This is a genomic window from Hydrogenophilus islandicus (genome assembly GCF_054657095.1).
In genome coordinates this window covers 1-44120 of the sequence record NZ_BAAHXE010000016.1, presented here as the reverse complement: position 1 = coordinate 44120, position 44120 = coordinate 1, and the positions used below count along the sequence as shown (strand labels likewise).

The 44120-nt window shown below is 63.4% G+C and carries 46 protein-coding genes and 1 tRNA gene; 9 read left to right on the top strand and 38 right to left on the bottom strand.

The features are described 5' to 3' along the window. Window positions 1–782 (top strand): type ISP restriction/modification enzyme (locus tag ACYQ6T_RS06435; protein WP_459828952.1); only part of this gene is annotated, 782 nt, incomplete at its 5' end. Window positions 783–854: 72 nt separating this feature from the next. Here the strand turns inward: ACYQ6T_RS06435 and ACYQ6T_RS06430 are convergent. The 14 genes from ACYQ6T_RS06430 to hisB all read right to left on the bottom strand — a co-directional run bounded on the left by ACYQ6T_RS06430 (window position 855) and on the right by hisB (window position 8936). Then, window positions 855–1136 carry a type II toxin-antitoxin system YafQ family toxin gene (locus tag ACYQ6T_RS06430; RefSeq protein ID WP_459828950.1) on the bottom strand — a complete coding sequence of 94 codons (282 nt, stop codon included), beginning with the start codon at window positions 1134–1136 and terminating at the stop codon, window positions 855–857. Continuing rightward, on the bottom strand, window positions 1123–1392 hold the full coding sequence (locus ACYQ6T_RS06425; protein WP_459828961.1) for a type II toxin-antitoxin system RelB/DinJ family antitoxin: 270 nt from the start codon (window positions 1390–1392) through the stop codon (window positions 1123–1125). The genes ACYQ6T_RS06430 and ACYQ6T_RS06425 overlap by 14 nt, the downstream gene beginning before the upstream one ends. A gap of 66 nt (window positions 1393–1458) precedes the next feature. Next, on the bottom strand, window positions 1459–2760 hold the full coding sequence (locus tag ACYQ6T_RS06420) for a Y-family DNA polymerase (protein ID WP_459828947.1): 1302 nt from the start codon (window positions 2758–2760) through the stop codon (window positions 1459–1461). Window positions 2761–2772: 12 nt separating this feature from the next. Further along, window positions 2773–3072, bottom strand: coding sequence for a LexA family protein (locus tag ACYQ6T_RS06415; protein ID WP_459828944.1), 300 nt, complete (start codon window positions 3070–3072; stop codon window positions 2773–2775). 54 nt (window positions 3073–3126) lie between these two features. Next, window positions 3127–3975: a twin-arginine translocase subunit TatC gene (gene tatC, locus ACYQ6T_RS06410; protein ID WP_459828942.1), complete on the bottom strand. Its 849-nt coding sequence runs from the start codon at window positions 3973–3975 to the stop codon at window positions 3127–3129. Next, window positions 3972–4559 (bottom strand): Sec-independent protein translocase protein TatB, encoded by a 588-nt coding sequence (tatB, locus tag ACYQ6T_RS06405; RefSeq protein ID WP_459828940.1) that lies wholly within the window; start codon window positions 4557–4559, stop codon window positions 3972–3974. Before tatB ends, tatC begins: the two co-directional genes overlap by 4 nt. A 22-nt stretch (window positions 4560–4581) precedes the next feature. Further along, complete coding sequence (gene tatA / locus ACYQ6T_RS06400; RefSeq protein WP_459828937.1) at window positions 4582–4890, bottom strand: Sec-independent protein translocase subunit TatA; 309 nt, start codon at window positions 4888–4890, stop codon at window positions 4582–4584. A gap of 63 nt (window positions 4891–4953) precedes the next feature. After that, a complete protein-coding gene (locus ACYQ6T_RS06395; protein WP_459828934.1) occupies window positions 4954–5319 on the bottom strand; it encodes a histidine triad nucleotide-binding protein in 366 nt (121 codons plus the stop codon). A 20-nt stretch (window positions 5320–5339) separates the two neighbouring features. Beyond that, window positions 5340–5702, bottom strand: a complete 363-nt coding sequence (locus ACYQ6T_RS06390) for a phosphoribosyl-ATP diphosphatase (RefSeq protein WP_459828932.1) — start codon at window positions 5700–5702, stop codon at window positions 5340–5342. After that, window positions 5699–6130 carry a phosphoribosyl-AMP cyclohydrolase gene (hisI, locus tag ACYQ6T_RS06385; RefSeq protein WP_459828929.1) on the bottom strand — a complete coding sequence of 144 codons (432 nt, stop codon included), beginning with the start codon at window positions 6128–6130 and terminating at the stop codon, window positions 5699–5701. Before hisI ends, ACYQ6T_RS06390 begins: the two co-directional genes overlap by 4 nt. Next, entirely contained in the window at window positions 6124–6885 is a 762-nt protein-coding gene (hisF, locus tag ACYQ6T_RS06380; protein WP_459828927.1) for an imidazole glycerol phosphate synthase subunit HisF, read from the bottom strand. Before hisF ends, hisI begins: the two co-directional genes overlap by 7 nt. Beyond that, window positions 6882–7661 (bottom strand): 1-(5-phosphoribosyl)-5-[(5-phosphoribosylamino)methylideneamino]imidazole-4-carboxamide isomerase, encoded by a 780-nt coding sequence (gene hisA / locus ACYQ6T_RS06375; protein WP_459828926.1) that lies wholly within the window; start codon window positions 7659–7661, stop codon window positions 6882–6884. Before hisA ends, hisF begins: the two co-directional genes overlap by 4 nt. An 11-nt stretch (window positions 7662–7672) precedes the next feature. Next, on the bottom strand, window positions 7673–8326 hold the full coding sequence (gene hisH / locus ACYQ6T_RS06370; RefSeq protein WP_459828924.1) for an imidazole glycerol phosphate synthase subunit HisH: 654 nt from the start codon (window positions 8324–8326) through the stop codon (window positions 7673–7675). A 10-nt stretch (window positions 8327–8336) separates the two neighbouring features. After that, complete coding sequence (hisB, locus tag ACYQ6T_RS06365) at window positions 8337–8936, bottom strand: imidazoleglycerol-phosphate dehydratase HisB (RefSeq protein ID WP_459828922.1); 600 nt, start codon at window positions 8934–8936, stop codon at window positions 8337–8339. Window positions 8937–9013: 77 nt separating this feature from the next. Between hisB and hisC the strand changes: the two genes are divergently transcribed. Next, a complete protein-coding gene (gene hisC, locus ACYQ6T_RS06360) occupies window positions 9014–10141 on the top strand; it encodes a histidinol-phosphate transaminase (protein ID WP_459828921.1) in 1128 nt (375 codons plus the stop codon). Here the strand turns inward: hisC and ubiD are convergent. Genes ubiD through mltG form a run of 10 tightly spaced genes read right to left on the bottom strand, consistent with a single transcriptional unit; the run spans window position 10062 to window position 20802 of the window. Beyond that, entirely contained in the window at window positions 10062–11594 is a 1533-nt protein-coding gene (gene ubiD, locus ACYQ6T_RS06355; RefSeq protein ID WP_459828960.1) for a 4-hydroxy-3-polyprenylbenzoate decarboxylase, read from the bottom strand. The genes hisC and ubiD overlap by 80 nt on opposite strands. Window position 11595: 1 nt before the next feature. After that, the gene (locus tag ACYQ6T_RS06350) at window positions 11596–13482 is read right to left on the bottom strand and encodes a peptide-binding protein (protein ID WP_459828919.1); all 1887 of its coding nucleotides are present in this window, start codon (window positions 13480–13482) and stop codon (window positions 11596–11598) included. Then, complete coding sequence (locus ACYQ6T_RS06345; protein WP_459828917.1) at window positions 13479–14330, bottom strand: TatD family hydrolase; 852 nt, start codon at window positions 14328–14330, stop codon at window positions 13479–13481. The genes ACYQ6T_RS06350 and ACYQ6T_RS06345 overlap by 4 nt, the downstream gene beginning before the upstream one ends. A gap of 6 nt (window positions 14331–14336) precedes the next feature. Then, window positions 14337–15140 (bottom strand): enoyl-CoA hydratase, encoded by an 804-nt coding sequence (locus tag ACYQ6T_RS06340; RefSeq protein ID WP_459828915.1) that lies wholly within the window; start codon window positions 15138–15140, stop codon window positions 14337–14339. A 20-nt stretch (window positions 15141–15160) separates the two neighbouring features. Beyond that, window positions 15161–16804, bottom strand: coding sequence for an acyl-CoA synthetase (locus tag ACYQ6T_RS06335; protein ID WP_459828913.1), 1644 nt, complete (start codon window positions 16802–16804; stop codon window positions 15161–15163). Further along, entirely contained in the window at window positions 16788–17594 is an 807-nt protein-coding gene (locus ACYQ6T_RS06330) for a TatD family hydrolase (protein ID WP_459828911.1), read from the bottom strand. The genes ACYQ6T_RS06335 and ACYQ6T_RS06330 overlap by 17 nt, the downstream gene beginning before the upstream one ends. Before the next feature lie 20 nt (window positions 17595–17614). After that, window positions 17615–17983: a PilZ domain-containing protein gene (locus ACYQ6T_RS06325; protein WP_459828909.1), complete on the bottom strand. Its 369-nt coding sequence runs from the start codon at window positions 17981–17983 to the stop codon at window positions 17615–17617. Further along, on the bottom strand, window positions 17976–19034 hold the full coding sequence (locus ACYQ6T_RS06320; RefSeq protein ID WP_459828907.1) for a hypothetical protein: 1059 nt from the start codon (window positions 19032–19034) through the stop codon (window positions 17976–17978). Before ACYQ6T_RS06320 ends, ACYQ6T_RS06325 begins: the two co-directional genes overlap by 8 nt. Continuing rightward, window positions 19031–19678, bottom strand: coding sequence for a dTMP kinase (tmk, locus tag ACYQ6T_RS06315; protein ID WP_459828905.1), 648 nt, complete (start codon window positions 19676–19678; stop codon window positions 19031–19033). The genes ACYQ6T_RS06320 and tmk overlap by 4 nt, the downstream gene beginning before the upstream one ends. After that, entirely contained in the window at window positions 19675–20802 is a 1128-nt protein-coding gene (gene mltG / locus ACYQ6T_RS06310) for an endolytic transglycosylase MltG (RefSeq protein WP_459828903.1), read from the bottom strand. Before mltG ends, tmk begins: the two co-directional genes overlap by 4 nt. Window positions 20803–20864: 62 nt before the next feature. Here mltG and ygfZ point away from each other — a divergent pair, with 62 nt between their 5' ends. Further along, window positions 20865–21602, top strand: a complete 738-nt coding sequence (ygfZ, locus tag ACYQ6T_RS06305; RefSeq protein WP_459828901.1) for a CAF17-like 4Fe-4S cluster assembly/insertion protein YgfZ — start codon at window positions 20865–20867, stop codon at window positions 21600–21602. Continuing rightward, window positions 21599–21784, top strand: coding sequence for a hypothetical protein (locus tag ACYQ6T_RS06300; RefSeq protein WP_459828899.1), 186 nt, complete (start codon window positions 21599–21601; stop codon window positions 21782–21784). The genes ygfZ and ACYQ6T_RS06300 overlap by 4 nt, the downstream gene beginning before the upstream one ends. Before the next feature lie 25 nt (window positions 21785–21809). Here the strand turns inward: ACYQ6T_RS06300 and ACYQ6T_RS06295 are convergent, their stop codons facing one another. From ACYQ6T_RS06295 to ACYQ6T_RS06280, 4 genes are read right to left on the bottom strand one after another with little or no spacing between them, the layout of a single operon-like run. After that, on the bottom strand, window positions 21810–24353 hold the full coding sequence (locus ACYQ6T_RS06295; RefSeq protein ID WP_459828897.1) for an ABC transporter permease: 2544 nt from the start codon (window positions 24351–24353) through the stop codon (window positions 21810–21812). A 1-nt stretch (window position 24354) separates the two neighbouring features. Further along, on the bottom strand, window positions 24355–25557 hold the full coding sequence (locus ACYQ6T_RS06290) for a M20 aminoacylase family protein (RefSeq protein ID WP_459828895.1): 1203 nt from the start codon (window positions 25555–25557) through the stop codon (window positions 24355–24357). 14 nt (window positions 25558–25571) lie between these two features. Continuing rightward, complete coding sequence (locus ACYQ6T_RS06285) at window positions 25572–26264, bottom strand: ankyrin repeat domain-containing protein (RefSeq protein ID WP_459828893.1); 693 nt, start codon at window positions 26262–26264, stop codon at window positions 25572–25574. Next, window positions 26261–27742, bottom strand: coding sequence for a Ppx/GppA phosphatase family protein (locus ACYQ6T_RS06280; protein WP_459828891.1), 1482 nt, complete (start codon window positions 27740–27742; stop codon window positions 26261–26263). The genes ACYQ6T_RS06285 and ACYQ6T_RS06280 overlap by 4 nt, the downstream gene beginning before the upstream one ends. Before the next feature lie 57 nt (window positions 27743–27799). Between ACYQ6T_RS06280 and ppk1 the strand changes: the two genes are divergently transcribed. After that, on the top strand, window positions 27800–29884 hold the full coding sequence (ppk1, locus tag ACYQ6T_RS06275; RefSeq protein WP_459828957.1) for a polyphosphate kinase 1: 2085 nt from the start codon (window positions 27800–27802) through the stop codon (window positions 29882–29884). 13 nt (window positions 29885–29897) lie between these two features. Here ppk1 and ACYQ6T_RS06270 read toward each other — a convergent pair whose 3' ends face one another. Next, complete coding sequence (locus tag ACYQ6T_RS06270) at window positions 29898–31826, bottom strand: RelA/SpoT family protein (RefSeq protein WP_459828889.1); 1929 nt, start codon at window positions 31824–31826, stop codon at window positions 29898–29900. A 24-nt stretch (window positions 31827–31850) separates the two neighbouring features. On the opposite strand from ACYQ6T_RS06270, the gene ACYQ6T_RS06265 reads away from it, so the two are divergent. The 3 genes from ACYQ6T_RS06265 to ACYQ6T_RS06255 are packed head-to-tail and all read left to right on the top strand — an operon-like array spanning window position 31851 to window position 33984. Further along, a complete protein-coding gene (locus ACYQ6T_RS06265; RefSeq protein ID WP_459828887.1) occupies window positions 31851–32762 on the top strand; it encodes a DMT family transporter in 912 nt (303 codons plus the stop codon). After that, window positions 32759–33541: a zinc-dependent peptidase gene (locus ACYQ6T_RS06260; RefSeq protein WP_459828885.1), complete on the top strand. Its 783-nt coding sequence runs from the start codon at window positions 32759–32761 to the stop codon at window positions 33539–33541. Before ACYQ6T_RS06265 ends, ACYQ6T_RS06260 begins: the two co-directional genes overlap by 4 nt. Continuing rightward, window positions 33538–33984, top strand: coding sequence for a host attachment protein (locus ACYQ6T_RS06255; protein ID WP_459828883.1), 447 nt, complete (start codon window positions 33538–33540; stop codon window positions 33982–33984). The genes ACYQ6T_RS06260 and ACYQ6T_RS06255 overlap by 4 nt, the downstream gene beginning before the upstream one ends. Here the strand turns inward: ACYQ6T_RS06255 and ACYQ6T_RS06250 are convergent. The 8 genes from ACYQ6T_RS06250 to tig all read right to left on the bottom strand — a co-directional run bounded on the left by ACYQ6T_RS06250 (window position 33972) and on the right by tig (window position 41888). Then, window positions 33972–34529 carry a 2'-5' RNA ligase family protein gene (locus ACYQ6T_RS06250; protein WP_459828881.1) on the bottom strand — a complete coding sequence of 186 codons (558 nt, stop codon included), beginning with the start codon at window positions 34527–34529 and terminating at the stop codon, window positions 33972–33974. The genes ACYQ6T_RS06255 and ACYQ6T_RS06250 overlap by 13 nt on opposite strands. Window positions 34530–34561: 32 nt before the next feature. Beyond that, window positions 34562–35077, bottom strand: coding sequence for a 2-C-methyl-D-erythritol 2,4-cyclodiphosphate synthase (ispF, locus tag ACYQ6T_RS06245; RefSeq protein WP_459828879.1), 516 nt, complete (start codon window positions 35075–35077; stop codon window positions 34562–34564). Beyond that, window positions 35070–35831: a 2-C-methyl-D-erythritol 4-phosphate cytidylyltransferase gene (gene ispD, locus ACYQ6T_RS06240; protein WP_459828878.1), complete on the bottom strand. Its 762-nt coding sequence runs from the start codon at window positions 35829–35831 to the stop codon at window positions 35070–35072. Before ispD ends, ispF begins: the two co-directional genes overlap by 8 nt. A gap of 31 nt (window positions 35832–35862) precedes the next feature. Continuing rightward, window positions 35863–35938 (bottom strand) — tRNA-Val (locus ACYQ6T_RS06235). Window positions 35939–35960: 22 nt separating this feature from the next. Continuing rightward, the gene (lon, locus tag ACYQ6T_RS06230; protein ID WP_459828876.1) at window positions 35961–38405 is read right to left on the bottom strand and encodes an endopeptidase La; all 2445 of its coding nucleotides are present in this window, start codon (window positions 38403–38405) and stop codon (window positions 35961–35963) included. Between the two features lie 165 nt (window positions 38406–38570). Beyond that, window positions 38571–39884, bottom strand: a complete 1314-nt coding sequence (gene clpX, locus ACYQ6T_RS06225) for an ATP-dependent Clp protease ATP-binding subunit ClpX (RefSeq protein WP_459828875.1) — start codon at window positions 39882–39884, stop codon at window positions 38571–38573. 3 nt (window positions 39885–39887) lie between these two features. Next, complete coding sequence (clpP, locus tag ACYQ6T_RS06220; RefSeq protein WP_459828873.1) at window positions 39888–40511, bottom strand: ATP-dependent Clp endopeptidase proteolytic subunit ClpP; 624 nt, start codon at window positions 40509–40511, stop codon at window positions 39888–39890. Between the two features lie 18 nt (window positions 40512–40529). Beyond that, a complete protein-coding gene (gene tig / locus ACYQ6T_RS06215) occupies window positions 40530–41888 on the bottom strand; it encodes a trigger factor (RefSeq protein ID WP_459828871.1) in 1359 nt (452 codons plus the stop codon). 65 nt (window positions 41889–41953) lie between these two features. Between tig and ACYQ6T_RS06210 the strand changes: the two genes are divergently transcribed. Then, on the top strand, window positions 41954–43564 hold the full coding sequence (locus ACYQ6T_RS06210) for an NAD(P)H-hydrate dehydratase (protein WP_459828869.1): 1611 nt from the start codon (window positions 41954–41956) through the stop codon (window positions 43562–43564). Here the strand turns inward: ACYQ6T_RS06210 and ACYQ6T_RS06205 are convergent. Next, on the bottom strand, window positions 43488–44117 hold the full coding sequence (locus tag ACYQ6T_RS06205) for a response regulator transcription factor (RefSeq protein WP_459828954.1): 630 nt from the start codon (window positions 44115–44117) through the stop codon (window positions 43488–43490). The two genes, ACYQ6T_RS06210 and ACYQ6T_RS06205, sit on opposite strands and share 77 nt — an antisense overlap. Window positions 44118–44120: the final 3 nt, after the last annotated feature.

Genomic DNA, 44120 nt, shown 5'->3' with positions numbered 1-44120 from the left:
ACAAAGGTGATTTCGGAGCCTTTGCAACGACAGTCATTGGTACCCACAAGACGGTTGCCGCTTTCGACATAAATTCGTACTTCCCCCTCTTCCTCTACCCCGCTGATAGCAAGCAAGACGACCTTTTCACTGGCGTAACGTCCGCGGCGCGGAGACCCAACCTGAACCCAGAGCTCGTCGCCGCTTTGGCCGAGGCCTACGGGAAGTCCCCGACGCCCGAGGAGATCCTCCACTACGTCTATGCCGTCCTCTATGCCCCGTCGTATCGCGAGCGCTACGCAGACTTCCTGCGGTTGGATTTCCCCCGTATCCCCTTCCCCGCTGCGCGGGAGCTCTTTAGCGCGGTCGCGGGACTCGGCGCGCGGCTCGTCTCGCTCCATCTCCTTCGCTCCCCCGAACTCGACCCGCCGCTTGCCCGCTTCGAGGGGCAGGGGGAGAACGGCGTCGAGGGAATTGGCCGTGAGGGTTTGCGTTACGAAGAGAAAACCGAGCGCGTGTTCATCAATGCCACCCAGTACTTCGCCCCTGTGCCGCGCGAGGTGTGGCAATACGCGATCGGCGGCTATCAGGTTGCCGAGAAGTGGTTGAAGGATCGCCGCGACCGGCGGCTTACGCTCGACGAGATTCGCACCTATTGTCGCATCCTTACCGCGTTGTACCGGACGATCGCGCTCCAAGCAGAGATTGACGCCTATTATGCGCAGATCGAGGAGCAGACTTTGCCTCTTGGCAACACCCTTCTCCCGCGCCCCACGGGAAGCGCCTGCCAATCGGTGGTGTAGTTGGGTCCATTTTTCTGCGAGGTGGTAGAACAGTTGGAAGCTGTACGACTTTTCTCCAACGACTCTGGAGGATCACCCGAAAAGCTCACTGTGCGAGCCAAGCCTCGCCAGTCTCAAGGTGTCAGCACCCACCTTGCGGTAGATCAGCAGCAAATCAGGCTTGATGTGACATTCCCGGTAGCCTGCCCAATCGCCGCTCAGGTCATGGTCGCGGTATTTGGCATCCAGTGGCTGATCAGACGCCAGCGCCACAAGAACGAGCCTGAGATCGTTATCCAGCGTGGCTCGGTACCTCCCCTTCGCCTCACGCTTGTAATCGCGTTTGAAGGCTGATGAGCGCTCAATCGTCCGCATGCAGGTCTGCCATCAAGTCATCGACACTGGCGAACCTCTTTCCCTTCCCTGCCTCTAGCTCGGCAATGGCCTCGCGCGTAGCAGCGTTGGGCACCTTTACATCGAACGGCAAACGGCGTTCATCGGCTATGCGCCGCATCAGAAGACGGATAGCGTCAGAGATAGACAGGCCCATTGCTTCGAGCGCTTCGGCGGCGCGCTTCTTTGTGTTGGTATCAATGCGGGCTCGTACATAGGTGTCGGCAGTGCTCATGATGGTTTCCCTTGTCTCGGCTTTCGGCCTAAATTGTAGTCACAATGTGGCTAAAAAAACAAGGGCGTATCACAAAACAACAGCCCCGCCGCGCACCTTTGGTAGCGCCTGCCAATCGGTGGTGTAGTTGGGCGAGCGGCGGGTTTGGCGCATGTGCCAACAACGGCCGCTCTTCGCCGCGGCGATCGTGACGGTGTCGCGGCCAAAGCGCCGGTTGATCGCGTCGAGCGCCGCCATCGCTCGTCGCCGTTGCTCGGCGCGGGGGAGTTCCGCTGCGGCAAAGAGGTCGGGTTGCCAGCGCTCCTCGGGGAGCAGCTCAAGGAGGATGACCCCTGCCTTCTTGTAGCGGAGTCCCGCGGTGAAGAGGCGTGCAGCGAGGTCGTTGGCGGTGCGCGCAAGGGTGATCGCGTCGTTTGTCGGGAGCGTGAGGGGTGCGCTCTGAAAGGCGTGGACGTAATCGGGGGCAAAGGGGTTGGTTTCGAGAAAGACCCCGACTTCGTGCGCGAGCCAGCGGTGGGCGCGGAGCTTTTCGCTCGCGGCCGTGGCAAACGCGGTGAGCGCCGCCTGAAGGGTTGCAAGCTCGGTCACCCGTTCGCCGAAGGAGCGGGAGACGACGAGCTGCCGCTGAACAGGTTGGTCGGCCCACGCGAGTGCAGCTTCGCCCCGCAGCTCCATCGCCGTCCGCGCAAGGACTACGGAGAAGCGCCGCCGCAACCAGGTGGAATCGGCTTCAGCAAGCGCCCGCGCGGTGGTGATGCCCACCGCTTCGAGCTGGCGCGCGAGCCGTTTGCCGACCCCCCACACCTCAGCGACCGGAATCGTGGCAAGGAGCGCTAAGCGCGCCGCTTCGCCCCACGTGGAGAGGTCGCAGACGCCCTGCTCCCCCGCCCACCCCTTCTTCGCGCAGGCGTTCGCGAGTTTCGCCAAGGTTTTCGTCGGGCCGATGCCGACGCAGACCGGAAGCCCCAGTTGGCGGCGCACTGCCCGGCGGATCGCTTTTCCGTGTCCGGCGCGCGCAGCCGCTGGGAGCAGCGTGAGGTCGAGAAAGCACTCGTCGATTGAATAGACCTCTTGCCGCGGCGCAAACTCCGCCAAGAGGCGCATCACCCGGTTCGAGAGGTCACCGTAGAGGGTGTAGTTGGAGGAGAAGGCGACGATCCCGCAGCGTTCGGCGAAGGGTTCGAGTTCAAACCACGGTTGCCCCATCCGGATGCCGAGCGCTTTGGCCTCATTGCTGCGTGCGACGACGCAGCCGTCGTTGTTCGACAGGACGACGACCGGTCGCCCTTCCAGCTTGGGGTTGAAGAGCCGTTCGCAGGAGACGTAGAAGTTGTTGCAATCGACCAGCGCCCAGACGCGCGTCTCGCTCATCGCTTTCCTCCTCTACCGCAGTTTGCGGACAATCCCCACGACAACGCCCCAGACGAGGAGCGCTTTACCCCGCTCCACCGTCACGACGGTGAGTTCGCCGTCGACGACCGCAACCACCCAGTCGCCCACGTGAGGGGTGACGGCACGGTCGACGACGAGGATGTCGCCGTCGTGGATGCCGTAGGGGGTGAGCCGCTCCCCTTTTGCCCGCACGAAGAAGGTGGCGAGCGGATGGGCGATGAGGTAGCGGTCGAGACTGAGTGGTCTTTCCCACTCGTGTTCTGCGGGAGATGGAAAACCTTGACTGTACATATTTACAGTATTTTACGCCAAAAAAGAGCGAACGCTCGTCCGCCCTCCTCTACTTTACTGTTTCGCTTCGTTTGCTCCCTTCCCCGGTTTCCCTTCCAAGCGGTCGAGTTCACGGTCGAGCTCTTCGACCGAGGGAGGCTGGTAGGTGGGAACCGGCAACCCTCCCTCCTCCTCTTCCTCTTTCTCTTTCTCTTTTGCGGAGAAACGGACGTAGAGAACGCCCAGCTCATAGAGGAGGATGATCGGGACTGCGAGAAGGATTTGGGAGATCACGTCGGGCGGGGTGACGACTGCCGCGATCGCGAAGGCGCCGACGATCACATAGGGGCGCGCTTCGATCAGTTGCGCGAGCTCCACCACCCCCATCCGCGCAAGGAGCGCAACCGCGACGGGGACCTCAAACGCCACGCCAAAGGCGACGAACATCGTCATCACAAAACTGAGATACTGTTCGATATCGGGGGCGAGTTGCACGCTTTGCGGGGCAAAATCGGCGATGAAGCGAAAAACCGTCTTGAAGACAAAGAAGTAGCAAAAGGCCATCCCGAGGAGGAAGAGGATCGACGAGGTGACCACGAGCGGCAGGATCAGCCGCTTTTCGTGGGCATAGAGCCCCGGGGCGACAAAGGCCCAGATCTGGTAGAGGACATAGGGAAGTGAGACGAGAAACGCCAAGAGGAGCGTCACCTTCACCGGCACGAAGAAGGGGGTGACGACACCGGTGGCGATCATCGTCGTGCCCTGGGGAAGGGTCTGGATCATCGGGAGTGCCAAGAGGTCGTACCAGAAGTTCGCCCACGGGATGAGGACGACGGCGGTGATGATTACGGCCAAGGCGGCGCGCAGGAGCCGATCGCGTAGCTCCACGAGGTGCGAGATGAAGGTCTCTTCCTGCCCGTTCATGGCTGCTTCAGCCCGTTGTTGAGGAAGGTCTTCGCGGGTTGGAGATCACGGAGTTCCGGCGGGAGAAGCGATTCCGGTTGCGCGGGGTGCGGGGTTTCGCCCGGCGGAGGTGAGGGTGAAGCGGGCGCTGGCGTCACTCCCGCCGAAGGCGATGCGGTGATGTCAGTTGGAAGTGGTGCGGCGTTCTCGCTATTCGGAGCCGGTGCGCTGGCGCTTTCTGCCGAGGGAGCGGTTGTGTTCTCGGCGGAAGTGCCGGCGTCGCTACCGGTTGCGCTGCTGGATGGCGGCGGTTCGGTTTCGAGTGCCCGTTGCGCTTCGTTGAGGTTGTGTTGCACCTGCGCCACCTGCTGCTGCATTTCGCTTTCAAACGCCCGGGCTTGCGCTTGAATCTGCGCCTCCAGCTTCTTGAGCTCTTCCAGTTGAATTTCCCGTTCGATGTCGGCCTTGACGCTCGCGGCGTAGCGTTGCATGCGCCCAAGAAGGTGGCCGACGGTGCGCGCCACCTTGGGCAAGCGCTCGGGTCCCAGCACGATCAGCGCGACCAATGCGGTTAGGACGAGCTCAGAGAAGCCGATGTCGAACATCGTGAGACCTCAAAGAGGGGCGTTACGGACGTTTTTCTCGGATCTGCCCTTCGATCACCGTCGCTTCGTTCGGTGCAGCGGTGTTCATCGCTGACGGAGCGGACGCGGGTGTTGCCGACGGGTTGCTGCTACCAGCAGGAGCTCCCGCCTCTTTGGCGACTACGGCACCCTCGGTCTTCTCCCCTTCACTTTCGCCGCTCTTCATTCCCTCTTTGAAGCCGCGGATCGCGCTTCCCAGATCTTGCCCGATGTTGCGCAGCTTCTTCGTGCCAAAGACCAGAATCACGATGAGCAGCACCACCAACCAGTGCCAAATGCTGAACGAACCCATGTTGTGTGCTCCTTGCCAAAAAGCGTTGCTGCCATTATCCCATAAGCAGGGCAAAACGGGTGCTCACCATTTGATCATCGCGGGCAACATTCTGCTCCCGCCCAGGATGTGGACGTGGAGATGCATTACCTCTTGCCGGCCGATCCGGCCGGTGTTGATGATCGTCCGCCACCCCTCCTCGAGCCCAGCGGCAAGCGCCGCCTTGGTTGCAGCGACCATCACGCGGCCGATCGTCTCGGTATCGGCGTCGGTGAGCTCTTTGGTCGAGGAAATATGGCGTTTCGGAATCGCCAAGAGGTGGACGTCGGCCTGTGGATGGATGTCGTGAAAGACGAGCGCGTGTTCGTCTTCATAGACAATCTTCGCGGGAATCTCCCCTTTGACAATCCGGCAGAAGATGCAGTTGGGGTCGATGTTCGGCTCACTCATCACTCAGCTCCTTGCAGGAATCACTCTGACGATTTGACAACCGCCTCGGCCGCCTCGGCTTGGGCGAGCCGCGCCCGCTTCTCGTCAATCCCCGATACCCCTTCGCGGCGGCGGAATTCGGCCAACACATCTTCGACCGAAAGTCCCATGTGGGCGAGCAGCACCAGCGTATGAAACCACAGGTCGGTCACTTCCCACACGAGATGAAGACGGTCACCGTCCTTCGCGGCCATGATCACCTCGGCGGCCTCTTCGGCAACCTTTTTGAGGATCGCGTCGGTCCCCTTCTGGTAGAGCTGGGAGACATAGGATTGCGACGGGGGGGCCGACTTGCGCTCGGCAAGGGTTTGCGAAAGCCGCAGCAGCACTTCATGGTCGATCATCGGTAGATCTCCTTGGGATCGCGTAGAACCGGTAGTGTCTCACACCACCCCGTTTCGGGCGACCATTCGCGGTAAAAACAGCTTTTGCGCCCCGTGTGGCAGGCGATTCCACCCTTTTGCCGGACGGTGAGGAGCACGGCGTCGCCGTCGCAATCGAGCCGCACCGCGACGACCTCCTGTTCGTGGCCCGAGGTCTCCCCCTTGCGCCAGAGTTGTTGGCGGGAGCGCGACCAGTAGACGGCGCGCCCCGTGCGCAACGTCTCGGCGAGCGCGTCGCGGTTCATCCACGCGATCATGAGCACCGTGCCGTCGTCGGCGTCCTGCGCAATCGCCGCGATCAACCCGTCAGCCCCCCACGCGACCGCGTCGAGTGCTGCGGCGATCGCTGCCTCGTCAGGGGCGTTGGCAAGTGGCTGGTGAGCTACCATCGCACCGAAACTCCCGCTTCGGCCATCGCCGCTTTGGCCTGGGCGATGGTGTATTCGCCAAAGTGAAAGATCGACGCCGCCAGGACCGCGTCGGCGTGCCCTTCGGTGACCCCTTCGACAAGGTGGCGCAGCGTTCCGACTCCGCCTGAGGCGATTACCGGGACGGGGACGGCGTCGGAGACGGTACGGGTGAGTTCAAGGTCAAACCCCTGCTTCGTCCCGTCCCGGTCCATACTGGTGAGGAGAATCTCCCCTGCCCCCAACTCACAGACGCGGAGGGCCCACTCGACCGCGTCGAGCCCGGTGTCGCGCCGTCCGCCGTGGGTGAAGACGTGCCACCGCCCTGGGGCGACCGCCTTGGCGTCGATCGCGACGACGATCGCCTGCGAACCGACCCGGTCAGCCGCGCGCGCCACCAGCGCCGGGTCGAGAACCGCGGCGGTGTTGATGCTCACCTTATCCGCCCCAGCAAGGAGCAGCCGCCGCACGTCGTCGACGCTGCGCACGCCCCCACCCACAGTGAATGGAATGAAGACACATTCGGCAACTTTCGCGACGATCTCGAGCATGATCGCCCGCTCGTCGCTACTCGCGGTGATGTCGAGGAAGGTGAGTTCGTCCGCCCCTTCGGCGTCGTAGCGCTGGGCGATCGCGATCGGGTCCCCGGCGTCGCGCAAGCCGACGAAGTTGACCCCTTTGACGACGCGTCCGGCGTGGACGTCGAGACAGGGGATGACCCGTTTGGCGAGCGTCACGGGTGGGGTGCTCCAGAGGTGCCCGCTTTGTGCGCGGCGCAAAGCGTATCGGCACGCGCTTGGGCTGCGGCGAAATCGAGTGTCCCTTCGTAGATCGCCCGACCGGTGATGGCGCCGAGAATTCCTTCGTCGGCCACCGCACAGAGCGCTTCGACGTCCGCGAGCGACGCGATGCCGCCTGAGGCGATCACCCAGGTCTGCTCGAGTGCCCGCGCGAGGCGCACCGTCGCGTCGATATTGACGCCGGTGAGCATCCCGTCGCGACCGATGTCGGTGTAGATGATTGCGTCAACGCCATACTCCTCGAACTTGCGCGCGAGGTCGACGACGTCGTGGCCGGTTACTTTCGACCAGCCGTCGGTGGCGACCTTCCCCTCTTTGGCGTCGAGCCCGATCAGGATGTGGCCGGGAAAGGCGACGCACGCATCCTGCACGAGCCCCGGGTTCTTCACCGCTGCCGTGCCGATGATGACGTAGTCGATCCCCATATCGATGTAGCGTTCAATGGTGTCGAGGTCGCGGATTCCTCCCCCCAGCTGCACCGGGATCTCCTCGTCGACGGCCTCGAGAATCGCTTCGATCGCCTCGAGGTTTTTGGGCCGTCCGGCAAAGGCACCGTCGAGGTCGACGAGATGAAGGCGCCTCGCCCCCTGAGCGATCCAGTGGCGGGCGACTGCTGCCGGGTCGGTGCCATAGACCGTAGCCTCTTGCATCCGCCCCTGCTTGAGGCGGACACATTGCCCATTTTTGAGGTCGATCGCCGGAATCAACAACATGGCGGTAGGTCCTAAGCGATGGATGAAACCGTTTGAGCCCAAGTGATGAATCGTCTAAGGAGCGCCAAGCCGTTTTCGCCGCTCTTTTCGGGGTGGAACTGGGTAGCGATGAGGTTATCGTGCGCAACGGCGCAGGTGAAACGGACGCCGTAATCGCACGTCGCGAGCGTTACCCGCTCCTCTTGTGGGATGACGTAGTAGCTGTGGACGAAGTAGAAGCGCTTCCCGGTCTCGCTTTCAGGGAGGACCGGATGGGAACGAGTGAGCGTAATCGTGTTCCACCCCATGTGCGGCACTTTGAGGTGTTCGTGCCCCGTCTCAAACGCACGACTGTGCGGGAAACGGACGACGCGGCCCGGGAGGATCCCCAGCCCCGCGACATCCCCCTCTTCCGAATGGTCAAAGAGAAGCTGCAAGCCGACACAGATCCCCAAAAAGGGGCGATGGGCTGCTGCCCAGCGAACGGCGTCGGTGAGCTCTCGTGCGGTGAGCGCGGCCATGCAGTCGGCAAACGACCCTTGCCCGGGGAAGACGACGGCGTCGCTCCCGGTGATCGCATCGGCAGTAGACGCGAGCGTCACCGTCGCCTGAGGGGCGACGTGCTCGAGCGCTTTTTGCACCGAGCGGAGATTCCCCATCCCGTAATCGACCACCGCGATGCGCATCGCCACCCCTTCAGCCAGCCAGCGACCCTTTGGTCGAAGGAATCTCTTGGGCGAGCCGTTCGTCGCGCGCGACCGCCATGCGCAGCGCCCGCCCCAGCGCTTTGAAGAGGGTCTCGGCTTGATGGTGGGCATTCACGCCGGTGAGGTTTTCGGCGTGGAGGGTCACCGCGGCGTGATTGACGAAACCCTGAAAAAATTCGCGCACGAGCTGGGTGTCGAAGCGACCGATCTTCTCGGCGGTAAACGCGCAGTGGAAAACGAGCATCGGCCGGCCCGAGAGGTCTACCACGACTCGCGAGAGCGCCTCATCGAGCGGCACATAGGCGTGGCCGTAGCGCATCACGCCCCGCTTGTCGCCCAGCGCCTTGGCAAACGCCTGCCCGAGGGTGATGCCGACATCTTCGACCGTGTGGTGGTCGTCGATATGGGTATCCCCCCGCGCTTCGATCGTGAGGTCAAACGCCCCGTGGCGCGCAATCTGGTCGATCATGTGGTCGAGGAAGGGAACGCCGGTGGCGATCTGTGCTTTCCCCGTGCCATCGAGATGAAGACGCACAGTGACGCTCGTCTCGGCGGTGGTACGCGTCACTTCGGCAGTGCGGGCGGTCATCGTGTCCATGCGGTTGGGTGTAGCTGAGCAATCGTCATGATACCATTTTACCGACAATCGCCAAGAGACGCCGATCGATGACCGACGAGACCTCACGCTACTGGAATCCGCGCGTTGCGCTCCTCACCCCCTACCTTCCCGGGGAGCAACCGCGCATCGCGAATCTGGTGAAGCTCAACACCAACGAACTCCCCTATCCCCCTTCGCCGCGGGTGGTCGACGCGATCACGCGCGAGCTCGGCGAGCCGCTGCGCCGCTACCCGGACCCAGAGGCGAAGGGGTTGCGCGACGCGATCGCCCGCCGCTACGGGGTTGACGCCAATTGGGTCTTCGTCGGCAACGGCTCGGACGAGGTGCTGGCGTTTGCCTTCCAGGGGCTCTTGGGCCACCGCGGGCCGGTGCGCTTTCCCGAGATCACCTACAGTTTCTATCCGGTCTATTGCCGGCTCTATCAGCTCCCCTTCGAGACGACGCCGCTGGAGGCCGATTTTTCGTTGGCGATTGCGCCGCTCCTCGCCCCCGGCGCGGGCGGTGTCGTTTTCCCGAACCCCAACGCCCCGACGGGGATTGCGCTGCCGCGCGACACGGTCGAGGCGATTGTCGCTGCTCACCACGGGAAGGCGGTTGTGCTCGTCGACGAGGCCTACGTCGATTTTGGCGCGGAGAGCGCGGTGCCGCTCACCCACCGCTACGACAATCTTCTCGTCGTCCAGACCTTTTCGAAGAGCCGGGCGCTTGCCGGGTTGCGGGTCGGTTTTGCGATCGGCCAGCCGCCATTGATCGAGGCGCTCACCCGCATCAAGGACAGCTTCAATTCCTATCCGCTCGATCGGCTGGCGCAAGCAGGGGCGATCGCGGCGCTCGAGGACGAGGACTATTTTGCCCAGTGCCGCAGCGCGGTGATCGCGGAGCGTGAGCGGCTCGTCGCAGCGCTCACGGCGCTTGCCTTCGAGGTGTTGCCGTCGCAGGCGAACTTCCTCTTTGCCCGCCAACCGATGCACCGCGGGGCGGAGCTCTACGCGCGCCTCAGGGAGCGGGCGGTGTTGGTCCGCCACTTTGCCCGCCCTGAGCGGATCGCCGACTTTCTCCGCATCACGGTGGGGAGTCCTGCAGAGAACGACGCGCTCATCGCGGCGCTGCGCGCGATTGTGGGCGGGGATGCTGAGCAAGGAGCGCCTCAAGCGCCGCTTCGACCTGGTCGGTGAGCGCTTTGGGCATCGTGATCGGTCGCCCCCATTCGCGGGCGGTCTCGCCCGGCCACTTGTGGGTGGCGTCGATCCCCATTTTGCTGCCGAGTCCCGCAACGGGTGAGGCAAAATCGAGGTAGTCGATCGGGGTGTTCTCAACCATCATCGTGTCGCGCGCGGCGTCCACTCGGGTGGTGAGGGCCCAGATCACCTCAGGCCAAGAGCGGATGTTCACGTCGTCATCGACAACGATGATGAACTTGGTGTACATGAATTGGCGCAGGAACCCCCAGATGCCAAACATCACCCGCCGGGCGTGGCCGGGGTAGCCCTTCTTGATTGCGACGAGCGCAAGGCGGTACGAACACCCCTCTGGGGGGAGGTAGAAATCGACGATCTCGGGGTATTGGCGCTGCAAGAGCGGCACGAAGATTTCGTTCATCGCCATCCCGAGCACCGCCGGTTCGTCGGGGGGTTTGCCGGTGTAGGTGGTGTGGTAGATCGCGTCGCGCCGCATCGTCACGCGCGTGACAGTAAGTACCGGAAATTCGGCCACTTCGTTGTAGTAGCCGGTGTGGTCGCCATAGGGGCCTTCAAGGGCGCGGTCGTTGGGGTGGATCCACCCTTCGAGAACGATCTCGGCGCGCGCAGGGACTTCGAGGTCGCCGACACCGGCTGCGGTGAGTTCGCTCTTCTCGCCGCGTAGGAGCCCGGCAAATTGGTATTCTGAGAGGGTGTCGGGGATCGGAGTCACCGCGGCGAGGATCGTCGCCGGGTCGCAGCCGAGGACCACCGCGACGGGAAAGGGCTCGCCCGGGTGGGCGCGTTGGTGTTCGGCAAAATCGAGCGCCCCGCCGCGGTGGGCGAGCCAGCGCATGATCACCCGGTTGCGGTCGATGAGCTGCTGGCGGTAGATGCCGAGATTTTGCCGCTTTTTGAGCGGGCCGCGCGTCACCACCAACCCCCAGGTGATGAGCGGCGCGACATCTTCGGGCCAGCAGCGCTGGATCGGGAGTTGCGTGAGGTCAACGCTGCTCCCCTCCCACACCACCTCGTGGCACGGCGCGCGGGAGACCCGTTTGGGGCTCATGTCGAGCGCGCGGCGAAGGATCGGGAGCTTCTCCAGGGCGTCGCGCCAGCCACGCGGCGGCTCCGGCTCTTTGAGGTAGGCGAGCAGCCGCCCGAGGTCGCGCAGCGGCTCGCGCCAGTCGCCCGATTCGGGGAGCTCGTGGCCCATCCCCCAGACGATTCGCTCAGGGGTGCCGAAGAGGTTGGTGAGCGCCGGGTAAGCGTAGCGGCTACCGTCAGCGCGCGTCGGGCGGGTGAAGAGGAGCGCTGGGCCGGCACGTTTGAGCGCCGCGTCGCTCCACGCGGTCATCTCGAGGTCGGGATTGACGGGGGCGTCGACCCGCAGCAGCTCCCCTCGCCCTTCGAGAAAGGTGAGAAAGGCGCGAAGATCGGGAAAACGCAACTCATTGGCCATAGCGCTGCTCCCCTTTCGGGACGTAGATTTCGATCGGGACAAAGCCGAGGTTGAGCCCGAGCCGCGTCTGCTCGAGGTTCGCGAAGCGCCGGTCGACAAAGGCGAGGGTCTGGCGGCGAACGAGGAAGGTGTAGGGTTGCTCTTCGACAAGGATCCGCTCCGCCTGCCGCCAGAGCACCATCCGTTTCGCTTCGTCTACTTCACTGCGCGCCGCTTCGATGAGGCGGTCAAACTCGGCGTGGCGGAACGAGACGAAGTTATCCCCGCCCGGTCCCGCTTGGGAGGAGTGGAAGATCTGGTAGAGGTCGACTTCGACCCCCGAGGTCCACCCGAGCGTGATCGCGTCGAACCGTTTCTGGTTGAGGCGCTCGAGCATCACTGACCACTCAGCAGGGTCGGGTTCGAGGAGAATGCCGGCACGGGCGTAGAGGTCTTTCAAAAGGAGCACGAGGCGGCGGGTGTCGTCGTTGTCCTGGAAGAAGGTGAGTTTGAAGCGGAAGAGCTCCCCGGTGCGATTGACCAAAAGGCCGTCGTCGCGCCGCGTCCAGCCGGCGGCGGAGAGGAGTTGCAGCGCCGCGTCGAGGTTCGCCGTCTCGGGCACGAGCGCGGGGTCGTGCTGCGGGCTTCGCGGGTTGAAGGGGCTCACCGCCGGTTCGGCGTAGCCGAGGTAGATTTCGCGGATGATCCGCTCGCGGTCGGTGAGGAGCGTCATCGCCTGCCGTACCCGTTTGTCGCCAAAGGGGGTCGGTTTGCCGTCGCGCTCCGGGTTCCACGCGATGAAGCTGTAGCCGGCGGTGGGGGCAAGGTATTCGAAGCGGCGAGCGCGTTCGGCAAGACGCCCGTCGCTCTTGAGCCGCTCATATTCGACGGGGCGGGCGCCGTAGAGGTCGATCTCGCCATTTTTGAACGCGGTCAAACGCGCCGTCTCGTTGGTGATCACCTTCCACACCAGCCGCTCGAAGGGGGGCGTAACAGGCCCCCAGTAGCGCGGGTTGCGTTCGAGCTCGACGATCCCAAGGTCAGCCCGCCACGATTCCGGGTCTCGCAGCCGGTAGGGGCCCGTGCCGAAGAGGAGCGCGCGCGAGCGGTTGAACTGCTCCGGTTCGGCCAAAAAGCGCTCGTAGAAGTGGCGCGCGAGGATCTCCATGCCCCCTGCGAGCGATAGCGCGTCGAAATAGGGTTCGCGGAAGCGAAACTGGACGGTGCGGGCGTCAAGCGCTTCGACGGCGGCGATCTTCTTCAGGTAGGCGCGGGCACGCGGCGCAGCGATTCGTTCGTCCATCACAAAACGGAAGGTAAAGGCGACATCCTCGGCGGTCAGCGGGACGCCATCGGAAAAGCGCACCCCGGGGCGGAGCCGAAAGGTGAGGGTCGTCCCATCAGGCGAAAAGGACCACGATTCGGCAAGTAACCCCCGCCACGCGAGCGTTTCGGGGTCGCGGGTGAGCAGCGACTCCATCACGTACGACTGCACCTCGGCCGCGTAGGCGTCGGACGAGACGTAGGGGGTGAGGGTCGCGATGCCGGTGGGAAGCGCGCGGACGAACCAGTCCCCTTCAGCGAAATCGGGGTGGGTGCGCGCCGCAGCGGCGCGGGCAAAGGCGCCGAGCGCGTCGCGGCCACTTGGAGGTGCGGAAGATGGCGTCGCGGCGGCACTGCTCGCGCCCTGCGTCTCCGATGCAGAGGTCACGGCGTGCTCGAGGCGCGCCGCCACTTCGGCGAGCTGCCGGTTGGCGTCGCGTAGATCGCGTTGTAGCTCGGCCACTCGACTCTCGAGCCGCCCGACGCGCTCCCAGAGGCGGTCGTTCTGCCACATCGCAAGGAGCACCATGAGCGCCAGAGTCGCCCAGCCAAGCCACGCGCGCCCGCCGTTCATGCTACGCTCTCAGCACCAGCCAACGCCGGAACAATCCGCGTTGCCGTTGCGGTGGTGGCACGTGCGATCGCCTCTGGGGTCGATCCCCGGAGTTCGGCAAGAAAAGCGCAGTAGCGCACCAGATCCTCAGGGAGCGTCCGGCGTGGAGTGCGGCTTGCGGCCCACGCGGGGGGAATGTCGGGGGCGTCGGTCTCGAGCACGATTCCTTCGAGCGGTAGCGTCCGCGCCAGGTGCTGCAGGTGGTGCGCACGCGCGTGGGTCATCGCGCCGCCAAAGCCGAGCGCGAAGCGGTGGGCGATCAGGTCTTCGGCTTGCGCAACCGAGCCGTTGAAGGCGTGGATGATCCCGCCCGGGAGTTTCGCGCGGCGCACGCGCAGCCGCACCTCCTCAACCGCCCGCCGCGCGTGGCAAAGGACCGGCAGCTGCAGTTCGGCAGCAAGCGCGAGTTGCGCTTCAAACCAGACCACCTGCCGCGACCAGGCGGGGGTGGTGACGAAGCGGTCCAAACCGATCTCGCCGATCGCAACTGTCTCGTGCGTGGCGATCCACTCGGCAAGGGCGCGACACCCCACTTCTGCTGCCTCTTCGTCGGAAAGGGTGCGCCCCACCTGCGCTTCGGCCCAGGCGTGGGCAGCGTCGACGTAACAGGGGTGAACGCCCCACGCGTGGCGCACCCCAGAGAGGTGGGCGAGCTCCCCCCACTGGAGGGGCCACTGCGCCGGTTCGACTGCGGGGATGAGCGCTGCGGCGACACCGCCATTCTGGGCGCTTTGCCAGAGGGTGTCGAGGTCGGCGGCAAACTCCGCCGCGTCGAGGTGGAGGTGGGTGTCGATGAGGGGTGCAGCCATCGCCGATCAGAGTGTGCCTTCCGGGGGTGGGGTGTGGCGGTAGCTGGGGGCACGCTTTTCGATGAAGGCGTCGATCCCCTCCTGCGCGTCGGGGTGCATCATGTTGCAGGTCATCACTTCGGACGCGAGCGCGTAGGCGGCGTCGATTCCCATTTCGAGCTGGCGGTAGAAGAGCGACTTCCCAAGCGCAAGCGACGCGCGCGGTTTCGCTTTGATCGAGGCGGCGAGCTCAGCGATTGAGCCGTCGAGTTGCTCAAGCGGCACGACGCGGTTGACGAGCCCGAGCTGCTGCGCCCGCTCGGCGGAGATGAATTCGCCAGTGAGCAGCATCTCCATCGCGGGCTTGCGGCCAATGTTGCGCGAGAGGGCAACGGCGGGGGTCGAACAGAAGAGGCCGACGGTGATCCCCGAGACGGCAAAGCGGGCTGTCTCCGAAGCAACAGCCAGGTCGCAGGTGGCGACCAGCTGGCAACCGGCAGCCGTGGCGATCCCATGGACCCGGGCGATCACCGGCACGGGGAGTTCCATGATGGTGCGCATCATCTTGGTGCAGAGGGCAAAGAGGTCCCGCTGAAAAGCGGGGGTGCAGTTCGCTCGCATCTCTTTGAGGTCGTGACCCGCGCAGAAGGCCTTCCCCGCGCCCGCGATGACCACCACCCGCACCTCGTCGTTGCTGCGCGCCCGCTCGAGCGCCGCGACCATCGCTTCGAGCATGGCGCGCGACAGCGCATTGAACTGGTTGGGGCGGTTGAGGGTCAGCGTCAACACCCCCGCTTCCAGATGCTCCAGGACATAAGGTTCTTCGCTCATCTCACTCTCCTTTAGTGGGGTTACTCAATTGCCTCTTGCGACCGCGCCTGCTGCCGCAGGATGAACTTCTGGATCTTGCCGGTCGAGGTCTTAGGAAGCGGCCCGAAGGTGAATTTTTTGGGGATCTTGAACCCTGCGAGGAACTGGCGGCAGTGGTTTTGCAACTCTTCGGGGGTGACGGTTGCCCCTTCGCGCAGCTCGACAAAGGCGTGAGGCACTTCGCCCCATTTCGGGTCGGGGGAAGCGACGACCGCCACCGCCATCACGGCGGGGTGTTTGTAGAGCGCGTCCTCGACTTCGATCGACGAGATGTTCTCTCCCCCCGAGATGATGATGTCTTTGGCGCGATCTTTGATCTTCACGTAGCCGTCGGGTTCGAGCACGCCGAGGTCGCCCGTGTGGAACCACCCCCCGCGAAACGCCTCTTCGGTTGCGGCGGGGTTCTTGAGGTACCCCTTCATCACGAGGTTGCCGCGAAACATCACCTCCCCCATCGTTTCGCCGTCCCGTGGCACCGGCGTCATCGTGTTGGGATCGAGGACCGAGATCGCCTCCTGGGCGTGGTAGGGTACCCCTTGGCGGCCGTTGAGCCGCACCTGTTCCGCAAGCGGCAACTGCGCCCACTCGTCGTGCTTGGCGCAGACGGCTGCCGGGCCGTAGGTTTCGGTGAGACCATAGACGTGGGTGATCTCAAAGCCGATCTCGGCCATCGCTTGCAGGACCGCAGCAGGCGGTGGAGCGGCGGCGATCAGCCCCTTCACCGTGCGACCTCCTTTCCCTTCGCGCCATGAGGCAGGGGCGGCGTTGGCAATCAGACTGTGGACGATCGGCGCGCCGCAGTAGTGGGTGACGCCGTGCGTCTCGATCGCCGCCCAGATGAGCTTCGGATCGACGCGCCGCAGACAGACGTTGACGCCGGCGTTCGCGGCGATTGTCCAGGGGAAACACCAGCCGTTGCAGTGGAACATCGGGAGCGTCCAGAGGTAGACGGCGTGGTGGGGCATCCCCCACGAGACGATGTTCGACAGGGCGTTGAGGTAGGCGCCACGGTGGTGGTAGACGACCCCTTTGGGGTTACCGGTCGTCCCAGAGGTGTAGTTGAGCGAAATTGCGTCCCACTCGTCGTCGGGGGTGCGAAGACGAAATGTGGGGTCGCCCCCTGCCAGGAGCCCTTCATAATCGAGCGTGCCGATGAGCTCGCCCGGGCCGGTGTATTCGGGGTCGTCGACGTCGATCACCACGATCTTGCGATCGATGCGCGCCAATGCCGCCTTGACCGTTGCCGAGTATTCGCGATCGGTGATCAACACCTTCGCTTCGCCATGTTCGAGGATGAAGGCGACGGTCTCGGGATCGAGCCGGGTGTTGATCGTGTTCAACACCGCGCCACTTCCCGGAACGCCGAAGTGGCATTCGAGCATCTCGGGGGTGTTGTTGAGGATGACCGCCACCGTGTCATTTTTGTCCACCCCCAAATGGTGGAGCGCAGAAGCAAGGCGGCGCGCCCGTTCGGCGAACTGCGCCCAGGTGTAGCGGCGGTTTCCATGGATCACCGCGAGCCGTTCGGGGTAGACCTGGGCGCTCCGTTCGAGAAAACTCAGCGGCGTGAGCGGTACATAGTTGGCGGCGCACCGGTCGAGTCCGACTTCATACGCTTTGGTCATTGTCTCCTCCTTTCAGGCTTTCGGGTAATCGGAAAAGTGTTCGGGCGTTTTCGGTCGTCCGTTCGGCAAAAGCGGCAAAAGGGAGCCCCAGCCACTCGGCGAGAAACTCGGCGGTGTGGCGGACGAACGCCGGCTCGCACCGTTTGCCGCGGTGGGGTACCGGCGCGAGATAGGGTGCGTCGGTCTCGACCAAAATCCGGTCGCGAGGAACAAAGCGGGCGACGTCGCGCACCGCTTCGGCGTTTTTGAAGGTGGCGATTCCCGAAAACGAGATGTAAAAACCGAGGTCGAGCGCCTTTTCGGCTACTTCGCGGCTCTCGGTAAAGCAGTGCATCACGCCGCCCACAACCTCCGCCCCTTCGTCGCGCAAAATCGCGAGGGTGTCATCGGCTGCGGCTCGGGTATGGATCACGAGCGGCAACCCCACTTCACGCGCGGCGCGGATATGGGTGCGAAACCGCTCGCGCTGCCACTCGGGGGCGTCGGTGAGGCGGTAGTAGTCGAGCCCCGTCTCGCCGATCGCGACCACCTTCGGGTGGTGCGCAAGCGCCACCAGCCGTGCTACGGTCGGCTCTTCGACCCCTTCGTTGTCGGGATGGACCCCGACCGTGGCCCAGACGTGGGGGTTTGCTTCGGCGATGGCGAGCACCTTCGGGGCATGCTCCAACGTCGTCCCGATCGAGATCGCGGCGGCGACCCCGTTCTCCTCCATGTGGGCAAAGAGCTCGTCGAGCCGTTCGACCAAGCCAGGGAATTCCAGATGACAGTGGGTATCGATCAGTTGTGCCATTGTCGCTTTTCGTTTCGCAGTCACAAGGTGTGGGTGGTCTTGCCGGAGCCGATGAGCGCCCCCAGTTTCTGTTCGATCATCGCCTTGACTTTGGGGGTGAGGTCACTCTCATCGAAATGGACCCCGACCCCTTGGACCCGCCCGCCGGCGACGTTGGGGGGGTTGATCCACGCAACGGTTCCCGAAAGGAGGATCGGTTCCGTTTCGTCGGGAAGCTGGACGCGGAGGAAGAGGGAGTCGCCCAGTTCAAAGGGGCGCTGCGTCGGGACAAAGAGTCCGCCCCGTTTCAACCACGGCATATAGGCGGCGTAAAGAGCCGATACCGCTTCGATATGGACCGCCAAAACGGTCGTTCGCGCTGTACTTGCCTCGCGTTTCTCGTCACTCACCACGCACTCCGTCTCGGTAGGTGAACCACAGCGTCTCACAGAGCGACCCGACGTTCAAGGGGTGGTCGCTCCACGGGGCGAGACGAGCCGCTGCCTGTGCGATTTTGAACCACTCGGTGGCGCTGCGGCGTGCCGCCACGGCAATGAGCTGAGACGCAGCACTGGGATAGTGTAAGCGGTTTGGGGCGTTGCGGCAAGCGTCGCCCAACGTGGCGAGCTGGATGAGGTCAAAGAGCCAATAGTGAAACCAGCGGAGCAACTCGGCAAAACGGAGCGGCGCCTCCCCCGAACGCTCCCCTTTGAGCCGTTGCGCCCATTCCAGAGCCACTGCAACCGGTTGCCGCCAGACGCGCTCGGCGGCATCGCGGACAAAGGCGGAGCGCAGCTCGGCACGCCCCTTTTCGAGGTCCGCCAACGCCGCAAGAGGAGCTCCTTGGTGCAACGTGAGCGCCTCGGCGAGTTGCGCGTCGGTGTATTGAGCTTTCGTTCCCGAGCGCGCGGCAAGGGTGCGCCGCAACCACACCCGACCCTCCTCAAACGGCAACGGGGCGACGCGCCACTGCTGGGTGCGGCTCACGATCGTCGGTAGAAGCCGCCCCGGTGCGTCGGAGACCAGGAGAAAAAGCACACCGCGCGGCGGCTCTTCGAGGGTTTTGAGAAGGGCGTTCGCGGTGAAGCGGTTCATCGCTTCTGCGGGGTGGATGACGACTACCCGCCGCTCGGCGTGGGCGGTGAGCGCAAGCTCCTCTTGGAGCGCGCGTACGGCGTCGATTGGGATCGCGCGCTCGTTCGCATCGAGCGTAAGCTCAAAGCGGTCGGGGTGGGCTTCACCCGCGTCGAGTTGGCACGCGCGACATTGGCCGCACGGCTCGAGCCGGGGCGGGGGTTCGGCGCAGAGCCAACGGCGGGCAAGGTGCGCAGCCAAAATCCGTTTCCCAACCCCCTGATGGCCGGTGAGGAGCAACGCCTGCGGCGCCCGTCCCTGCCCCCACGCGGCGACAAAACGCTCGACCCACGGGCGCAGCCAAGGAGTGTGCGAGAGATCGTTCATGATCGCTCTCCCCCACGGGCAAACCAGCGCGAGGAGACTTCGTGCACCACCCGGTCGCGCTGCGCCGCGATCGGCAACTGCGCGTCGATCCACACAAAGCGCGCAGGATCGTGCGCGGCCCGTTCGCGGTAGGCGCTCTGGACGCGGCGAAAGAAGGCCGCCGCTTCCCGCTCGAAGCGGTCAGCGTTTCCCCCCTCTTCGCGCGCAGTGCGTCGCCGCGCCGCGACCTCCACCGGGAGGTCGAAAAGGAAGACAAGATCGGGTTGGAGCCCTGCCCGCGTCCATTCGTCGACCAAGGTGAAACGCTCTTTGGCCACCCCTCTTCCCGCGACTTGGTAGGCGTAGGAGGCGTCGGCGAAACGGTCGGAGATCACCCAGCGGCCGGCAGCGAGTGCCGGTTCGATCACCTTCACGATGTGTTCGCGCCGCGCGGCGCAGAGGAGCAGCAGTTCGGTTTCGGGGTCCATCTCGTGGTGCAGCACCAGGGAGCGGATCGCTTCACCAATCGGGGTGCCACCCGGTTCGCGGGTGGTGACGACGGTGACCTGCTGCGCCGTGAGCCACTCAGCAAGCGCCGCAATCTGGGTGCTTTTGCCCGCGCCGTCGATCCCTTCGAAGACGATAAAACGCCCCCGTTCGCTCATCGCTGCTCCTCGTGTAGCGCGCTCTTTTTCGCCCCGCTGCCTTCTGCGCCTCGCATTGTCTTTCGGTACTGCTCCACCGCGCGGTTGTGTTCCGCAAGGGTGCGGGAGAAGATGCTCGTCTCGTCCTTGCCGCTCGCGACGAAATAGAGGTAGTCGCTCTTTTCGGGGTGGGCAACCGCGGTGAGCGCCGCAAGCCCGGGTAACGCGATCGGCGTCGGCGGGAGTCCCGCGCGCGTGTAGGTGTTGTGCGCACTCGCGTGTTGCAGGTCGCGGCGCGTGAGCGTCCCGTCGTAGGCGGCGCCGAGCCCATAGATCACCGTGGGGTCCGATTGCAGCGGCATTCCGCGCCGCAAGCGGTTGATAAAGACCGATGCCACTTTGGCGCGGTCGTCCGGGTGCCCCGTCTCCTTCTCGACGATCGACGCGAGAATGAGGAGCTCTTCCGGACTTTTGAGTGGAAGATCGGGGTCACGCTCCGCCCAGACTTTCGCAACGATCTCCTGCATCCGCTCGTGTGCCATGCGGTAGATCGTCCGGTCGCTGCTCATGCGGTCAAAGAGGTAGGTATCGGGGAAAAACCACCCCTCGGCGTAAGGAACTTTCGCGCCGATCGCGCGGAGGATCGTCGCCTCCTCGGCCCCCGCCAAGGTGTGTTCGAGATAGGGGTGGGCGTCGATCGCTGCCTGCATTTGGCGAAAGGTCCACCCTTCAACGATCGTCAAGCGGTCGCGGATCACCTCGCCCCGTTCGACCTTCTCCAACGCGCTCCGCGGCGTTGTCGCCGGCGCGAACTGGTAGTACCCCGCCACCACCTGTTTCGGGCGAAGATCCCACACGAGCGCCCGCCAAAGGAGCGCATGGCCGCCCAGTTTTTCCGCAAGGAGCTCGGCGGCTCGATTGACGCCACTTCCCCGAGGGATGACCACGGTCACCCCCTCTTCGGGAAGCAGAAGCGGCGACTCGCGCCACGTGACGAACGCCACCCAACCGCTGACAGCCACCGCAATGGGGAAGAGGAGCAGGAGAACGAGGAGCATCCGCACCTTGCCGCGCAGATCGCGACGACTCTTCCGTTTCACTGGCGGCTTGCGGCGAGCGACGGTGGCTCTTCTGGACGATTGCATGGGTTCGATTCTAGCGAATTTTGCGATAATTCCGCGCATCACGGACGAACGCGAGTGCGCCGATGACGAACGACGCCCCCTACGCGCCCCAACAAACCTTCGCAACTGTACAGGTGAGCGGGCCCGAAGCTGAGGCTTTTCTCCAAAGCCTCACCTGCAACGATGTTACCCAGCTCACCGCACCCGAGGTGTGGCAGTGGAACGGGCTCTGCACCGCGAAAGGGCGACTGATCGCCCTCTTTTGGCTCTCGCGGCCAGCAGCAGCGCACTACCAGATTACCATCGACGTGGAGAGCGCCGAGTTTCTCCAGGCGACGCTTCTCAAGTACCGCTTTCGGCGCAAAGTCACCATCGAGTTGGGCGAAGCGCGAAGCGGCCCCAGTTGGGCGACCTTCATCGCCGAAGGGTGGCCGTGGATCGTGCCGGTGAACCGCGAGCAGTTTCTGCCGCAGTGGGTCAATCTCGACCTCCTGGGCGGCGTCAGTTTTCAGAAGGGGTGCTACCCGGGACAGGAGATCGTCGCCCGCACCCGATACCTGGGCGAGGTCAAACGGCGGATGGTCAAAGTGGTCGGAGCAGGCGAGATACCCGAAGCGGGAGCGCCCTGTTTCAGTCGTGTGCTCGGTGAGCAGGCGGTAGGTCGTGTGGTCCTTGCCGCTCCTGACGCTTCCGGATTTGTCGCGCTTGTGTCGCTCCTCAAAACCGCGGCGCAAGAGGGGGTGGTGCAGGTCGGGTCGCCCGAGGGGGTAGAGGCGAGGATCGTTCCCCTTCCCTACCCGCTCGACGAGGGCTCGAGATGAACGGTAAGCGCTACGCGACGCTCGTCGGCAACGCCCTCCTCTTTGTTGCTTTTGTGATGCTGCTCTATTTTGGAGCGCTCTGGGAGCGTTTCGGGGTCGGCGCGTTTCTCCTCTGGATGGGAGTGGCCGCTGCTGGGGTCTATGCGATCATGAACGGCGGGGATCCTGGCGACCCCAACTGATTGGCCTCGCTACCCGCGTCAGTCGTTACACTCCCCCGCGCAACACCGCAAGCGGCGGCTGCGCCAAAAGAGGTCTTGCCCGCCACCACCCGAGGAGCGCAACCGCAACCGTCACGCCGACCCCTGACGCGGCAAGCGGCAGCCAGCGCACCGCAAGGGGGAGATCGAAAAGCGCACTCGCGAGCCACTGACCTAACCCCGTTGCAGCGGCAACCGAAAGGAGCGCGGCAACCAAACCGACCGCCGCCGACTCGGTGAGCAGTAGCGGTGTCGCCATCACGCGCTGGAGCCCCAACGCACGCAGCAGCGCCACCTGTTGCGCGCGCCGCTCATCCCCCATCGCCCACCCCAAAAAGAGGACGACACCGCCGACGCTCAACGTAAAAGCGAAGACGGCCTCAAGAAGGCGACTGACTTTGTCGCTCAACGCGGCAAATTCAGCCTGGAGCCGCTCGACGTCGAGGATCGTGACGTTGGGAAATTCGTCGGCTAAATGCCGTTCGAGCGAGCGCTGCGCCTCGGGGAGAAAAAGCGCCGCCATAAAGGTCGCGGGGAAGTGGCGGAGCGCTTGCGGTGTGGTGATGAAAAAGAAGTTGGGACGCATCGACTCCCACCGCAGCGACCGGACGGAGGTGATCGTCACCGTCACCTCCTCCCCGGCGACGGCAAAGGTCACCTGATCGCCCACTTTGAGTCCAAAAAGCTGCGCAAGCCCCGCTTCGACCGACGCCTCCGCTTGCGCGCTCGTCCCGTGCCACTTTCCCGCGACGATGGCGTTGCCGTCCGGTAGCTCACTCCCCCACGTGAGATTGAATTCGCGGTGGGCAAGCCGCTCGGCGCGGGCGTTGGACCGGAGCAGCTCCTCGGGGATCGGCTGGCCGTTGATCGCCACCATCCGCCCACGAACGAGGGGCCAAAAAGTGGGGGGCGTCAAGCCCGCACGCTCGATCGCTGCGCGAAGCGAATCGACCTGTTCGGGGAGCACATTGAGCAAAAAGCGATTCGGCGCGTCGGGTGGCGTTTCATACCGCCATGCGGCGATGAGGTCGCTGCGGACAAAAACGAGGAGCCAGAGGATGGTGAGCCCGAGCGCCAACGCGGAAACCTGGATCGCGACCGCAAGGGGCTGCCGGACGAGAAAGAGGAGCGCCAAGCGCAGCGCGGTCGGGAGCATTCGGCCAAAGAGCGCGAAGAGGAGACGCAACATGAGCCACGCTGTCGCGCCGAAAAGGAGTGTTACCCCCACCGTGACCGCGAGCGCCACCACCGCAAGCTTCACCTCGCCTGCCATCACCACGGTGACCCCCATCACCAACCCCGTTACCGCAACGGCCCAGCCCGTCCATCCGAGCGGCTGTACCGGAAGGGCCACCCGACGCAGCACCGCGACCGGGGGAATCGCAAGGAGCCAGAAGAGCCACGGCACGACGAAGGCAGCGACCAGAATCACCGCTAGAAGGAACGCCGGCCACGCGGCAAGCAGCGGAGGTGCAGGCAACTCTGAGCCTTGGAGAGTAGCCGCAAGGAGCTGAGCGAAAATCCCCTCGACAACCCAACCGAGCGCAAGCCCGACAAGCGCAGCGAGCGCCGTGAGCCCCGCAAACCGCAGCGCGAAGAGCTGCACCAAAAGGGGGCGCGTCGCACCGAGCGCGCGGACCACCGCAAAGGGGTGGGTGAGTTGTGCAGCAAGCCGGCGCGCCGCGAGTGCCACCGCGACCGCCGCCAACACCACCGCGGCGATCGTCGCAAGACGCAGCAACCGCTGCACCTGCTCGAGGAGCGTCTTCACCGCCGGTTGCGCTTCGTCGGCTTTGAGGAGCCGCTCGCCTGGGGCAAGCAAGCGTTCGACCTCGGCCTTGAGCGCGGTAAGCGCCTCCCGCGGCGCCAAGAGGTGCCAGCGCCAGGTTGCCCGGCTGCCGGGAGCGATCAGCCCCGAGGCGTCGAGGGTTGCCAGCGACACCACCACCTCCGGGAGAAACGCGAAAAAGTCGGCTCCCTGTTCCGGGGACGAGGTGAGGATGGCTGCGACGCGCACCTGCGCGCGCCCGAGGCTCAAGGCATCGCCCACCGTTAGATTCATGAGCGCTGCAAGCCGCGCGTCGATCCACGCCTCGCCCTCAGCAACGGTAGGCTTTTCGGGTGGGGCGGTAAAACGAAAGGTCCCGCGTAAGGGATAGCCGGGACCAATTGCGCGCAATGCGACAAGTTGGGTTTCCCCGTCCCCGCGGCGAGCGACCGTCGTCGTTACCACCGACTCGGCAACCGTCACCTCGGGGTGGGTTTGGCGCCAACGGTGCCACCGCTCGCCAAAGGGTTGCGGCGCGGTGATCTGAAGGTCTCCCGCGAGCCACGCCCCTGCTTCGGCCTCAAGGAGCGCCTGCAGCCGGCCGTTGAGCCACGCGACCGCAGCAACCGTTGCGACCGCTAGGAGCAGTGCGACAAAGAGGGAGAGAGAACCCCCGCCGCGAAAGAGGCGGTTGGCGAGCTGCCGCCGCTGCCACCACGAGCGGTTTGCAACAGGGTGCGGGAGTATCGTTCCGGGAGGCGGAGGGGCTATTTCGGCACGCACCTCAACTAGCCCCGAGTCGCGACCGCACCAATTGCCACCAGAAAGCGGCCCCTAACGGCAGGATGGCGTCGTTGAAGTCGTAGCGGCTATTGTGCAGGACACACCCCCCTTCCCCTGGTCCGTTCCCGATCCAGAGGTAGGCGCCGGGGCGCTTTTCGAGGAAATAGGCAAAATCCTCTGCGCCCATCGACGGCGGGAGATCGCGCGCAATCTGCGCCTCGCCCACCAGCGCCGCCGCAACTTGCGCCGCCTGCTCCGCACACCCAGGGTGGTTGATCGTCGGGGGGTAACCGTCGTGCCAGTGCCACTCGGCTTGCGCGTGATGGATGCGGGCCACCGATTCGGCGATCGCTGTGACGGCGTCGGTCACCTGCGCCATCGTCGCGGGGGAAAAGGCGCGCACCGTCCCTGAGAGACGAACGGTGTCGGGAAGGACGTTGTAGGCCGAACCCCCGTGGATTTGCGTCACCGAAAAGACCGCCGCGTCGGTGGGTGACACTTGGCGGCTCACAGCACTTTGCGCGAGCGTCACAAACTGGCTGGCGGCGACGATCAGGTCGCTCCCCAAATGGGGCATCGCGGCGTGGGTTCCCGACGCGCGGAAGGTGAGGTCGAAGCTCTTCGTCCCCGCCATCACCGCCCCGCTGTGGACGGCAAAGGTCCCGAGCGGCAAACCGGGCCAATTGTGGAGTGCATAGATCTCGTCGATCGCGTAAGCCTCCAACACCCCCTCTTCGACCATCACCCGCGCGCCCCCTCCTCCCTCTTCCGCCGGCTGGAAGAGAAAGACCACCGTTCCGGCAAAATCGGGGGCGCGACCGAGCACTTCAGCCGCTGCAAGGAGCATTGCGGTATGGCCGTCGTGGCCACACGCGTGCATCCGTCCTGGGTAAGCGGAGCGGTGGGCGAAGGTGTTGGCCTCATCGAGCGGCAACGCGTCCATGTCGGCACGCAGCGCGATCGTCGGACCATGACCGCGCGCGCCAGCAAGCCGCGCGACGACGCCCGTTTTCGCCCAGCCGGTATCGGGCGAGAGACCCCATTCGCGCAGCCGTTCGACCACGAAACGGGCTGTCCCCTCCTCGGCAAAGGCGAGCTCCGGATGGCGGTGGAGGTGCCGCCGCCACGCTTGCCAGACAGGGAAGCGTTCGCGCCATGTGGCGCACCACGCTTGCAAAAGATCGGTCCCGATGAACTCAGCCATTGTCTCTTCCCGAATCACTCGATCGCGAGGTTGAGCTGCGTGGGCGGTAACCCTTTGCTGCGGCGCACCGCTTCGATGCGCTCGGCAATCTCAGTCTCGTTTTTCGTGAGCGCAAGCGTTACCGCCGTATAACCCTGATCGGAGACCGCTTCGGTGTCGGCACCCGCCCGAAGAAGGAGCTCAACCACCTCCTTGTGGCCGTTTCTCGCCGCCCAAATGAGCGGCGTCATGCCATTTTCTGAGCTCCTGTTGGGATTGACCCCCGCAGCGAGGAGCGCCTGAACGACAGGGGTGTGACCTTGCATCGCTGCGTAGATCAGCGGACTCCAGCCGTCGTGGTCGGCGATCGCCCCTCCTTTGAGGAGCTGCTTGACCATCTCGGTGTGGCCGGCATAAGCGGCAACCATCAGGGCGGTTTCGCCGACGACGTTGCGGCGGTTCACCGCTGCACCGTGACGCATGAGGGTGGCAACGAGCGCACTGTCGCCGCGACGTGCCGCCCAGTGAAGCAACGGGTTACCTTCGCTATCGGTGACATTGGGGTCGAGCCCTTGGGTCACCAACGCGCGCACCGTTTCGCTGTCCTCTTGGATGAGCGCCTGCTTGAGTTGCAAGTAGAGGTCGGGCGCCGCCAGAGCACTTCCGGAGAGCGCGCCTCCGACCGCCAAAATGAAAATCATCGCAACAGAAGCCAACCACTGGTTCATTCTCTCTCCTTCATTACCACCCACGGCATGCCGATTTTCTCCCACTGCGGCGCCTCGTCACAGAGCAGCGCATAGGTCAGCGGATGGTTCTGCTCAAACCGCAGGGGAAGCGTAATCCGATACCCTCGCCCCTCATGGGCGACTTCGAGTCGCGGAAGTGGTTTCGGGTTTCGCGCCCGTGTGGCAATCACCGCCAGTCGCAACGCAAGGATTGCATCCCACTCCGCGTCGTCGGGCTGAAGCTCCTTGAGGCGCGCGAGCTTCCCGCGATGGGCGAGGACCCAACGGGCCAATTTGGCCTGATCCGATTGGGAGAACCCCGGAAGATCAGCGTTGGCAAGGAGGTAGGCGCCGTGTTTGTGGTAGCCACTGTGGGCGACGAAGAGCCCCACCTCATGAAGCCGCGCGGCCCATGAGAGAAATTGGCGCATCGGATGAAACGGCTCTCGCCAGGTCGGTTGCAGCTGTTCGGCCAGGCGCAACGCTTCGCTCTCAACCCGCAGCGCGTGCGCCCGGTCGACCTGGCACCGCTCCATCAACCGCTCGACGCTCGCCTCGCGGATGTCCTGATGGTGAGTTCGGCCTAATAGATCATAAAGCAGACCGAGGCGCATCGCACCATTGGCGAAGAAGGCTTTGTCGATCACCAGCGCCTCGAACGCCGCCTTCATGATCGCAAGCCCCCCCGCGAAAATATCCGCGCGATCGGCACGCATCCCCGGGAGTTTACCGATCCGCTCGACGCTCTTTGCGTCGCACACCGCGCGCTCGAGCCGATCCATCACCGGCAGCGTCAACGCTTCGTCGGTCAGTCCCATCGCTACGGCAACATCGCGAATCGCCCGCGCCGTGCCACTGGAGACGAAGACCTGCTCCCACCCGATCCGGCGGTAGGTCTCGGCGATCGCCTCCAACTCCAGCCGCGCCGCAGTGACCGCTTGCGCCATTTGCCGGGGCGTCACGTCACCATTAGGGAAAAAGCGGGTGGTGTAACTCACGCACCCCATGTAGAGGCTCTCCAGCCACTCTGGGGTGAAACCGCGGCCGATGATGAACTCGGTGGAGCCCCCGCCGATGTCGAAGATCAAATTTTGCGCAAAAGGGTGGGCAATCGAATGGGCCACTCCCAGGTAGATCAGCCGCGCCTCTTCCCGGCCCGAAATCACCTCAATCGGAAAGCCCAAGATCTCCTGCCCTTGAGCGATGAAGTGAGCAGCATTTTTCGCGACCCGCAGCGTGTTGGTCCCTACCGCCCGCAGGAGCTCAGCGGGAAAACCGTGTAGCCGTTCGGCAAACTGCGCCAGCGCCTGCCAGCCGCGCCCCATCGCCTCGGGGGTCAGCCACTTATCCACGGTGAGCCCCGCAGCAAGCCGGACGGGCACTCGATACTCATCGCGGGGAAAGAGGAGATCCCCTTCCGCCGCAGCAATGGTGAGCCGAAAAGTGTTTGACCCGAGGTCAACAGCAGCGAGTTTCATTCCGTCATTGTACGCACAATACGGTAGAATGGGTGCAGGAGCACCAGGAAAGTGACCATGCCCGTCGTCATTCCGCCCCCCGCGCACTACCCTGCAGAACACTTCTTCAACCGCGAACTCTCGCTTTTGCAGTTTCAGCGGCGAGTGCTCGCGATGGCAGAAAATGGCGCTACCCCCCTCATCGAGCGGGTGCGCTACCTCTGTATCGTCTCGAGTAACCTCGACGAATTTTTCGAAATCCGCGTCGCTGGCCTCAAGGAGCAGCAACACCAAGGGGTGACCCGTGCCGGAATCGACGGCATCGCGATCGACGAACTTTTAGATCTGATTGGCAAAGAGGTCCATTCCATCGTCTCCCGCCAATACGCGTTGTGGAACGACACGCTGATACCGGCGCTCGCACGCGAAGGGATCGTCTTCGTCCGCCGCAACCACTGGACCGACGCGCAACGGGCGTGGCTCGAACGCTACTTTATCGAGCAGATCGAGCCGCTCCTCACCCCCATCGCGCTCGATCCGGCCCACCCCTTCCCGAGAATTCTCAACAAAAGCCTCAACTTTGCCATCGAGCTCGAAGGGAAAGACGCTTTTGGCCGCTCCTCAGGCCGCGCGATCCTCCAAGCGCCCAGAGCGCTACCGCGCGTACTGCGCCTCCCCAAGGGGCTCTCAGAACACCCCTACGCGTTTGTCTTTCTCTCGTCGATCATCCACGCCAACGTTCACCGCCTCTTCCCCGGCATGACGGTCAAGGGGTGTTACCAGTTTCGCGTCACGCGCAACTCCGACCTTTTCCTCGACGAAGAGGAGATCAAGGACCTGCGCGACGCCCTCTCGGGGGAGCTGCGCCAACGCCACTTCGGCGACGCGGTGCGGCTTGAAGTTGCCGACAACTGCTCCGAACAGATGGCGCGTTTTCTGCTCGAACAGTTCGGTCTCACCGAGCAGGCGCTCTACCGCGTCCCGGGGATGGTGAACCTCGTCCGGTTGATGGCAGTCTGCGACGAAGTCGACCGCCCCGACCTCAAGTTTCCCCCCTTCGTCCCGCGCGTGCCGAAAGCGCTCTCGCGCCCGCAAAACCTCTTTGCTACGCTACGCAAAGGCGATCAGCTCCTCCACCACCCTTACGAGAGTTTTAAGCCGGTGATCGATTTTCTCCGCGTCGCGGCAGACGACCCGGCGGTCGTTGCAATCAAGATGACCGTCTACCGCACCGGCATGGACTCGATCTTGATGGAACAGCTCATCCGGGCGGCGCAGCTCGGAAAAGAGGTGACCGTCGTGATGGAGCTGATGGCCCGTTTCGACGAAGAGGCGAACATCCGCTGGGCGCGGCGGCTCCACGACGCGGGCGCGCACGTCGTCTACGGCGTCTTTGGCTTCAAGACCCACGCCAAGCTCCTCATGGTCATCCGGCGCGAAAACGGCCAACTGCGGCGCTACTGCCACATCGGCACCGGCAACTACCATCCGAAGACCGCGCGCCTCTACACCGACTTTGGGCTGCTGACCGCCAATGAGGAGATCGGCAGCGACGTCGACGCCATCTTTCGCTCGATCACCGGAATGGGGGACGCGCCGCAGCTCAAACACCTTTGGCAATCCCCCTTTACGCTCCACAGAGCGCTTTTGGACCACATTCAAGCCGAAGCCGACGCGGCGCGCGCCGGGAGACGCGGCCGGATCATCGCGAAGATGAATGCGCTCCTGGAGCCCCACCTCATCGAAGCGCTCTACGCCGCCTCGCAAGCGGGGGTGGAGATCGACCTCATCGTCCGCGGCCCCTGCGCCCTCAAACCCCAAGCTCCGGGCCTTTCCGAGAATATCCGCGTCCGTTCGATCGTCGGCCGCTTCCTCGAACACCACCGCGTCTTCTACTTCTACGCCGACGGCGCACGAAAAGTCTACCTCTCCAGCGCCGACTGGATGGATCGAAACTGCTTCCGCCGCGTCGAAGTCGCCTGCCCGGTGCTCGACCCAGCGCTCAAACGGCGCGTGATCAAAGAGGGGTTGCGGATCTATCTGCTCGACAACGCCCAGGCGTGGGAGCTCGGACCCGACGGGCGCTACCGGCTGAAACACGCGCGCACCCTCCGGCGCGCCGCGCAGGAGCTTTTGTTGCGGGAGTTGGCGAAGGGGGGTTAGGGGGTACTGGTCGTTACCCCTCCCAGTTCGCTGGCAACACCCGTTCCGGGTGAAGTTCGCGGAGCCGCTGCAACTCAGGACAATCGACGTGGTGTACGGTTAGTCCTCGGCTTCTGCTCAAAAAGGCGAAAATCGCCTCGCCCTCTTTAGGCAGACAGCAGCGCGCAGGCTGGGCAACAAAGCCCCCTTCGCCGCCAATCGTCACGCGCAGGACCTCTCCCCCGCTTGGCACACTGCTACTGCGGCGCGGCGGAGCCGGCGGACGGGGTTGAGAATCCGGCTCTACCCCCTCGACGAGCGCCTTGGGACCCACCTCGCCGCGGGCAACGGCGCGAAAAAGGCTCTCCGCGTCTTTGAATCCCAAGCGAGTCGCGAGCTCCTCGAGGTTACTTTTACTTTTACCGGCGCGGGCAAGCGTCTGTTCGACGAGTGCCCGCCCGCGCGCTTGGAGTTCGGCAAGCTCCCGCTGGGCAAACCAGAGGCGAATTTTGCTGCGCGCGTGACGCGTGACCGCAAACCCCGGCTGGAGCCAATCGCGCGACGGCCCCCCCTCTTTCGCGGTCAAAATTTCGACCGTCTGGCCGGTCGCGAGCGGCGTGTTGAGTGAGACGATCTGCCCGTCCACTTTGGCGCCGCGGCAGCGGTGGCCGACGTCGGTATGGATCCGGTAGGCAAAATCGATCGGTGTCGCCCCTTTGGGCAGGTCGATCACCCGCCCCGCCGGCGTGGTGACGTAGATCACCTCCTCCTTGACGGCGCGTTTGACCCGCTCTGCCCAGGCGTTGGCGTCGGCGACCTCGTCGCGCCACGCAAGGAGCGAGCGCAGGAGCGCAATCCGCTCGTCGTATGCTGAGGGGCGTTGTCCCCCCTCTTTGTAGCGCCAGTGGGCGGCAACCCCCAACTCAGCAGCGCGGTGCATGGCAAAGGTGCGAATCTGCACCTCGAGCGGCCGGCCGTCGTGCGCGCGCACAGCGGTGTGGAGCGACTGGTAGCCGTTCGCTTTCGGCCGGACAATGTAGTCGTCAAACTCCCCTTCTATCGGCGGGTAACGCTCATGGACCGCCGCGAGCACCGCGTAACAATCCTCCACCTGCGGTACCAGGATGCGCACGGCACGGAGATCGTAGATCCGCTCGAGCTCGAGCCCCTTGCGCGTCATCTTGAGGTAGATGCTGTAAAGGTGTTTTGGCCGACCGGTCACCTCAAAAGGGGAGATCCCCAGTTGCTGGACGAGCGCCGAAAACTCGGCGATCCGCGCGGCAATGAACGCTTCGCGTTCGCTCCGCCGCTCCTCGAGCCGTTTCGCAAGGAGCTTGTAGGTCTCGGGCTCCAGAAGGCGAAAGGCCAGATCCTCGATCTCCCACTTCAGCCGCCACACCCCCAAGCGGTTCGCAAGCGGTGCGTAGAGCGTGCGCGATTCTAGGGCGTAGGAGCGCGCCTCAGGGTCATCAGCGTGTTTGGCGAACCAGCGCAATGTCATTACCCGGGAGCTGAGGCGAAGGAGCACCACCCGCACATCTTCAACGAGCGCGAGCACCATCTTGCGCACCGCCTCAATCGTCTCCTGCTCTGGCGTCGCCTCGCCACACCGCAACCGAACCCCGTGGAGCCGCTCCAGCCCTTTGATCAGCCGCACGACATCGGGCGAAAGGGACTCGGCAATCGCTTCCCAATATTCAGGAGCGCGGGTAGGGATCGGGTAGAGGAGCGCTGCTAAGCGGCTTGCGGTATCGAGGCGGAGCTCGCTCGCCAAAAGGGCCATCCCGAGCGCGTGGGACCAGGCTGGCTCGCCGGTCTCCAGCGTCATCCCCTCCAACGCCTTTTGGGCCTCTTGGGCAAACTGCTCGAGCTCCGCTTGACCCTGCTCCGTGAGATCCGCAAGGAGCGCGTCACGCGCTGTTGCCCAGGACTGGACTGCAAGGGATGAGCGGGTTGCAACCATGCCGTTTTATGCGAAACTATCTCAATGAGATTATCCCACCTTTCGCTGCTGCGCCACCCGTACGCGCTCCTCTTTTACACCGTCACCTTTTGGTCCGGAAACATGGTGCTCGCGCGCGCTTTCCGCGACGCGTTGCCGCCGATTCAATTGGCGATGGCGCGTTGGGTGATTGCGTTGCTCCTCTGCCTTCCGGTGGCACTCCCCCTGTGGCAGAAGAACTGGCCGATGGTTCGCCGCCATTGGCGACTGATGACGCTTCTGGGTGTCCTGGGTGTTGGGGGATACAACACCTTTGCCTATCTGGCGCTGCAATGGACGACCGCGATCAACGCGAGCCTCTTGAACACCCTCATCCCGATTGCCACGATGATCCTTGCGGCGCTGCTCGTGCATGAGCCGCTTTCTGTTCGCAAAGGGGTCGGCATTCTTCTCGCGCTTACGGGCGTGACGGTGGTCATTACCCAAGGAGATCTGACGCTCTTGGCCACACTCGAAGTGAACCGTGGTGACCTCTGGATGGTCGTCGCGGTCTTCACCTGGGCCCTCTATACGGTTTTGTTGCGGCGCCGACCTGCCGGCATTGATCCCCTGGTGCAACTTCTTTTCTTTATCGCTGTCGGCATCGTTGTGCTGATCCCCTTCACCGTGTGGGAACATGCGATACTGGGGAAAGAGCCGGAGCTCTCGTGGGCCACTCTTCTGGTAATGCTCTACACGGGAATCTTCCCCGGTTTTCTCGGTTACATCTTCTACAACGCAGCGGTCGCGCAGGTCGGGGCGAGCACGGGCAGCCTCTTCCTCTACGCGATGCCGGTGCTCTCCTCACTCCTCTCCATTCTTCTCGTGGGCGAAACGCCGCAAGGCTACCACGCCGTCGGGCTCATTCTGGTCTTGGGCGGGATTCTGGTCACGTTGCCTCCAAGAGCGCGACGATGAGTGTTTTTACGGAATGGCTACCGCTTCTCTGGCGTCGTCTGTGGGCGTGGCGTCGTCCCCCTCCTGCCGCGGTGACCGCCTCCTCGGCAGCCGACCCTTTCTGGCGGTCGATTACGGCCACCTTACCCTTCGTTCCTGCAGCGCACGAGGCCGAACGCCTTGTGGAACTGGCTCTCTCTTTTCTTGCGCAAAAAAAGTTTTGGGGTGCGCAGGGACTGACGCTCACCCCGGAGATGGCGGCAACCGTCGCTTATGGCGCAGCGCTCCTTGCTTATCGCGAGGGCCTCACCCTCTTCGATGACTTCGTCGGGGTGGTCCTCTACCCCGCCCCTTTTCGTGTTTACCGGCGGTGGGAAGAGGGGGAATCGGGGATTGTCCATGAGTCGCTGGAGACGCTTGACGGTGAAACGTGGGAAAATGGGCCAGTTGTCGTCGCCTGGCTCGACGATCCCTTGGAACGGTGGGCGGTAATTGTGCACGAATTGGCCCACCGACTCGACGCGGCCCTCGGCGGGATCTGGGGTCCGGTATGGGAGGCAAGTTGGTCCCGTGCGTGCGAAGCTTTTGATGCGAACAGTTCGCTTCCCTTTGATGACTACGCGCTTACCGATCCGGTAGAATTTGTTGCAGTCACGGCTGAAGCGTTCGTGCTCACTCCAGATCTCTTGAAGAACTGGGATAGCGCACTATATTGGGAATGGAGCCGGATCACCGGGCTCAATCCGGCTCAAATGGCACGAGAGCCCGACTGTCTGAGTGAAAGGAGAGAGGCATCATGAAGAAAACCTGGGTGGTCGTAGCCAACGCCAGCATGGCAAAAATCTTCCAAGCATGCAATGCAAAAGGAGAATTGGAACTCATCACGACACTCAACCACCCGGAAAGTCGTCTCCGCAACCAAGATCTGGTGACGGACAGACAGATGGAACACCATCATGGCGGTGCAGCGACACCCCACGATGGGGAGCGTGTTGCGCCCAAAGAGGTCGAAGCGCAACGCTTCGCGCAAGAAATTGCTGCCTATCTCAAAGAGGGGCGAACCCGCCACGCCTTTGAGCGGCTGATCGTTGTGGCCACTCCGCACTTCAAGGGGCTGCTTCTTGCCGAGATGGACAGCACGACTGCAAAACTGGTCGAAAAGACCATCGACAAAGATTACACGCAAGAGAGCGAGCGGACGTTGAGCGAACGGCTTGCCGACGCGATTCGCTACGTTGCGTGACGCGCGGTGAGCGCTTCATAGCGTGCCCCATTCCGGTCGAGGTGTGAGCAGTAGAGCACTGGCAGGATGGGGTGCGCCCAGCGGCACGGCGGGAGGTGGGGGTCAGCTACCTCTTTCCGTACCCGCCGCATCAGGGTCAGATGGGGCAGCCACCCCCGTTTCTCCTCCTGGAGGTACGGGGTAAAGCGAGAGACGATCCCCTTTTGGTAATCGAGCCATTCTGAGGGAACGGAACGCGCGGTGAGGACCGCGACTCCCGCCTGGGGCCACACCGCAAAGCGGTCGAGCAGCAGCGGCACCTCAGGGGTGGGGGGGAGCGTCTCCGTAATCGTGCGGATCGCGTCGCGATCAGCCGCTCGCTGCTCGCCGAAAAAGAGGAGCGTCAGATGCCAGTTTTCGGGGGGAATGACTCGGACGTCTGGGAGATGCCGGAGCGTAGCACGAAGTTTTCTCACAGCGCGGAGCCGCCACCCTTCGGGTGGGGGGAGCGCCAAGAAGAGCCGGAAACGTTGGGACGGCACACCGCTGGGCGTCTCGGTACTCATGCACTCATTGCCCAGCGGCTCACCCGCTGGGGTCATGATCCCCTTCGCCAGAGGAGCGCGACCGCGTAAGCGGCGATCCCCTCGCCCCGCCCCAACGCGTCGAGTTTCTCGTGGGTCTTCCCTTTGACCTGAATCTGCTCCGGCACAGCGTCCAGCACTGCGGCGAGCCGCTCCTTGATCGCCGGGACAAAGGGGAGAATCTTGGGTCGCTCGCAAATCACCACGGAGTCGAGGTTCCCGAGTAGCCACCCTGCGGCGGCGATGTGCTGCCACGCTTCCCGAAGGAGCATCAGGCTATCTGCCCCCCGCCAGCGCGGATCATGGTCAGGAAAGAGCGCACCGATATCACCAAGACCCGCCGCGCCGAGGAGCGCGTCGGTGACGGCGTGCGCGAGGACGTCGCCATCCGAGTGGCCTTTGAGCCCCCACGGGAACGGGATCGCTACGCCGCCGATCACACACCGCCGTCCGGGAACGAGCGGGTGGATGTCAAACCCGATTCCGACGCGAAAAGGGGGGAGTTCCCTACCCTTGATGCCCTCATCCATGGCCGCGCTCCTGAAGGAGCCAGATCGCTTCGGCAAGCGCCAAATCGCCCGGCAGCGTCACTTTGAGATTGCTCGCGTGCCCCTTAACCAACAGCGGTGAGAGGCCCAACCGTTCGACGGCACTCGCCTCGTCGGTCGCCTCAGGGTGGCGATCGAGCGCCTGACGGAGGAGCGCGAGGCGAAAAATTTGCGGCGTCTGGGCGAGCCACAACCGCTCGCGCGGCACGGTCCTTTCGACAGCAGGGGTCCCCGTCGAATCGTTCGTGCGAGCGAGCTTAACTGTGTCGGTCACCGGCTGGGCAAGGAGCCCGCCGACGTTACTTCCGCCGACAACGGCGTGAAGATGTTCGATCGCCTCCACCGTGACACACGGCCGCGCGGCATCGTGCACGAGTGCCCAGTCGTCGTCGCCAAACCCTTCAGCGTGGGCCACTTTGAGCCCCGCCCGGACCGAATGGGCCCGCGTCTCGCCACCGATGCGGAGAACCGCGACGCGGCTCAAAGCCCATTCAGCAGATAGATCGGCGAGATGGGGTTCGACGACGCTCGTCCAGTGGCGATCATCGGGCGCCAAAACGACATAGATGCGCTCAAGGAAAGAGACTTGGAGGAGCCGCGACAGCGTGCGCACGATGAGCGGCGCGCCCGCAAGCGGGAGATACTGCTTGGGAAGCGCGGCATTCAAGCGGCTACCGCTTCCGGCAGCAGGAATGACCGCGAAGGTGCGGGCAAAAGAGAGGATGCCGGGAGACACGTTACGGAATCATGGAGGGATGCAAAGCGGGTGGTGGGTGCTGACGGACTCGAACCGCCGACATTCGCCTTGTAAGGGCGACGCTCTACCAACTGAGCTAAGCACCCGCCAAGCGCCCGCTATTATATCTTAGTGTTTCAGATTTTTACGTGTCGTGCGCTTCCCTTCGCTGCCTCCAGCCAAGACAGCAGGTGGCGTTTCAGCCACTTTCGCGGTGAGCGGCTCTGCCACTTTCAAAAGGGGCTCGGGTTTGCGCTCGAGCGCCGCGTCCAACACCTGCTCGATCCACCGCACCGGCTGGATCTCGAGGGCATTCTTGACGTTTTCGGGGATTTCCGCCAGGTCCTTGACATTCTCTTCGGGAATCAGAACTTTGCGGATGCCCCCCCGAACAGCGGCAAGGAGCTTCTCCTTGAGTCCACCAATCGCCAACACTTCGCCGCGCAGTGTGATCTCGCCGGTCATCGCGACGTCACACCGCACCGGAATACCGGTGAGCGACGAGACGAGCGCCGTGGTGATTGCAATCCCAGCCGACGGCCCATCTTTGGGGATCGCCCCTTCGGGCATGTGGACGTGAACGTCGGTCTTTTCGTAAAAGTCGGGCGCGATCCCCCACGATTCGGCGCGCTTGCGCACCACAGTAAGTGCCGCTTTGATCGACTCTTGCATCACCTCGCCGAGCTTCCCGGTGGTGATCACCTTCCCTTTACCGGGTAGGGTCACCGCTTCGACGGTTAGCAGCTCTCCGCCCACTTCGGTCCAAGCCAAACCGGTCACCTGTCCCACCTGGTTGCTCTTTTCCGCTACGCCAAAGGTGTAGCGACGCACGCCGAGGTATTGTTGGAGCGCTGGGGCGTCGACGGTCACCGGGGCTTTGAGCGCTTTCGTCAAGATCCCTTTCACCACCTTACGGCAGATCTTCGAGATTTCGCGCTCGAGGTTGCGCACACCGGCTTCACGGGTGTAGTAGCGGACGATGTCGCGAATCGCTTCCGTGGTGACGGTGAGCTCCCGCTTCTTCAAGCCGTTCGCTTTCATCTGCTTCGGGAGTAGATAACGCTCGGCGATCGCGATCTTCTCGTCCTCGGTATAGCCCGAAAGGCGAATCACCTCCATGCGGTCCAGCAGCGGCGCAGGGATGTTGAGCGTGTTCGCAGTTGCGACAAACATCACCTCCGAGAGGTCGAAATCGAGCTCCACGTAGTGGTCCTGGAACGCATGGTTCTGCTCGGGGTCGAGCACTTCCAAGAGCGCCGCACTCGGGTCCCCGCGAAAATCGACGCCAATCTTGTCGACTTCATCGAGCAAAAAGAGCGGGTTTTTGACGCCGACCTTGATCAAGCTCTGGATGATCCGCCCCGGCAATGCGCCGATGTAGGTGCGCCGATGGCCGCGGATTTCGGCTTCGTCACGCACGCCCCCGAGCGCCATGCGGACAAATTTTCGGCCGGTGGCGCGGGCAATCGATTGACCCAGAGAGGTTTTCCCCACGCCAGGAGGGCCAACGAGGCAGAGGATCGGCGATTTGACGACGTCGACCCGCTTTTGCACCGCGAGGTACTCGACGATCCGCTCTTTGACCTTTTCGAGCCCGTAGTGGTCTTCGTCGAGTACCCGCTCGGCTTTCTTGAGATCGAGTGCGACTTTCGTGCGCTTCGACCACGGAAGCTGTACCAGCGTGTCGAGGTAGTTGCGCACGACCGTCGCTTCGGCCGACATCGGCTGCATCAGGCGCAACTTCTTGAGTTCCGCAAGCGCTTTCTCTTCGGCCTCTTTGGGCATGCCGGCCGCTTTGATCTTCTTCTCGATCTCGTCGAGTTCGGCCTGTTCGTCGGCCTCGCCGAGCTCTTTCTGGATCGCCTTGACCTGTTCGTTGAGGTAGAAGTCGCGCTGATTCTTCTCAAGCTGGCGCTTCACCCGTTGCCGGATCCGCCGTTCGGTCTCCAGGATATCGAGCTCCCCTTCCACGAGGGCAAGGAGCCGCTCCAGACGTTGCGGCAGCGCGTCGATCTCGAGAATCTCCTGCTTCTTCTCGAGCTTCACCCCAAGGTGAGCGGCGATCGCATAGGTGAGCGCGTCGCTCTCTTCGATCTGGTTGAGCGAGTTGATGAGCTCTTGCGGGAGTTTATTGTTGAGCTTGACGTACTCGGTAAAGGCTGAGAGGAGCGCCCGTCTGAGCGCGGGCACCTCGCTGTCGCTCTCCTGCGTGGTTTCAAGCGGCTCGATGCGCGCCAGCAGCACCTCGTCGCTGTCTTCGAGCTGAACGAGCCGCACGCGGGTCTTGCCCTCGATCAACACTTTGACGGTGCCGTCGGGGAGCTTCATCATCTGCATGATCTGCCCGAGGCAACCGACCCGGTAGAGATCCTCGGGCGAAGGGTTCTCGTGTTCGGGCTCTTTCTGGGCGACGAGGACGATTTTGCCCCCCTCCTCCATCGCTAGTTCGAGCGCCTTGATCGATTTCGGGCGGCCGACGAAGAGGGGGATCACCATTTCGGGGTAGACGACGACATCCCGGAGGGCCAAGACCGGGTAGTGTTCGATCCGTTCGATCAGTGTCATTTCATTCATTGTGGGATTCCTTGCTGCTTTTCAGGGGGATGTGCTCTTTATGGGGGAGTCACTTCTTCGATTCAAGGGGTCTTGCCGAGTTCCAGGTGCATTCTGACATCAAAAAGGCCCGTCGAGCGCGCGGACGACGCTCACGGGCCGATGGTGAAGAGGCGTGCAGGAAATTTAGCTGACCTGTCGGCCCGTCGCATCCGCCGAAGAGGGATTGATATCTCCCGCAGCATCTCGGGGAATGCGTTGGGGGGGAACCCCTTCGGTCACCACGTTTTCATCCACGATCACTTTTGCGACGCGGTCGGCGTACGAGGGGAGTTCGTACATCTCCTGGAGGAGCAGCGTCTCGAGGATCGAGCGTAAGCCGCGAGCGCCTGTTTTGCGCTCGATCGCGCGGCGGGCAATCGCACGGATCGCCTCTTCGGTGAATTCGAGTTCCACCCCCTCCATCGCAAAGAGGGCTTGAAACTGTTTCACCAAGGCGTTCTTGGGTTCAACCAGGATCCGCATCAAGGCCGTTTCGTCAAGCTCCTCGAGGGGCACGATCACCGGCAGCCGCCCGATCAGCTCAGGGATCAACCCGAAACGGACGAGGTCTTCGGGTTCAACCAGCCGCAGGAGTTCATCCCGTTTGGCCTTCTCGCGGCTACGCACCTTGGCACCAAAGCCGATTCCGCCCGATTCCGCCCGACGTTCGACGATCTTTTCAAGCCCCTCGAAGGCGCCCCCGCAGATGAAGAGGATGTTGGTGGTGTCGATCTGAATCATCTCGCCGTGGGGATTTTTTCGCCCCCCTTGCGGCGGGACATTCGCGATCGTCCCTTCGATGATCTTCAAGAGCGCCTGCTGAACCCCTTCGCCGGAGACGTCGCGCGTGATCGACGGGTTTTCCGATTTGCGGGCGATCTTGTCGATTTCGTCGATAAAGATGATCCCACGCTGCGCCCGTTCGACGTCCATATCGCACGTTTGAAGCAGCCGCAGGAGGATGTTTTCGACATCTTCCCCCACGTATCCCGCTTCGGTGAGGGTTGTGGCGTCGGCAATCGCAAACGGGACGTCGAGCTTGCGGGCTAGCGTCTGCGCAAGGAGCGTTTTTCCCGAACCGGTAGGGCCGATCAGCAGAATGTTGCTCTTTTGGATCTCGACGTCGCTTCCTTGGCTCTGACTACGCAACCGTTTGTAGTGGTTGTAGACGGCCACCGACAACACCTTCTTCGCGTGATCCTGCCCGATCACGTACTGGTCCAGGTGGGCGACCAGTTCTGCTGGGGTCGGGAGCTTGCGGAAGTCGAACGCAGACGAGTCGGTCAAAGGCTCCCCCTCGGCGTCTGCGAGATCGTCTTCGAGGATCGCCTGGTAAGCATCCTGCACACAGTAGTTGCAGATGTAAAGGCCACTGGGGCCGGCGAGCAGGCGGTCGACCTCGTCTTGGCTTCGCCCGCAAAAGGAGCATTTGAGATCGCGGTTTCGGGAACGGGCCATCGCTTACTCCTCACCGCGGCGGGTGAGCACTTTGTCGGCTAGACCATACTCCACCGCTTCCTGCGCCGACATGAAGTTATCCCGTTCGGTGTCGCGCTCAATTTTCTTGACGCTCTGGCCGGTATGCTCGGCAAGCAGTTCGTTCAACCGCGCTCTCAACTTGAGAATTTCGCGGGCATGGATCTCGATGTCGGTCGCCTGACCCTGCACGCCACCGAGCGGCTGATGGATCATCACCCGAGCGTTCGGCAACACATAGCGCTTCCCTTTGGCACCGGCAGCGAGGAGAAACGCCCCCATGCTCGCTGCTTGGCCGATGCAGAGGGTGGAGACGTCGGGCTTGATGAACTGCATCGTATCGTAGATCGCCATGCCTGCGGTCACCGAACCCCCGGGGGAGTTGATGTAGAAGTGGATATCCTTGTCCGGATTCTCCGACTCGAGAAAGAGGAGCTGCGCAACCACGAGGTTCGCCACCGCGTCATTGACTGGACCGACAAGGAAGATGACCCGCTCTTTGAGGAGGCGCGAGTAGATATCGTAGGCGCGTTCGCCGCGCCCACTCTGTTCGATCACCATCGGCACTAGGCCGAGGTTATAGATTTCGCTGGCGACCGGTCCGTTCATGGGTCTTTCCTCTCTGCTTTAGGCAGCGTTCTGGTTCATGAACGCTGCAAATTCACGCGGTTCCTCTTTGACCGTCATGCGCTGCAGCGCCCATTCCACCACGTTGTTCTCGATCACGACTGCCTCGGCGTTACCGAGACGCTGGGGATCCTCATAGTACCACTTCACCAACGCTTCGGGTTCGTCGTAGTTTTGTGCAATCTCTTCGATGAGGGCACGAACCGCTTCGGGTTTGGCGGAGAGTCCGAACGTTTTCACGATCTCGGCGATCAATAGCCCCAACCGCACGCGGCGCTTTGCCTCCTCCTCGAACCACTTGGGCTCGATCGGGAGGGTATCGACCTTGAGCCCGCGCATCTGGAGGTCACGCTTGGCTTTTTCCGCCAGTTGCTCTGCTTCGCTGGCAACGAGGCTTTGCGGCAAGGGGAAGTCGTGCTTCATGAGGAGCGCGTCGAACACCTGCCGTTTGACTTCGCTATTTACCCGAGCACTCACCTCCCGTTCAAGGCTGGCACGCACTTCGTCGCGCAGCTTCGCAACGTCGCCCTCTTCGATTCCCAGCGAACGGGCAAATTCAGCGTCGACCTCCGGGAGTTGCGCCGCCTCGACTTTCTTGACGGTCATTTCAAACTGGGCAGTCTTCCCTGCCAAATGTTCCGCGCCGTAATTCTCTGGGAAGGTGACGTCGAAGGTCTTCTTTTCTCCCGCTTTGAGACCAATCGGGGCCTGGTCGAACTCCGGAAGCAGGCGGCTTTCACCGATGACATAAACATAATCGGTGGCGCTTCCCCCTTCGAAAGGTTCGCCGTTGAGGGTACCGACAAAATCGACCGTCACGCGGTCCCCTTGCGCGGCGGGGCGATCGACCTCGACGAAAGTCGCGCGCTGTTTGCGCAGCACCTCGATCGTGCGGTCCACTGCCGCGTCGTCGACGGTAACCACCGGCTTGACGACTTCGACTTCACTGAGCTCCGCGATTTCGATATCGGGATAGACCTCAAACGCGGCTTCGACGATAAATTCGCCTTCAGCTGCCGGCTCGTCCCCTGAGGGCTCAATCCGATAGCCGCCGGCAACACGGTACGCCCCCTCTTTGACCGCTTCGGTCAGCGCCTTTTCGATCGCCTTGGAGAGCGCTTCAGAGCGCGCCTCCGCCCCATACATCCGTTCAACCAGTTTGAGCGGGACTTTGCCGGGACGGAATCCGGGCATCTTGACACTGCGCGCGTACTGCTTGATGAGACGATCGGTCTCAGAAGCAATCTGCTCAGCGGGAATACGAAGCGTCACTTTGCGTTCAAGGGGGTTGGGTGTCTCAGCGGGAGCGGGTGCCGCCTGGGTGGTCACATCCGGGTTCTGAACGTTTTGCTCTTCCATCCGTTTTTCCTTGCTTTGCGGTATGCTAAGAGAAGAATTCTAGCATAAGGGTCATGGCGGTTGCGATGAACCAAGTCGATGTCCACCTGTTACTGACCATTCGAGCCCTTCGTTCCCTGGAGGCCCGGTACGTTCCTGAGACGCCGCTGATGGCGCGCGCGGGCGCTGCGTTAGCCGATCGGCTGAAGCGCTGGGGTGAGCAAGGAGCAACGTTTCTCTTTCTCTGCGGTCCGGGAAACAACGGCGGCGATGGGTTGGTTGCAGCAACCCGTCTCCACGAATGGGGTTATCCCGTCGCAGTTGTCGCCCTCCCCCCGTCGGACGCTATCTCTCCCGAACATCGCGACGCGTGGGCGAGATGGTGCCAAGAGGGGGGTACAACAGTCACCGATCCGCTAGCGGTGGCGCAGAAGGGTGTCCCTTTGGTGGTCGTCGACGCGCTCTTCGGAATCGGCCTGACGCGGCCGATTGGCGAACCCTACGCCTCTTGGCTCCGTTGGGCAAACGAACAACAGGCCTACCGCGTCGCCGTCGATATTCCAAGCGGCCTTGACGCCGACACGGGTAACCGGATCGGCGAGGTGGTCTTCAAAGCAGATGAGACAGTGACCTTCCTTGCCGACAAACCGGGGCTACACACCCACGACGGCCCCGATCACGCCGGAACGGTCGCCGTTGCTCCGTTGGGGGTAACCGAAGCGCTGAACGAATGGGCGAACCGGTCTGCTTCTGCCCTCTTCTCAGAAGAGGTGGAAGAAAACGCATCTGCCGAATCGCTTCCCTCTGACGCCGGTCTCTTGCTCGAGCGCGGGCTCTTTTCCCGCTGGCTCGTTGCACGACCACGCAACGTTCACAAAGGCGACTTTGGCCACGCAGCGATCATTGGCGGAGCAAGCGGTATGGTCGGGGCATTGCACCTTGCAGCGCGCGCCGCACTCGCCCTGGGGACCGGCAAGGTCTCTGCCATAGCAGTTACGAAAGATCACCTTCCCTGCGATCCCCTCCACCCCGAGGTGATGTGGCCTGCGGGGATCCCCGCTGACGCAACGGCGCTTGCGGTCGGCCCAGGGTTGGGGGTGACGAGTCCGGCACTCTTCTGGCTTGAACAGGCGGTCGCGACCCCTCAGCCCCTGGTGATCGACGCCGACGCTCTGAACCTATTGGCACGCACCCCCCCTTTAGCTGACCAGGTTGCCCTACGCAACGCCCCCACGGTATTGACCCCTCACCCCGGAGAGGCGGCGCGGCTCCTTGCCGTAAGTTCGGCCGAAGTTCAGCGGGATCGGATCGGTGCGGCCGTCGCGATTGCCCGACGCTTCCGCGCCACAGTCCTCCTCAAGGGGTGCGGGTCGATCATCGCTACCCCAGCCGGGCAGTGGGCGATCAACCCCACCGGTCACGGCGGGATGGCCAGCGGCGGCATGGGCGATACCCTCACGGGGTTACTCGTCGCGCTGCTGGCGCAACGCTGGCCCCCACTTGCAGCGACCGCTTTTGCCGCTTATCTCCATGGGGCTGCAGCGGAACTTGCCGCGCAAGAAGGGGTAGGCCCCGTTGGGCTTACGGCGAGCGAAACGGCGCACTTTGCCCGCCGTTTGCTCAACCGCTGGCTTGCTGGTGGTGTGCCCACAAGGCCACCAACTCAGCCACCTTGCGACACCCCATCTTCTCCATGACCCGAGCGCGATAGACTTCGACCGTTTTGATCGAAATTGCCAGCTCGTCGGCGATCTGCTTGTTGAGGTAACCGGCGACAACCCGGTGAAAGACATCGCGTTCCCGCGGCGTGAGGGATGCAAAACGGGCAGCGAACGCTTCGCGCTCGGTGCGTTGCGACCATTCGAGAGCAAGCCGCTCAAACCCTTCACGCAACCGCTCGAGGAGCACCGATTCGTCGACCGGTTTTTCCAAGAAATCGATCGCCCCGCCGCGCAGAGCCCCTGTGGCCATCGGGACATCGCCGTGGCCGGTCAGAAAGATCAGCGGAAAAGGGAGATGGCGTCGTTTGAGTTCATCAAAGAGTTGCAGGCCACTCAGTCCAGGCATCCGGACGTCACAGATCACACACCCGGGTTCAATGTGGGGCAGTGCGGCAAGAAACGACTCGGCGTCGGGATAGGCGCTCACCAGGTATCCTGCTCCTTCAATCAACCAGAGGAGCGAATCGCGGATCGCCTCGTCGTCGTCGACCACATGAACGGTTCGAAATGGGCTGTCAACGTTGTCCATCTT

Excerpts from the sequence above, each read along its gene's own strand:
- ACYQ6T_RS06300 (WP_459828899.1), top strand. The coding sequence starts at position 21,599 with ATGAACGGTAAGCGCTACGCGACGCTCGTCGGCAACGCCCTCCTCTTT.
- tmk (WP_459828905.1), bottom strand. The coding sequence starts at position 19,678 with ATGAGCGAACGGGGGCGTTTTATCGTCTTCGAAGGGATCGACGGCGCG.
- ACYQ6T_RS06415 (WP_459828944.1), bottom strand. The coding sequence starts at position 3,072 with ATGTACAGTCAAGGTTTTCCATCTCCCGCAGAACACGAGTGGGAAAGA.
- clpX (WP_459828875.1), bottom strand. The coding sequence starts at position 39,884 with ATGGCCCGTTCCCGAAACCGCGATCTCAAATGCTCCTTTTGCGGGCGA.
- ACYQ6T_RS06350 (WP_459828919.1), bottom strand. The coding sequence starts at position 13,482 with ATGAACGGCGGGCGCGCGTGGCTTGGCTGGGCGACTCTGGCGCTCATG.
- ppk1 (WP_459828957.1), top strand. The coding sequence starts at position 27,800 with ATGCCCGTCGTCATTCCGCCCCCCGCGCACTACCCTGCAGAACACTTC.
- hisI (WP_459828929.1), bottom strand. The coding sequence starts at position 6,130 with ATGGTAGCTCACCAGCCACTTGCCAACGCCCCTGACGAGGCAGCGATC.
- ACYQ6T_RS06280 (WP_459828891.1), bottom strand. The coding sequence starts at position 27,742 with ATGAAACTCGCTGCTGTTGACCTCGGGTCAAACACTTTTCGGCTCACC.
- tig (WP_459828871.1), bottom strand. The coding sequence starts at position 41,888 with ATGGAAGAGCAAAACGTTCAGAACCCGGATGTGACCACCCAGGCGGCA.
- ACYQ6T_RS06250 (WP_459828881.1), bottom strand. The coding sequence starts at position 34,529 with ATGAGTACCGAGACGCCCAGCGGTGTGCCGTCCCAACGTTTCCGGCTC.
- ACYQ6T_RS06270 (WP_459828889.1), bottom strand. The coding sequence starts at position 31,826 with ATGGTTGCAACCCGCTCATCCCTTGCAGTCCAGTCCTGGGCAACAGCG.
- hisH (WP_459828924.1), bottom strand. The coding sequence starts at position 8,326 with ATGCGCATCGCGGTGGTCGATTACGGGATGGGGAATCTCCGCTCGGTG.
- ACYQ6T_RS06390 (WP_459828932.1), bottom strand. The coding sequence starts at position 5,702 with ATGATCGACCATGAAGTGCTGCTGCGGCTTTCGCAAACCCTTGCCGAG.
- tatC (WP_459828942.1), bottom strand. The coding sequence starts at position 3,975 with ATGAACGGGCAGGAAGAGACCTTCATCTCGCACCTCGTGGAGCTACGC.
- ACYQ6T_RS06320 (WP_459828907.1), bottom strand. The coding sequence starts at position 19,034 with ATGAACGATCTCTCGCACACTCCTTGGCTGCGCCCGTGGGTCGAGCGT.
- ACYQ6T_RS06395 (WP_459828934.1), bottom strand. The coding sequence starts at position 5,319 with ATGAGTGAGCCGAACATCGACCCCAACTGCATCTTCTGCCGGATTGTC.
- ACYQ6T_RS06340 (WP_459828915.1), bottom strand. The coding sequence starts at position 15,140 with ATGAGCGAAGAACCTTATGTCCTGGAGCATCTGGAAGCGGGGGTGTTG.
- hisB (WP_459828922.1), bottom strand. The coding sequence starts at position 8,936 with ATGACCGCCCGCACTGCCGAAGTGACGCGTACCACCGCCGAGACGAGC.
- ACYQ6T_RS06345 (WP_459828917.1), bottom strand. The coding sequence starts at position 14,330 with ATGGCTGCACCCCTCATCGACACCCACCTCCACCTCGACGCGGCGGAG.
- ACYQ6T_RS06330 (WP_459828911.1), bottom strand. The coding sequence starts at position 17,594 with ATGGCACAACTGATCGATACCCACTGTCATCTGGAATTCCCTGGCTTG.
- ACYQ6T_RS06290 (WP_459828895.1), bottom strand. The coding sequence starts at position 25,557 with ATGGCTGAGTTCATCGGGACCGATCTTTTGCAAGCGTGGTGCGCCACA.
- tatB (WP_459828940.1), bottom strand. The coding sequence starts at position 4,559 with ATGTTCGACATCGGCTTCTCTGAGCTCGTCCTAACCGCATTGGTCGCG.
- hisC (WP_459828921.1), top strand. The coding sequence starts at position 9,014 with ATGACCGACGAGACCTCACGCTACTGGAATCCGCGCGTTGCGCTCCTC.
- ACYQ6T_RS06260 (WP_459828885.1), top strand. The coding sequence starts at position 32,759 with ATGAGTGTTTTTACGGAATGGCTACCGCTTCTCTGGCGTCGTCTGTGG.
- hisA (WP_459828926.1), bottom strand. The coding sequence starts at position 7,661 with ATGTTGTTGATTCCGGCGATCGACCTCAAAAATGGGCAATGTGTCCGC.
- ACYQ6T_RS06265 (WP_459828887.1), top strand. The coding sequence starts at position 31,851 with ATGAGATTATCCCACCTTTCGCTGCTGCGCCACCCGTACGCGCTCCTC.
- ACYQ6T_RS06420 (WP_459828947.1), bottom strand. The coding sequence starts at position 2,760 with ATGAGCGAGACGCGCGTCTGGGCGCTGGTCGATTGCAACAACTTCTAC.
- ACYQ6T_RS06285 (WP_459828893.1), bottom strand. The coding sequence starts at position 26,264 with ATGAACCAGTGGTTGGCTTCTGTTGCGATGATTTTCATTTTGGCGGTC.
- tatA (WP_459828937.1), bottom strand. The coding sequence starts at position 4,890 with ATGGGTTCGTTCAGCATTTGGCACTGGTTGGTGGTGCTGCTCATCGTG.
- mltG (WP_459828903.1), bottom strand. The coding sequence starts at position 20,802 with ATGCAATCGTCCAGAAGAGCCACCGTCGCTCGCCGCAAGCCGCCAGTG.
- ACYQ6T_RS06335 (WP_459828913.1), bottom strand. The coding sequence starts at position 16,804 with ATGACCAAAGCGTATGAAGTCGGACTCGACCGGTGCGCCGCCAACTAT.
- clpP (WP_459828873.1), bottom strand. The coding sequence starts at position 40,511 with ATGAACGGACCGGTCGCCAGCGAAATCTATAACCTCGGCCTAGTGCCG.
- ygfZ (WP_459828901.1), top strand. The coding sequence starts at position 20,865 with ATGACGAACGACGCCCCCTACGCGCCCCAACAAACCTTCGCAACTGTA.
- ispF (WP_459828879.1), bottom strand. The coding sequence starts at position 35,077 with ATGGATGAGGGCATCAAGGGTAGGGAACTCCCCCCTTTTCGCGTCGGA.
- ACYQ6T_RS06430 (WP_459828950.1), bottom strand. The coding sequence starts at position 1,136 with ATGCGGACGATTGAGCGCTCATCAGCCTTCAAACGCGATTACAAGCGT.
- ACYQ6T_RS06210 (WP_459828869.1), top strand. The coding sequence starts at position 41,954 with ATGAACCAAGTCGATGTCCACCTGTTACTGACCATTCGAGCCCTTCGT.
- ACYQ6T_RS06205 (WP_459828954.1), bottom strand. The coding sequence starts at position 44,117 with ATGGACAACGTTGACAGCCCATTTCGAACCGTTCATGTGGTCGACGAC.
- ACYQ6T_RS06255 (WP_459828883.1), top strand. The coding sequence starts at position 33,538 with ATGAAGAAAACCTGGGTGGTCGTAGCCAACGCCAGCATGGCAAAAATC.
- lon (WP_459828876.1), bottom strand. The coding sequence starts at position 38,405 with ATGAATGAAATGACACTGATCGAACGGATCGAACACTACCCGGTCTTG.